This is a genomic window from Deinococcus humi, assembly GCF_014201875.1.
Classification (GTDB): Bacteria; Deinococcota; Deinococci; order Deinococcales; family Deinococcaceae; genus Deinococcus; species Deinococcus humi.
Genome location: NZ_JACHFL010000003.1, coordinates 339,900 through 394,527, shown reverse-complemented (window position 1 = coordinate 394,527; position 54,628 = coordinate 339,900). Strand labels below are relative to the sequence as shown.

The following is a 54,628-nucleotide window of genomic DNA, read 5'->3' as shown; positions in this document are numbered from 1 at the left end:
AGCGGCCTGGGTGTGCGTGACGCCAGCTTTACCGTCAGACAGGGGGAGTTCGTGGTTGTCACCGGGCGCATCGGCAGTGGCAAGAGCACGCTGCTGCGGGCGCTGCTGGGCCTGATTCCGGCGCAGAGCGGCACGGTGGCGTGGAACGGACAGACGATTGAGGATCCCGCTTCCTTCCTGGTTCCGCCCAGGAGTGCCTACACCGCGCAGATCCCCAGCCTGTTCAGCGACAGCCTGCGCGAGAACGTGCTGAGCGGCAGCGACGAAGCGAGGCTGGGCCGTGCGGTACGGTTGGCCGTACTGGAACCGGACCTGGCGCAGCTTCCACAGGGGCTGGACACCCCGGTGGGCGCACGCGGCGTCAAGCTCTCCGGCGGGCAGATGCAGCGCACGGCGGTGGCCCGCATGCTGGCCAGGGACGCGGATCTGCTGGTCTTCGACGATGTCTCGAGCGCCCTGGACGCCCGCACCGAGGCGCAACTGTGGGACGGTTTGTTCAGTGAAACGGACGCCACCTGTCTGGTGGTCAGCCACCGCCGCGCCGCTCTGAGCCGCGCCGACCGGATTCTGCTGATGCAGGATGGGCGAATCGTGGAAGAGGGGAGCCTCGAGGAGCTGCTGGACCGCAGTGCGGAGATGCGGGCGCTCTGGGCCGAGGTTCAGGGTTAGATGCCCAGTGCTGCGTAGCCAACATCAAGAGAGGCGCGCTCCCTGTTTGGGGAGCGCGCCTCTCTTCTCTACAGGACCTCTCTCTAGTCGCCGCTCAGAAGAAGTTGCCGATGCGGAAGTAGAACTTGCCGCCCGCATCTTGGGGGCTGTAGCCGTAATCGAAGCGCAGGCTGGGCAGCAGCGCACCCCCGATGCCCAGGTTGAGCTGTACGCCCGCTCCGACACCGTACTTCAGGTTGAAGTTGGGATTTTCCTTGGTGCCCCACGCACTGCCGGCGTCTGCGAAAGCCACGCCGTACAGACCCTGCGCGATGCCCGCCTTGAGCCCAAAGTCGAAGCGGTATTCGGCGCTGGTGGTGAAGTAGTTGATGCCGAACAGTGAGGCGTCGGACAGGCCGCGAATCTGCCGTGAGGCCTGGGGCGTGCTGCCCCCGCCGACAGCGAAACCAGTGCCGCCCGGCGCGCTGGCCTGGTTCAGGATGGCGCCCCCGTTGGCCCGCACGGCGAAGACCTGCTGCTTGGTCTGCAGCCCCAGGTCCTTCTCGATGGTGCGCCCGAAGCCGTAATAGGTGCTGGCGCCCGCTTCGACATCGCTCCAGCGCAGCGCCGTCTGGCCCTGTCGCCCGAAGTTGTACCCCGCGTCCAGATTGGCCCGGAAGCCGCTGTCGGGGAACTCGGGGTTGGTGGTGCTGTCGTAGTTCAGACTGCCGCTGATCCGGGTGGTCACGCCCGCCTCGGGCAGCAGGCTCTGGGCTTTCGTGGCGTCGAACGAGTAGGTCTTGCTGGGCTGACCGTTCGTGCCGGGGATCTCGGCGGTGGTCTTGTCCCCCTCTTTCAGGGCTTCCAGGTAATAGGTCTTGTAACTGACCCCCACCCCCACGTTGGCGTACAGATACTTGGTCAGGTTGCGCCCGGTGTTGACGCTGAAGCCAGTGCTGCGCACGGTGTAGTCGTAGCCGGTGTCGGTGTTGGGCGGAGAGCCGGTGGTCTCAGGCGTCTCGTTGGGACGGGTAAACACCGCGTTGTTGCCGCTCACGGTGCTGCCCACGCCGAAGGACACGCTGGTGCGGTTTTTCTGGAAGTCCAGGAAATTCAGGTCCAGCCAGGGGATGGTGTAGTTGACGTTGCCGCTGAAGTTCTGCCCGGCGTCGTTCTGCTGTGCCCCGATGCCCACCGTGAAAGCGTGGCCCAGACCGAAGGTGTTGGGGTTGGTATACGCCGCGTCTCCGCTGAAGCCGCCTGCAAAGCTGTCGTAGGTGAGGCCCAGGCTGACGGGAATGCCCTTGGACTTCTCGGTGATGCCCAGCACGTAGGTCACGTTCTCGGGGTTCTGTGGGTCGCTGCGGACCGATTCGGTGGTCACGCTCACAAAGCCCAGGCGGCTGATGCGGCCCAGCGCGGCGCTGAGGGTCTCGCGGTTAAAGGCGCTGCCGGGCTCGGGCAATTCGCGCAGAATGACGCGGTCCTTGGTGCGGTGCTCGCCCTGCCACGCCAGTTCGTAACCCACCAGTTTGACCTCGCGGATGTTGAAGGTCAGTGCGCCGTCGTTGAAGGTCACGGCGTCGCGGGTGCTGATCTCGTACCCTGCCTTGCGGTAGACGTCGCGCAGCGCCAGGAAGTCGTCCTGCGCCAGTTGCGGGCTGTAGATGTCGCCCGCCTTGGTCTTGATGGCGGCCTGGAGCGTGGCGGCGGGCACCAGGGTGTTGCCTGTGATGGCGATGGTCTTGACCGGGCCAGTGGCCACGTCCGACGCGCCGAACAGCACAGTGACCTCGGCGGGGTTCTCGGGGTTGGCCTGCAGCGCGAAGCCCACAGGTTTGCCGGTCTGGTTGGCCAGGGTCCGCACGTCGGCCTGCAGGCTGGACAGTGTCACGGGTTTCCCGACGGTGGTCTGCAACGTGGCCTGGGGGTTGTCCAGGTTGCTCAGGTCGACGTCGGCAACCTTGCCCTCGATCACGGCCACCTTCAGCACGCCGTCCACCAGGGTGCTGTTGCGCACGTCCACCCCAGCTTGCAGATATCCGGCGTCGTCAAAAGCCATCTGCAACTGCTGCACCGCGCCGTAGTACAGGTCCGGCGTGAACTTCTTGGCGTCGTACAGCGGCTTGAAGATGTTGGTGATGGTGGTGGCGGGCAGCAGGGTTACGCCGCTGACCTCCACGCGCTTGACCGGGGCCGTTTCATCCACAACGAAGGTCACGGTGACATTGCCGTCCGCGCCCGCTTTGGTCTGGGTGCTGATGCTGGGCGCGAAGGGATAGCCCTCGGCCTGGTAGTTCTGGGCCAGGGCTTCTTTGGCCTGATCGATGCGCTCGGTGTTCAGTGTGGCGCCGGGGGCGATGTTCAGCAGCTCGCTGATCGACTTCTTGAAGGCCTCGGGGTCGAGGAAGGTCAGGCCGCTGGCTTCCACCGCCGTGATGGTGGGGTTGGGAACCACGGTGACCTTCAGGGTGTCCTTGCCAGCCACGGTGCTCAGTTCGGCCACGGCGCTCTTGAAGTACCCGGTGGCCACCACTTCCTGCTCGATGGCGCGCAGATTGACACTGGACAGGGGCGCGCCCGGCTGGACGCTGAGGGTGGCCTTGAGGAAATTCGCCAGCAGATCGCTGGTTCCGGCCACGGTGATGTCTTGAACGGTGCCAGCGGTCTGGGCCTGGGCCACGGCGGGCACAGCCAGAACGACGGTCACGGCGAGCGTAAGGGGGTGTCGCATTCTTCTCCTAGTTTCGCACATCTCTGAACTCGCCCTGACCGCACAAAAGCCCGCAGCGGGGCGCGGGCAGGACAGGGCGGTGGGGGCCGGATGGGGCGATCACTGTGTCCACACTTGCCGCTAGCCCCCTGAGAAGGGTGAAGATCGGGTGCGTCACGGTGAAAATAGCCTGTGGCGCGTGGTACGCACGCCATGCTCTTGAGCCGCCTGCCGGAGTGGGGGAGAATGCCAGGATGTCTCCCACCCAACTGGCCCCTCCCGCACCGGTGTCTGGCGCTTCTCCGGGATTGGGACGGAAAATCTCTCCCAACGATGGGGAATTTGCGCCTGCGGCCACGCTCGCGGCTTCTGCCATTCCTTCCATCAAGGCGACGCAGGGAAAGCCACGAAACGCTCTGCTGTTCCTTCAGGAAGGGCAAATCGGAGTGAGGCATTCTGGGGAAGCTGGCCCGATGCTGCCTGAAGCCCTGGTCCATGTTCCCAGGCCTGAGCGATGAGCCTGCCCGAAGTCGTCGCCCACCTGCGGGCGCTGGAGCAGGAAGCCGGGCGTGAGGCAGGCAGCGCGAAACTGGTGGCCGTGACCAAGGGGCAGGATCTGGGAAGTATTGAGAAGCATGTGCTGGCCCACGGCACGTACCCGCTGGGTGAGGGCCGCGCCCAGGAACTGCGCGACAAGGCGGCCGACAGACCTGACTGGGAGTGGCACTACATCGGTGCGCTGCAGCGCAACAAGATCAAGTACCTGCGCCCGGTCACGCTGGTGCACGCCATTGAGGCCACCTGGCAGGCCGAGGCCATCGCTGAGGCCGCCCAGAAGTGGGGCCACGCGCCGGACCTGTTGCTGCAACTGCACAACGGCGAGGAGCAGAAGCACGGGATTCCGGCGGACGAACTTGCGGCGACGCTGGCAAGTGTGCGTGAGACCGGGCTGACCGTGCGCGGCCTGATGGTCATGGCCCCGGACTTCGGCGCGCCCGTGGAGCAGACCGAGGCCGAAAGCCGTATTCTGCGGCTCTTCACCGACACGGCGCGGCGGGCCCACGATCTGGGGCTGCCGGAACTGAGCATGGGCATGAGCAGCGACTACCCCCTGGCCGTGCGCGCAGGAGCCACCCTGGTGCGGGTGGGAAGGAGCCTCTTTACATGACTGACCTGACCCGATCTGACCTGACGCGAGACCTGACTTCTGAACTGACGCCCGGGACCACCGCCCGCCGGGATTCCAACAGGCTGACCCCGCTGGACATTCGCCACCAGGAATTTCCGGGTAGATTTGGTGGCTACCGGCGCGACAGCGTGCGCACCTTTCTGGCCCAGGTGTCCGACGAACTGGAGAACTTGCTGGGCGAGCAGTTGCGCGAACGCGAGACGCGTGCCCGGCTGGAGCGTGAACTGGAGGAGCTTAAAGCCTCCCAGGACCAGATTCGCCGCGCCGTGGTGGCCGCTGAGAAGATGGCCCATGACATGCGCGAGAACGCCACGAAGGAAAGCGAACTGATCGTGGCCCACGCCAACGCCCAGGGCGAGAGCCTGATGCGCGAGGCGCAGGCCCGCAACGTGGAATTCGAGGCCCAGCATGGAGCGCGTATGACCGCCCTGGAAGCCACCTTCCACGCCCGCTTCGCCGACCTGGAGCGCGATCACCATCAATTACTCCTGGAGCGCGAGCGCGTGCAGACCGAGCGCATCAACGCGCTGGAACGCGAGTTCAACGAGCGCCATACCGAGTACACCTCGCGTCTGGCCGGGGCGCGGCAGGAATACGTGCAATTCCTGAGCGGTTACCGCGCCCTGATGACCTCCTTTTCTGATCTGTCGGCCCGTCATGTGCTGCCCGAGGACATGCCCCTGCCGGTCTCCAGCCTGCCTGGTCAGCACCTCAAGGGCCAGGGCCGGGCGCCTCACAGGGAACTGGCCGATCCGACGGAAGCTCCCCCAGAACAGGAGGGCGAGAAGGACACGGCCCTGTTGGACGGCCACCAGTTCCTGTAATGTCACCCCAGAACCTGCCGCAGGTCCGTCTGCCGGTCACCGAGCCAGCTTTCGTGCAAAATCCCTATCCGCTGCTGGCTCAGCTTCGTGAGGAACAGCCCGTCTTCTTCGATCCGGAGATGAACCGGGTGGTACTGACCCGCCATGCGGACATTGGCGCGGTGCTGCGCGACAAACGCTTCGGGCGCAGCGCCCTGCACCGCTATTCGCGCGACGAGCTGGGCTGGCCGCCCCCCGATCCTGCGCAGCGCCATTTCGATGCCTTTAACGGCAACCACCTGCTGGACAGTGAACCGCCCAAGCACACCCGGCTGCGTTCGCTGGTGGGGCTGGCCTTCACGCCGCGCCGGGTGGAGGGCCTGGGGGTCCGTATCGAGGCGATTCTGGCCGAGCAGTTGCGTGGACTGGGACATCGGGGTGCCTTCGATCTGGTGGCCGACTACGCCGAGCCGCTGCCCGTCACCGTCATTGCCGAACTGCTGGGCGTGCCGCCGGAGGCCCGCGCCATGCTGCGTCCTTGGTCTGCCGCCATCGTCAGGCTGTACGAGCCCAGCGTGGGGCCGTCACAGCAGGCCGAGGCCGAGCGCGCTGTGCTGGACTTCAGCGCCCTGCTGCGAGACCTGAGCCAGCAGCGCCGCCTACGCCCTCAAGACGATCTGATCACCGCCCTGGTGCAGGCCGAGGAAGCCGGGGACCGCCTGAGCGAGCAGGAGCTGATCGATACCTGCATCCTGCTGCTGAATGCCGGGCACGAGGCCAGCGTCAATGGGCTGGCGGCGGGCGTGCTGGCGCTCTTGCGGGAACGGGAACACTGGGACCTGCTGGTGGCCGCGGCTCCGCGTGAGGACAGTCTCCCGCTCTTCCGCCGCGCCGCCGAGGAGTTGTTGCGTTTTGACACACCGCTCCCGATGTTCGAGCGCATCGTGCTGGAGCCGCTGGAGTTGTACGGCGCAACTCTCCAGCCGGGAGACCGCGTTTCACTGCTGTACGCGAGTGGCAACCGTGATCCTCGCAAATTCGATCAGCCCGATATCCTGAAGCTGGACCGCGATCCCAACCCGCACCTGACCTTCGGGCTGGGCATCCACTACTGCCTGGGTGCGCCGCTGGCCCGGTTGGAACTGGCGTTGAGTCTGCGGGCGCTATGCCGCGCGTTGCCCAGATTGCGCCTGGCTAACGCCGACGAGCCAGGTCAGTACACCGGTGGCTTTGTCATTCGCGGCTTGGCGCGGCTGGATGTGGTGGCCGATTGAGGACAGTCACTTCATGGAATGAGGTTGCCAGCCCGTTGGAGGTGGATGAGATTCATGCCACCACCCTAATGGACGGAAGCATCAATAGGATGCTCGAGGTGGAAGTTGGAAGCTTTTACCTCCGCTAGGCACAGGAGTTATGGCTGCCCTATCGATCAGTTCGCCTTGGCGGGGATGATCTCTCGATGCTGCTTCCGCATAGAGTTCTCCTGCACAGGCAACGACGCGGAATATGTGGAAGCAGCGTAATCTCTGGCGGAATTATGCGTTCGACTGCCCAGGTGGTGAAGTTCGAGGGGCCACATGTCGTCAGCCCAGGGAAGCGGTGCATTGAAACTGCTCACAGGCGTCTGACCTTACGTGCACTTGCACTATAGAAACCTCTACGTCTTCGGGAACAACCCTGCCCCGGGGACATTACTGGCCCGTCTCCCTGCCTGCCGATTGCTCGGGCATGGCGCGTGGTTCGCCTGAGCCGAACTCCCGCCACCACACCGTCGCCAACTCGCCGTCTGCGGCCTCTCTCATGGCCTCCGCTGTCCTCTCCAGCGCCAGCAGCGCCAACACGCGGGCCGGGCTACGCGGCGAGCTGTGGTCCAGGGCCTTCTCCGCCATTCGCAGGCCCTTGGCGCCGCCCAGCCTCAACTGCGCGTGGGCCAGGACGGCCAGCAGGTGGGCGTCGCTGGGCACCCCGGTGGCCTCGGTGACCTTGAGGCCCTCAGCCAGGGCGCGCAGGGCCGCGTGGGGCTGGGGCAAGAGCTGCTCGCCGCGCAGGGTGGCAGCGGCGATCACAGCTCCTACATCGCCCTCCTGACGGGCCAGGGTCAGGGCGTGTTGCGTTGTGGCCTCTGCCTGGGAGTCCGCAAGCTGCCAACGGGCGCGGGCGCGCAGGGCGGAGGGACGGGCTGTATCAGGAAGCGGCTGGAGCACAACGAGGGCCCGCTCTGGCTCACCAAGTCGCAACAGCGCCGCAGCCTGCGTCAGGGGCTCCGATTTGGCCCACAACACCGCGAGACGGGGGCGGCCCAGTCGCTGGGCCAGCCTCGCCGCCTCGGTGGAATCCTCCAGAGTCAGTTCGCCAAAAAAATGTGCAGGTTCGCCGCGCTCCAGGGCGGCCCTCAGGGCGGGAGACGCGTGATCCATCGCAGCCCCAGCATAGCTTGGGTCTGCCCGCCCGTTTGCTCAGGCGCTCAGGGCCATGTCCAGTCCCAGGAACCGCCACAGGGAGCGTCGCGGCACCCGTAAACCATTGGGATGTTCGACGGCGCCTAGACGGCCATCCCTGATCCAGCGGCGAACAGTGCGTTCGTGGGTGCCAGTGAAATCGGCCACCTGGCTGACCTTCAGGAGCATGGGCAGGCTTTGAAACTGGTCTGAAAGGGTCATCTTGGACCTCCCAAAAAGAGCGCGGGGCCGCCACACGGCAGCCCCAGACAGGATTTGATTTCAGTGTTCAGGCCATGAACAGCCCCAGGCCAGGCCAAAACAGCGCCGCCACCCGGCACGTCACCCAGTGGGGGCGCGGTGACGGAATGGGCCTCGGTGCGTTTCAACTTGCGCGGAGCGTACCACACCCCATGTCAACCCTGGGTCAGCCCCCATTGGGTGTAGAAAATGAGCAAAAAGATAAGAAAATATGCCAATCAGTGCGAAAACGTCGTTGGGCACATGGTGAACAGCGACAATCTGATCTGACGCCCTACACCGTAGCCCACAAGAGAAGTCTTTTACAGATTTCTCATTTCGCACGAAATACCTTGGGGACCGGCAACAACAGTACAGGTTCGACTTCAGCTTTCAGGCGTTTTCAGCGCGGAGGGTCAGTCCTCTATGTGACCGTTTGGCACTGATTCGCTTGCCCCGGAGGTACCACCATGGCTCAGCCTACGAAAGTTCTCGGTCTTGCCCTTGCCACCCTCTCGCTGAGCGCCGTCCTGGCCTCGTGCGGGCAACCCCAGAACGCGGCGGCACCCGCCCTGCAAAACGATACGGCGGCGCCGATGGCGGCTCAGGTCAATATCAGCGATCTGCCCATTGATCCTCAGCTCACGCGCAGTCCGCTGCAGGAGCAGGCCACCGAGCCCTACAACATCACGCTGAATTTTGCGGCGGGCAGCAGTTCAAGTGTGGTGAGCGCCATGCGTTCGGCCGCCGCCCGGTGGGAAGGCGTGATTACGCAGGGCCTGCCCAGTTACCGCGCCACCATTCGTGCCGGATCGTGCGGCAGCAACGCTGCCTACAGAGGCACCATCGACGACCTGCTGGTCTTCACGGGAAACACCGAGATCGACGGCCCAGGCGGCATCCTGGCCCAGAGTGGACCATGCAGCATCCGCAGCGCGAGCGGCCTGACCACCTACAGCACGCTGGTTTTCGACACCGCCGATCTGGACCAGTTCAGCAGCCAGCTCGCCGACATCGCCGTGCATGAGCTGGGACACTCGCTGGGCATCGGGACGCTGTGGCAGCGCTTCGGGCTGGTCAGCGGCATCGGCGGGACCAATCCCACCTATCAGGGGGGTAACGGACTGCGCGAGTACCGTGCTGCGGGGGGCACCCTGAGCAGCGTTCCCGTGGAAAATCAGGGTGGCTCCGGCACGGCGGGTGGCCACTGGCGCGAAAGCACCTTCAAGACCGAGCTGATGACCGGCTACCTGAACAGCGGCGTTTTCAACCCCCTGTCGCGCATGAGCGTGGGTAGCCTGCAGGACATGGGTTACAACGTCAATTACGGGGCGGCGGACGCTTACCGCATTCCCACCGTCAGCGGTCAGGGTGTGGGCGAACTGCTGGAGCTCGGCGGTCGCGAACAGCTGATCAAGCCTACCTACCGCAGCGAATAAGAGTTTAAGCCCTTTTGCCCCTCCTCGTGAGTTCGAGGCGGGGGCTTTGTTGTGTGGACGTGGCCTCGACTTCCGTGCCTATCGGCAATCCATGCCTCTCCTCCGCTGGGCCAGGCCCGCGCGCTACCCTGCGTCCCGATGAGCCTTCTCTCGCAACTGTCGGGCACCCTGGTCAATGTCGGCACCGTGCTGCTGGGGACGATCATCGGTCTGATGGTGGGGGGGCGGCTGCCCGCGCGCACGCAGCAGGCGCTGCTCCAGACCCTCAGTCTGGTCACGGTGTTTATCGGTCTGGACATGGCGGCGAACCTGAACCGGGTCTCGGCAGGCAGCATTCCAGGGGTGATTGTGGCGTTGATCAGCTTGGCAGCGGGAGTGGTGATCGGTGAGGCGCTGGGCATTGAGGAAGCGCTGAACCGTCTGGGCGAACGACTGCGGACGCGCTTCAAGGGCGAGGGCCGCTTTACCGAGGGCTTCGTGGCCGCCAGTCTGCTGTTCTGCGTGGGGCCACTGACCTTCGTGGGTGGATTGCAGAACGGCCTGACCGGAGACAGCAGCAGTTACATTCTGAAAAGCACGCTGGACGGCATCTCGGCATTGGCGCTGGCGGGCGCCTACGGCCTGGGTGTGGGCTTCAGCGCTGTGACCGTGCTGATCGTGCAGGGCGGAATCAGTCTGGCCGCGGGGGGTTTGGCCTCCACGCTGCTGGGCGGCGCGGATCCTGAGACCCTCAAGACCAATCCTTACATCCTGGTGTTGACTGGGGCGGGCGGTCTGAGCATCGTGGGGATCAGCTGGAACCTGATGCTGGCGGGCCTGGGCCTGGAGGACCGGCGCGTCAGGGTGGGTAGCATGCTGCCGGCGCTGCTGCTTGCGCCGCTACTGCTGTGGGTGGCCCTGCGGATCGCCGGGTAAGGGCACAGCGCGAGCGGATTCTTCACCGTCCGGATCGGCAGATCGACGGGCTGGAGCAGAGGGCGGTGGACAGCGGCCGCCTTCCTGCCCATTCCCCCTCCTGTTTTCTGACTGGAATTAATGCTTGCGGCCTATCAGTGCCTCGTCAGGTTCAGCCCGTACCTTGCGCGCATCCAAGCCGAGCAGCACTCTTCCACTCTAAATAACCAGGAGGCCCGACATGTCCAACCTCAAGCGTATCTCCAGCCTGACCGTCCTGCTGGGTCTGACCGTCCCTGCCCTGGCGGCCCCCAGGATCAGCGCCCAGAGCATCATCGTCAATCCGACGCAGCCGGAACTGAACGTGCAGGTCTGGACGAATCGTGATGCCAGCGGCACGGGCAACCCTGTTTACGGGATCGGTGAACGCATCAGCGTGGGGGTCAAGACCAGTGCGGACGCCTACCTATACCTGTTCAACGTCAACGCGGACGGCAACATCGACCTCTTCTTTCCAAACGCCTATGAGGACAGCAATTATGTTCCGGCAGGCACGCGGGTCTTTCCAGGCAACGGCGCGAAGTACAGCCTGAGTGTCGGCGGCCCCAACGGACAGGACAAGTTGCTGGCGGTGGTCAGCACCACCGAACTGAGCCTGAATGATATCGCCACCTTTGAGGGCCAGCAGCAGTTCGCCACCGTCAACGTGCAGGGCCAGGATGGGCTGGCCCAGGCGCTGAGCATCGTGGTCAATCCGCTGCCTGACAACGCTTGGGTGACCGACACGGCCTTCTTCCGGGTGGGCAGCGTGGCGCAGACCCCTCGGCAGCCCACGCCCGTGACGCAAATTCAACCGGGCGAGCGCCAGGACGGCTCTTTCGACGGCGCGATGGTGGACGCCTACGCCCGTTTGAAGGGGACTGAATCGTTGGGCCAAGCCACCACCTACGCCGTGCCGTGGGGCGACGGCTGGTGGCAGAAATTCAACGGCGTAGCAGCCTATGGCGACGCGGCGTTGTTGCACGCCAACGGCAGCAGCCGCTCGTACTCGGTGCATGGCCGTCTGCTGGACCGCTACTTGGCGCTGGCACAGGCCGAGAACGGCGCAACCCGGCCCCCCAGCCGTCTGGGCTGGGCGGCCGGAGATGAAAAGATCATTCCCCAGAACCGTTACGGCACCACTGGCCTGTACGGCTTCTTCCAGAACGGCGCGCTGTACGACTCGCAGAAATACGGCACCTTCTGGCTGACCGGCCCGGTGCTCAAGGCCTACCAGGGTCTGGGCGGCAGCGGCAGCTTTCTGGGCTTTCCCACCCGTGACCAGTACCTGCTGAACGGGGCCTGGGCCGCCGATTTCGAGGGTGGGAGCATTCGCACCGTGAACGGCGCCACCCGGATCTACCGCAAGTAAGTCATCCCTCCAGCTGACCTCACTGCGCCGGACATGACTGGACACCCAGTTTGTGACCCCATGGCTGGCACTTTTTTTCCCGCCTCACCGGAGGCAGGGTCTTAATCGGCGCGCTCCCGACGGGCAAATGATCTGCCCGAGGCGCAACTTCCCTTCCGACTCTTCCCCATAAATTCAACAATCAACAGGCCGAAGCCCCCAACTCCGTGGTGAGTGCGGGGGCTTCGGCTGTCTGGGATGTCGGCAGATTACTTTCCAGCCTGCCTGCGGACGTTTCGTTCGTGCAGTTCGCGGATGCGCCCGCTCAGGGACGGCTCGGGGCCCTCGACATTGGAGTCGCGCAGCACGTCGCCAATGGCGAGCGGCTTGACTGGCCCAGCAGGCATGCCCAGTTCATCCATCCACTGGGTCAGCTGTCTGGACGAACTTGCGTACACGATGCGTCCCAGTCCGACCCAGCCGTGGGCGGCGGAACACATCGCGCAGTGCTCGCCGGAAGTGTAGACCGTGGCCCGCACCCATTCCTGAGGCGAGAGATGGGCGGCAGCCCAGCGGGCAATGGCGAACTCCGGGTGCTGGGTGGCGTCACCGCCCGCTGTGCGGTTCTGGTCCTCGAACAGAACCTCGCCCGCCCCTGAGACGATCAGTGAGCCGAAGGGGTCGTTTCCACATTGAAGCGCGGTCTCGGCCAGCTCGACACAGCGCGTCAGATGCCTTCTATCTGTGTCATTCATGTTGGTCCTTCCAGGCCACTGCGGCGCCATGGGACGAAGTGGCGTGTCCCTCAGCTCAGCTTGGCCTTGAACTCCTCGTAGCCGAACGTCTTGACCCGCTCGTAGCTGCCGTCCATGTGCAGGATGCCGATATCAGGGTGCTTGACGCCGTTGAAGAAGGTAGTCTTGACCATCGTGTAGTGGATCATGTCGTCGAAAATCACCCGATCACCGATCTTGAGAGGGTGATCAAAGACGTACTCGCCCACCACGTCTCCGGCCAGGCAGGTCGTGCCGCCGATCAGGTAGGGGTAGCCGCCGCCGTAGTCGTTGGCCTCGCGGTGTTCGTGTTCAGGAGGATCGCCCGCGCCCAGGATACGGGGGCGGTACGGCATTTCCAGCACATCGGGCATGTGGGCACTGACCGACACGTCCAGCAGGGCGGCGTCCTTGACGTTGTGCACCACGTCCAGCACGCGGCTGACCAGCCAGCCGGTCTGCCAGCCGAAGGCGCTGCCCGGTTCCAGGATCACGTCCACGTCCCACCGCTCGCGGAAGGCACGCACCACCCGGATCAGGCGCAGGGTGTCGTAGCCCTCGCGGGTCATCAGGTGGCCGCCGCCAAAGTTGACCCACTTCATGTGGGGCAGGAATTCGCCGAAATTGCGCTCGACGACTTCCAATGTGCGCTCCAGCGTGTCGCTGTCCTTCTCGCACAGGGTATGAAAGTGCAGTCCGTCCACACCTTCAAGCAGGTCTTCCCGGAACTCGCGGCGGGTCACGCCCAGGCGCGAGAACGGCCCGGCGGGGTTGTACAGGTCAGTCTCGACCTCGGCGTACTCGGGGTTGATCCGAATGCCGACGTGAATCTCACGCCCCCCGGCGCGGGCGGCCTCCACCTGCGGTTTGAAGCGTTCCCACTGCGAGAACGAGTTGAAGACCAGATGATCTGCCAGCTCCAGAATCTGCCCGAATTCCTCGTCGCTGTAGGCCGGGGCATAGACGTGAACGTCGCCCCGCATCTCCTCGCGGGCGAGCCTCGCCTCGTTCAGGCTACTGGCGGTGGCCCCGGTAATGCCGTACTCGCGCAGCAATCCAAAAGTGCTCCACATCGAGAAGCCCTTGAAGGCCACGATGATTCGCGCCCCACTCGCCTGCTGGACGTGCGAGATGAGCGCCAGATTGCGCCTCAGCCGCGACTCGTCGAGCACGAAGGCCGGGCTGGGGATGGCGGCCCAGTCGATGCTGCCGGTTGGGGTAACGTCAGGAAGCTGGAAATCAGCACTGCGAGAGTCGGTCACGGTCATGGCCCGAGTCTACCGAACCGGGGTCCGGCAAACCGCCTTCCTCAACGCAAAATTTTGAAGCTTTTCACGAAGGCGGCGTTGACCGGGGTCAGCTGGGCCTGGTTGCCCTGGGTGGTGGCCGTCACCAGATAGGCTTTGCCGCCCGTGACGGCGTAGGTCGCGATGAAATACAGGGTGTACACGCCCTGCCGCCCGGTGTAGATGGTCTCATTGGCTTTCGCGCCGCCCAGTGTGGTGGCCCGCGTGCGGATGATCTTGCTGTCGGTGATCAATTTCTTGATCTGGTCCAGACTCAGCGCGTGATATTGCGCCAGGGTCATGCCTGGTGGCACCGGCTGCACAACCACATTCACGTTGGGTGCGAAGTTCCCCACCGGTTTGTCGGCGAAGACCACTGCCGCGCCCGGAAAACTCACCTGTTTCCAGCCGGACGGCGGCGTTACGGCAAAGCCGTTCTCGGCGTTCGTGTACGTGGCGGCCAGGGCGGAACCCAGCAGGGTCAGGCCCGCCAGGCTCAGGACGACTTTTTTGGTCATGGCGCAGAGTACATGGTGCCGAGGCGAGGATTGGCGAACATCCTAGCCTGCGACGAATTTAAGCGTTCCTTCAGGGATATCCTCTCCCCGTACCAGCGTGGGCACCACCGTGCTGGTGCTCAGGCCCGCCGCGAGGCCCACGTCCTCACCCAGCCCAAGACCGGTCAGATGCACGCCGTGATCGCTGCCCGCCAGGGCTTCAGCCGGATCGCCAGCCCCTCGCCTGACGGTCAGGGCAATCCGGGCACCGTCGTCCAGCACGAAATCCCCCATCGCCAGCAGATACTCGGCCAGCACGCCGGCGGTGTACACGTCTTCCAGCCCCACCCGCCCGTCGGTTCCGGCGCAGACGATCGCAATGCCCTCTGTGGCCAGGGCGCGGGCGCGGCGGGCGGCGGCGTGGGCATTGGTCAGGGCGGCCAGCAGCACATGCTTGCCGCTCTGGGCGGCGATATGGGCCGCCCCGGTGCCGTTGGTGGTGTTCATGACCACTGTCCTGCCCGCGAAGTTCTGCGTTCCAGCCTCTGCCGGGCTGTTGCCGAAGTCGAAACCGGGGAGGGGCAGGCCGCCCCGCTCCCCGGCCAGCACGAGGTCATTCTGGGTACCGCGCAGATCCAGGGCCACCTCCGGCGTGCGGGTCAGCAGCAGCGCCTGCGCGCCGCGTTCCAGATACGCCACCGCCGTGGTGGTGGCGCGCAGAGCATCAATGACCAGGACCACGTCCGGGTAATTCCCGTGCGGCAGCAGATCGACGCGCAATTTCATGCGCGCGCCCCCTTCACTTCAGCGCTTCCCGCAGGCGTTCCAGGCCCGCCCGCGCGCCATCCTTGCCGAACACGGCGCTGCCCGCCACCAGCACGCTGGCCCCGGCGCTGACCACCGCGCGGGCGTTGGTGCTGGACACCCCGCCGTCCACCTGCAACTCGGCGGCGCTGCCCAGCTCATCCAGCCAGCGGCGCAGCGTGCGGATCCGCTCCAGGCTGGCGGGAATGAATTTCTGACCGCCGAAACCGGGGTTGACGCTCATGACCAGCACCACATCCACGTCCGCCAGCAGGGGACGCACCGCCTCCAGGGGCGTGCCGGGGTTGAGGGTCACGCCCGCGCGTTTGCCCAGCTCCCTAATCTGCTGCACGGCGCGGTGGACATGTGGGGTGGACTCCACATGAACGGTCAGGCTGTCGGCCCCCGCGGCGACAAAGTCCTTCAGGTAGCGTTCGGGGCGCTCGATCATCAGGTGGACGTCCAGCAGCAGATTGCTGGCCCGCCGCGCCGCGGCCAGGATCGGCAGCCCAAAACTGATGTTGGGCACGAAGGCCCCGTCCATCACGTCCACGTGCGCCCAGTCGGCCCCGGCGATGGCCTGCAGTTCATCGGCCAGATGGGCGAAGTCGCAGGACAGGATGCTGGGTGCCAGCTTGACGGGGCGGGGGTTGTCGGCTTCGGCGCTCACGCCGGGCAGTTTACGACATGGCTTACAAATCCGCATGCCGCCGGCACCGTGGGCAGTGGGGCCGCGCGAATGGCCGAACTGCTACCTTTTGCCCATGCCTCCTGTGCCCTCCGTAACGCCCGACTGGGCCTATGAGCGTCAGCACTGGCGGCGCGGGTACTTCCGCGTGGCCGGGGTGGATGAGGCCGGGCGCGGCGCGTGGGCCGGGCCGGTCACGGTAGCGGCGGTGATCCTCCCTGGTCTGGCCACGGAGTATCCGTTCCGGGACAGCAAGCAGTTGACAGCGCCCCAGCGCGAGGAGTACGCCGCCGAGGTTCGCCGCGTGGCCCTGGCCTACGCGGTGGAGCACGCCTGGCCCGACGAGATCGACCGTTTGAACATTCTGGGCGCGACGCACGCGGCGGCCCTGCGGGCGCTGGAGCGACTGAGGCCGCCTCCGCAGGCACTGGTCACCGATTACCTGAAACTCCGCACGGCGCTGCCCATCAGCGCTCCACCGAAGGCCGACGCCCTGAGCTACAGCGTGGCCGCCGCCAGCCTACTCGCCAAAACGGAGCGGGACGCCGTGATGCGCGAAATGGATGTCCAGTATCCCGGCTACGGATTTGCCTCCCACAAGGGTTACGGCGCACCTGCTCACCGGGCGGCGCTGGAAGAACTGGGCGTCAGTCCAGCACACCGCCGGAGCTTTGCCCCCATTCGCCGGGTGCTGGAAGCGGGCGAGGGCGGCCTGTTTCCCGCCAACCCCTGACCCTGCCCGTTCCCCTTCCTAGCTTCCTCATGTGCGGCCCGTATTCTGCGCACATGCTTAAACGCGCTGTCCTGTCGCTGGCCCTGGGTCTGCCTCTGCTGCTGGGAGCCTGCGCTCCGGTCAACTCGCTGCTCGCCTCACGTGACGGCGGGGAAAAGGGACCACTGCAATTCGGGCCGCTGGCCGTCGGGCAGACCTGGACGGTCAGCGGCGTGGTGGATAGCCGCAATGTGGTCACCACCGTGACCATCCCCGATCTGGTTAACGTGCAGGGCAAATTCGCCTCGTACAGCGCACGCGACGAGTACACCGGCTTCAACGACAATCGCGCCGGGTTTGCCGTGGCGTCCTACGATCCGGACCGCCGCAGCGCCGAGTTCCGCTGGGTGGGGGACGCCGGGGCCGGCAGCTTCGACAAGGTGACCTACACCTGCAAGCTCGACAACCTGACGGGCACCCCACTGATTGGCGTCCTGACCTATGGGCGAAACGGCCAGACGGTGGCAAACGGTACCTGCGAGGCCAATCTCAACGGGCAGTCCTAATCGCTCCAGACGTAGCGGTCTGACCACGCCTCCCCGCGTCGGATGAACGGTATGGGGAGGTCCAGCACGCGTCCACCGCCCTTGACGGCGGCGCGCACCAGCAGACGTGGATCGAGCTGCGGATAGAGCCTCCGGGCAAAAGCCACGTCATCCCGCACGTCCAGGGTCTGGCCGCTCGCGATGGAGTCGGTGCCCAGCGCGATCTCCACTCCGGCAGCAGCAAACGCGGTCCAGGGGAAGGTGCCGCATTCCAGATGGATGTTGCTGCGCGGGCAACTGACCACCGCGCAGCCGGCCCGCGCCACCCGTGCGATGTCGTCCGCCGTGACATTGACCATGTGGATCAGCGTGGGCTTTGCGGCCAGCACGCCGAGTTCGTCTAGATAGCGGACTGGGGTCAACCCTGGCTCCGGCGTGCGCCCGATCACCTCAGCGAAGGTCTCGGGCCAGAAGGGTTGCAGACGGTTGGTCCACAACGGCCCGTCGCCCGTGGCGAACAGTTCGGGTTCGCTGGGATGCTCGGCCACATGGATCTGCATGGGCAGGCCCTCGCCCGCCGCGTAATCGGTCACCAGTTTCATCAGGCGGTGGCTGACCGTGTACGGCGTGTGTGGCGTCAGGCCGATGCGAGGGCCACCAGGTCTTTCCAGTTTGCGCCACGTCTCCACCCGCTCGCGCATCGTGGCGAAGACCGCATCGGCCTTCCCTGGAAAGGTGCCCAGAACCTCGAAGTACAGGACGCCGCGCAGGTCCTCGCGGGCGAGCAGGGCGTCCATCACTTCCGGCGACCAGACGATGTCGCCCACGCCGCCCACGGGGAGCCGCGAGAGTTGGTCGGCTCCGGCCAGCCCGCCCGCCACCCCACGCAGTTCGCGCTGGGCAATCACCACCTCTGGCAGCCAGCGAAAGTACGGCAGCGCCTGAAACGCGTAAGCGCTCATGTCCAGGTGGGTGTGCGCGTTGACAGGTGGGGGCGCGATGATTCCGCCCACTTGCTCCACGTGTGCCTGCGGGTAGCTGGCGCGCAGCTGCGCCGGATTACCCGTGGCCGCTACCGTATCCCCCACGATGACGACGCCACCCGGCGCGTGGCCGCTGCCCATGCCGGTGTACAACACATCGCAGATCAGCAGGCGGGGCGTGAAGGAGTCCGGCGCGGGAAGGGTCATGCGGGCATGTTAAAGGGGACGGAGGAAAAACGGGTGTTCCTTTTGCTGTCTCAACGAGCAGGAGCGGGCCAGCGCTGATGCTGTGTCGCCTGCCACCCAGCCCCGGACACCTCGCCCGGAGTCAGGAGGATGACCGACCAGTGCAGCGCTCTATTTCTACAAGGAACGCGTGATAAAGCCGTGGGCGCTTGCCTTGTCTCACTGGAGAGCGGCGCCCCTCTACCCCCCCTCCAGTCCCGCCTGATTTGCCTATTCGCCGCAGCGTTTCAGCGCATAGCATGGGCAGCAGATGACCGATCCCGCCGCGCCTCCGAACGACGTTCCCGTCTTTGGCCGACACGTCCAGTCTGTGCCGACCCAGGCCACCCAGCCCGGCCCCGTCGCGCCCACCACCGTCACCGAATATCCCGTTGGATTCACGGCTACGGCGGACGAGTATTTTCGGCTGTGGATCGTGAATGTCGCGTTGACCTTCGTCACGCTGGGGCTGTACCTGCCGTGGGCGCGTGTTCGCAATCGGCAGTATTTCCACGGCCACACCTGGGTGGACGGCCAGAATTTCGAGTACCGGGCCAACCCGGCGGCGCTGCTGCGCGGGTACCTGATCGTGGCCGCGCTGTTCGTGGCGTATGCCGTCTCCGGGCAGTTCGAGCGCACAAAGTGGGTGGCGGTGGTGCTTGTCCTGATTTACGCGGTGGCCTACCCGGTGCTGGTGCGTCAGTCCATGCGTTTTCAGGCGGTCAACACGGTTCACCGCGGGCTGCGCTTCCGCTTCCACGGCACCCCCGGCGAGGCGTACGTGGCCTACATGCTGGCGAACGTCGTGGCAAGCCTTTCCTTCGGGCTGGCGCTGCCCTGGGCGTGGTACATGCAGCGGCGTTATCAGGTGCAGGGCCTGGCCTACGGCTCAGCGCGCGCCACCTTCCGAGGTGACGTGGGCAAGTTCTACCTGATCGGCCTGACGGCGCTGGGGCTGACCATCGGGGGCGGCGTGGTGATCGGCGTGCCGCTGTTCATCCTGGGGGTCTGGCTGTTCGGAGGGGACAATCCAGGCATGTTCGACCCCGCAAATCTCGTGTCCTCCGCATCGTTCCTGGTGGCGGCGGCCGTTGGCTACCTGAGCGTGCTGGTCCTGTACGCGGTGGCGTGGCAGTACGTACGGGGCGCGACGATGGCATACGTCCTGAACAACATGGAACTGGGCGGCGTGGTCCGCACCCGGGCGACATTCAGCCCCTGGCGACTGGTGTGGATCAGCCTGACCAATGCCGCCGCGCGGGTGCTCACGCTGGGCCTGGCCTCGCCCTGGGCCGCCGTACGTCAGACGCGCTATGTGCTGGGCGGCCTGACCGTGCGCGCCATTGCCCCGCTGGATGACTTCGCGGCAGGTGTGGGCGGCGAAACGTCTGCCTTCGGCGAGGCGGCCACCGAGTTGCTGGACATCCAGGTGGGCTTCTGACATGTCGGACAACTGGCCGATCATCCTGGAGGGGGTGTACTTCGATGGCCGCAGCAGCCGCGATCAGCCCGCGACCCTGACCGTGGATGGGCAGACGGCGACGCTGACCGTGGCTGCGAGCGCGGGTCTGGGTGTTCCCGGTACGCTGCCCTTTGAGGAGAGATGGCCCTCCCGTGTACTCCGGGTGGAAACCCCGATTCCCGGCGTGCGCCGCGCCGTGACCCTGCCGGGCGGGGGCCGCTTCGAGACCCGTGACGATGCGGGCGTGAGCCGGTGGGAACGTGCCACCGGACGGAACCGCGCCCTGAGCGGCGTGCGTGCCCTGGAATCTCGCTGGTGGGCCGCGCTGGCCGCGCTCGGCATATCGCTGGTGGCCATGGCGGTGTTCGTTCTTTACGGGATCCCGGCGGTGGCCCGACAGGCGGCGTTCGCCACGCCCAGAAGCGTGCTGGCAACCTTTGACCGCGAGACCATCGACTTTCTTCAGAACGGCGACTATTTTGGCCCCTCCAGGCTCAGCGCAGCGCGGCAGGCCCAGCTCAAGGCCGAGTTCCGCAAAGTGGCAGCCTGGGCAGGCGGCGGCTACCCCTACCGGCTGTTGCTGCGTGACGGCGAGGCGGGCGGCGCGAACGAGATCGGTGCCAACGCATTCGCTCTGCCCGGCGGCACGGTGGTCATGACCGATCAACTGGTGGCGCTCGCCAGGAGTGACCGCGAACTGATGGGTGTTCTGGCCCACGAAACCGGGCACGTGACCGGGCGGCACGGGCTGGCCGGGGTATATCAGGCACTGGGGCTGACGCTGGTGACCACCGTGATCACGGGCGATCTGATCAGTGCGGGCACCTTCGCGGCGGCGGTTCCGGCGGCCCTGCTGAGCGGCGGCTACTCACGCGCGGCGGAAACCGAATCGGACGAGGTCTCAGGGCGCTACATGCTGAAAGCGTACGGCACCACCCGGCCCCTGCAGACCATCCTGGCCCGGCTGGAAAAGGAAGATGAGGGGGACTCAGAGGCACCCTCTGAGCCGTCCGGCCCTTCCATCTTTGACCTGCTCAGCACGCATCCGGGGACGCCTGCCCGCATCGAACACCTCAAGCGGCTGGAGGCGGAAGGCAAGGGCGCGCCGACACGCTAGGGTGCGAGGATGAAGTTTGCCGTCCTCTCAACCAGCCTCGATCCGGAAAGCCGCAGCGCGTGGCTGTGCACGTTGGCCGCGCAGGGGTTGCGCGACGGCGGGCATACGGTCATTCACTTGGACCTGCGCGAGACGCCGCTGCCGCCCTTCGACAATGCCCTGTGTTACGCCCATCCCAACGCGGAGCTGTACCACCGCACCATCCGCGAGGCCGACGGGGTCCTGCTGGGCGTTCCGGTGTACAACTGGGGCCTGGGGTCCGGGGCACGAACGCTGGTGGAATTGACCGGCAGCAGCGACACCGAGCGCAATCTGCACGGCGCATGGTTCGACAAGCCCGTCACCTTTCTGGTGTCCGGTGGTCTCGATCACGGCTACCTCAGTCACGGGGCCTTCGCCCTGGGGTTGATGTACGACTTTCGCTGCGTGATCAATCCGCATTTTGTCTACGCCACCTCCGCCCACTGGGACGCGCCGGGGGTGCCCGGTGAGTGGCTGGCCGGACGGATGTCCAGAACGGTGGAGCGCACCGCCGACCTCTCCGAGCGGCTGCGTGGGCGCGACTACCACAGCGTGTGGGAAATTTGACCCCTTCAACCGCTGAAAAACCGCGCGTCGTCACTGAACATCCCGACTTCTATATCGTCCACAAGCCCGCTTTGTGGCTGACGCACCGGGTGCACCGCGCGGGGCGGGAGGAGGTACCGGACGTGCTGGGCTGGATGCAACGGGAAACGGGAGAGCCGGATCTCTCGCCGCCGCACCGTCTGGACCGCGAGACGAGTGGGTTGATGGTGCTGTCGCGCGACACCGAGGCCGCCCGGCGCTTTTACACGCTGTTCAAGACGCGACTGGTGGGCAAGACCTACCACGCCATCGTACGTGGCAACCCGGACTGGCAGCGGCGCACGCTGGACGCCCCGCTGGGTGATCTGGGGCTGGGTGCGGCCAACCGGGTGCTGATGCGGCAGGCGGTGGTGCCGGACGGACGCCCCGCCGTGACCGATTTCCGGGTGCTGGAGCAGCGCGCCGGCTACGCGCTGATCGAGGCGCACCCGCGCTCGGGCCGTCTGCACCAGATCCGGGCGCACCTGTTTCACCTGGGTCTGCCGATGGTGGGCGACAAGATTTACGGCCCGGAGCGGGACGCTTTCGTGGAGTTCGTAGAGACCGGGCAGACCCCTGAGCTGACCGCCCGCCTGGGCCTGCCCCGTCAGGCCCTCCACGCCGCCCGCATCGCCTTCCCCTGGGCCGGGGCGCAGGTGATGGCCGAGGCGGGGCTGCCGGCAGACATGATGGAATTCTGGGCGGGTTTGAACGGCTGACCAAAAAGTGTCATTTTACCCGGGCGGCTGCGCACGCCCTCAGAACTGGCGCGCGATCTGGGCAGTTCGGAGGCCGCCCTGAGTGGAATGCTGCGAACCCTGCCGGCGGGTCCCTACCTGCAGGAGGCTAGGCCTGCCGCCGACTGTACATGCGGTCCTTGCACCCTGAAAAGCATGTGCCGCAACGCATGCGGCCCTGCTGAAACAGGAGAGACTGCGTTGCTGGGCCTGCTCAGGCTCACCCGGCGCGGAGAGGCGTACCTGGGGCAACTGGGGGTCTAGTGGATGGACTCTCCCGGCCAGACCAGTGCAGGATCGTCGGTCTGGGGCCAGATTGCGGGCAGGCTGAGGCGCAAGCCTCCCCCCACGATCTCGCGCACCGGGAGAACGCCCACGCCGCTCCCACAGACCCACGCACGGGTAACGGCGGAAAGCTCTGAGAGGGAAACTGGGCGCTCTGTCCAGTGCCGCCCTTCCAGAAACGCGGCCCGCGTGATTCCCGGCAAGCCGCCCGCCGGGACCACCAAATGTCCGTCAAGCTCCAGCAGCGGTGAGGTGCGCGAGCCGTCGGCCAGCGTGCCCTCCGGGCCGGTCAGCCAGCCTTCGAAGGCGTCCCCGGCCCTCTGCCGCGCGAGGCGATAGGGCAGGTAATTTCCTGTCTTGTGCGCGGCCAGCTGCGGGTGAACCTGCACATCGGTCAGGCGCACGCTGACACCGCCCTCGGGACGTGGCCCAGAGTGCAACGGGCGGTGGGTCCAGAAGGTCCCCGTATCTGTCGCTGTGATGCGCAACAGGCCCCAGGGCCACGGGTCCAGAATGGGCAGACCGGCCTCCGGAGGGGTCAGTCCCAGAAACGCGCAGGTCTGGCGCAACCGTTCCAGATGCGCGGGCCACCGCACCACTGTGCCCCGGTGCGTGCGGACGGTGGTAAACGCCGTCAGGCCATGCAGCCATGCGGGGCTGTCCAGTTCGCTGGGCAGAGGCTTCAAACCTCCTGCACCCGCCCCGCCGCGCGTTCATTCCATTCCCGGCTCAGCCGCAACCAGTTGCCCAGCAAAATCCGGCCCGCCGGGCTCAGGACGCTTTCGGGGTGAAACTGCACGCCCCAGGCCGGTTGAGCCGGAACAGCCAGGGCCATGATCTCGCCGCCCGCCCCTCTGGCCGTCACGTATTCAGGGGCCAGTCCGCGCACCACCAGCGAGTGGTAGCGCCCGAAGGAAGCGCCGGGCGGCAAGCCTTCAAACAGGCCCGTGCCGCTGTGCTGCACCGCTTCCGGGCGGCCGTGCACGGGTGCGGCGCGGTCCACCGTGCCCCCCAGCACCTGGCCCAGCGCCTGATGACCCAGACACACGCCCAGCAGCGGCAACCCGCGCCGCAGGCATTCGCGCGTCAGCGCCAGCGTGGGGCCGCTCGTATCCGGCGTTCCCGGCCCAGGGCCGATCAGCACGGCGTGGGGGTCAGCGCGCAGGACTTCCGAGACCTCCACATCCTGGGCATAGACCGTGACTGCCGCGCCCAGCGCCCGCAGATCATGGACCAGATTCCAGGTGAACGAGTCGCGGTTGTCCAGCAGATGCACCCGCACTCCTGCCCCTGCTGTCTGGGCAGGCGGCGGCGTCCACATGCCGCCCGGCGTGGGCGACGCGGGCGGCTGGGCGGGGCGTCCCGGCACACCGGCCAGCGCGCTCAGCAGAGCCTGGGCCTTATGCACGGTCTCCCTCGCCTCGTGGGCCGGGTTCGAGTCGATGACCGTGCCGCCGCCGGCGCGGACCTCCACCTCCCAGCTGTCCTCCAGCCGCGTGAAGGCCGCCGTGCGGATCAGGATGTTCAGATTCACCCGCGCGCCGCTGAGAATGCCCACGCCTCCGGTGTACCAGCCGCGCGGCCCCGGCTCGTGGTCCCGGATGGCGGTCATAACCCGCTCCTTGGGTGCGCCCGTGATGGTGCCGCCCGGAAAGGTGGCCGCCAGCACCTCGCGCAGCCTTGTGCCGCCCGCCGCCTCACCCCGCACCTCCGACACCAGATGCATTACGTGGCTGTAGCGCTCCACCAGCATCAGCTCGGGCACATGCACGCTGCCCGCCGCCGAGACGCGGCCCAGGTCATGGCGCACCAGATCCACGAGCATCAGGTGTTCGGCCACCTCCTTGGGACTGGCCCGCAGTTCAGCCTCCAGCGCCCGGTCCTCGGCCTCGGTCTGGCCGCGCCGCCGCGTTCCGGCAATCGGGCGGGCGGACACCGTCCCTCCGGCCCATTCCACCAGCCGCTCCGGGCTGCACGACACCACCACCTCCGCGCCCATGTCCAGGAAGGCCATGAAGGGGCTGGGATTCAGCTCACGCAGCCGCAGGTACGCGGCCAGCGGATCGCCCTCTGCGTGCGCCCGCACCCCCCGTGACAGGTTGACCTGATAGACCTCGCCCGCCCGGATCAGCTCCTGAATGGCCCGCACGCCCGCCGGGTAATTCACGTCGTCCGCGCCGAACGCGCCCACGTTCAGGGTCGGCGGGGGAGCCGGGTCCAGGGCCAGGACGTTCTTCCAGTTCACATGTGGCAACCCCACCACTTCCAGCGTTCCGGCCTGTCGGTCCCAGACCAACCCCGACGGGTAATGGCCCCACCACGCCGCCTCGCCGCGCGCCGCGTGCGTTACCAGTCCGAAGTCCCGCGCCGCCTCGTACTTCAGCCCGCCCAGCCACGCGGGAAAGTGGGTGCGGCCAGCAGGACGCTCGGGGAGGGCGTCCTGTACCACCGTCGGCCAGGCACTGAGAAACGAATAGCGGCCGTACGGCACGGCTGGCCCCAGCGACTCCAGCAGCACCACCCCCGGCGCGTGCGCCGCCCGAAGGCGCAGCAGCACGTCGGCAGGAGAGAGGGTGGGGGACAGGGTCATGCCAGAATTGTACGGAGACAGCCCGGGGACCTCCAGCCGGGCCTTAAACCCTTACAGTCCACCCGGAATTAGGTGGTAGACTGCCCCCATGTGGGTGTCTACCAAAGCTCAGTACGGTCTGCGCGCCCTGATCGAGATCGGGCGCCAGGGTGGCGAGGCCGTGCCCCTCAAGGACGTGTCCGGGCGCCAGGGTCTCAGCCAGCATTATCTGGAGCAGATTGCCAGCAACCTGCGCCGTGCCGGGTTCATTCGCAGTATTCGTGGCGCACATGGCGGCTACCGGCTGGCCCGTCCCGCCGATCAGATCAACGCCTACGATGTGGTGACGGCGCTGGAGGGCAGCATCGCTCCGGTGCAGTGTGTGGAGGACGATCACACCTGCGAAAGCCAGAACGTCTGCGGCACGCAGGACCTGTGGTTCCGGGTAGACGCGGCGCTGCGGGACGTGCTGGGCGGGACCACCCTGGCTGATCTGATCGAGCAGAGCGAGCGTCAGCAACACTCGCGTCTCGTGCAGATCGAGGGCCACTACAGCGGCCTGGTGGGCGCCAAGGGCCACAGCGTCTGAAGGGCAGCCCGGACAGGCTGCAAAGAGGCGCGCCGCTTGAAGTGGGCGCGCCTTCCGCTTTGTGTCTCGCCCTTCCCCTTTGCGTATCCTGTCCCGGATGTATCGCCGCCTTGCCCGCCCACTGCTGTTCCGCCTGGACGCTGAAGACGCCCACCACCTGACCCTGGGAGGGCTGGAGGCCGCCTCGAAGTTGCCGGGCTGGCCTGCGCTGGCCCGCGCCGTCAGTTCGCTGGCCCCGGCGCTGGGTCAGACCGTGTTCGGGCAACCCTTCGCCTCGCCGGTTGGGCTGGCGGCAGGGCTGGACAAGAATGCGGTGGCGGTTCCGGCGTTCGCTGCGCTGGGCTTCGGTTTCCTGGAAGTCGGCACGGTCACGCCCCTGGCCCAGCCGGGCAACGAGCGTCCGCGCCTGTTTCGGCTGACCGAGGACGAGGCGCTGATCAACCGCATGGGGTTCAACAATGCTGGGGCAGAGGCGTTACACACCCGTCTGGCTGCCCTGTCCCGCCAGCCCACGCCAGTGTGGGTCAATATCGGCAAGAACAAGGACACCCCCAACGAGGAAGCGGCTGGGGATTACCTGAAATGCGTGCACGCTTTGCAGGATGTGGCCGACGCCTTCGTGATCAACGTCAGCAGTCCCAACACGCCTGGGCTGCGCGCCCTGCAGGCCGCAGACGGCCTGAGCGAACTAGTGCGACAGGTGCTGGACGGCGTGGAAGCCAGCCGGGTCCGCAGCCTGCGCCGTCCCCCGGTGCTGGTCAAGCTGGCCCCGGACCTGCACCCCGCCGACTTCGAGGCGAGCGTGGGGGCTGTGCTGGACGCGGGGGCACACGGCCTGATCGTCAGCAACACCACACTGGGCCGCGACGGCCTGTTCAGCGAGCGAGCAGGTGAGACGGGAGGCCTGAGCGGACGCCCGCTGACGCAGAAATCGACCGCGTTAATCCGCGAGGCTTACCGCCTGACCGGGGGAAGGTTGCCCATCGTGGGCGTCGGTGGAATTTTCAGCCCCGCCGACGCCTACGCCAAGCTGCGTGCCGGGGCCAGCCTGCTGGAGCTCTACAGCGCCCTGATCTACGAGGGGCCGGGGCTGGTGGGGCGGCTGAACCGGGGGCTGGCCGATCTGCTGGCCCGCGACGGCGTGAAGAACGTGGCCGGAATTGTCGGCGTGGACGCCCGCTAGGCATGCGGGTCGCCGTCATCAGCGACGTCCACGGCAACGCTTACGCGCTTGAAGCTGTACTGGAAGACCTGCGGGCCGCCTCTCCAGACCTGATCGTCAACCTCGGAGACCAGATCGAGGGCAGTGCCGATCCGGCCCGCGCCGCCGCCCTGCAGACCGGGCTGGGGGCGCTGGAAGTGCGCGGCAACAACGAGGAAAAGCTGTGGCCGGGAGGACGGCGCGCCAGGGTCTCGCTGGAGGTCGGTGCGTGGCTGGCAACGCAGGTGGACGCGGCCACCGTTGCCCGTCTCGCCGCCCTGCCCCTGACGGCCCACGCGCTGGACGGGTGCGTGCTGGCCTGTCACGGCACCCCGCAGAGCGCCTGGCACATGCTGCTGTGGGAGTGGCAGTTCAGCCCCGAGGGCAGCGCGCCGGACGCAGGCTTCTACCGCGCCCGTGACCCACGCGAACTGCGCGCCATCGTCGAACCGCTGAACGCAGAAGTCGTGCTGTGCGGCCACACCCATCGTCCTGGCGCGACCCGCGTGGGCGACACGCTGGTGGTCAACGCCGGCTCGGTCAGCGATCAGGTGGACGGTGATCCCCGCGCCCGCTGGACCCTGCTGGAACGCCGGGGCGGCGGGTGGACTGTGAATTTCCGCGCGGTGCCGTATGACATCGAGGCCGCCGTGCGCTGGTCCCAGCAGCACTCCCCCTTCGGCGAGTTCGAGGCCGCGCTGCTGCGGAGCGGCGAGATGGTGGGGCGCGGCGGCTAGGGGGCTTCCGCAGGCCCGCCACCGCCCCCGAGGTTACTGACCCACCCCGCCAGCGCCTCTACACTGGCCGCATGACGGACGCTCCAGCGCCCCGCAGCCAGCACCAGCAGGACACACCGCCCGCTCTCCCGCCGCGTATGCCGCTGTCTGACCGGGTACGACTGGTTCGCAACCTGCTGCCCCCGCTGATCGTCCTGGTGGTGGGCGCCGTGGAGTTGATGGTCTCCCTGCTGGGCGACACGCGGCGCGAGTTGTGGGCGCACCTGCTGTTTTACGGCCTGGTGGGCCCGGCGGCCACCTTCTTCAGCGTGGAGTGGATCGCGGAGGGCACCCGCGCCCGCGAACGGGCCGAGCGCGAGCTGCGTGATCTGTACGGGCAGCTCAGCGCCTCGCACGGGCGCCTGCAGGGTGTGCAGGAGCTGATGCGTGACCTGGGCGGCGCACCGGACCTGGGCGCGGTGCTGGAAGTGGCGGCACGCGGGGCCGTGCGGGTCACCGGGGCCACCCACGCCACCCTGACTGTTCCTGGCGGCCTGAGTGGCAGTTCGCGCGGCGAGACCCTGCTGAGTGCCCCCAGCGCCGCCCTCTATCCCCTCAAGGTCTCCATTCCCGGCGGCGGCGCATTGCTCCTCCACTTCGAGACCCCGCCCGGGGCGGACACGGCGGAACTGACACAGGCCCTGGCTGCGGAGGTGGCCACGGGCGTGGAGGCCGCGCGCCAGCGCACCCTGGACCTGATGACGCTGTACAGCGTCGACCAGAGCATCCGCGCCGAGCGCAACATGCGGAGATTGTTGTCGCGCGTGACGGGCACGATGGCCGGACGGGTGGGCGCGCAGGCCCGCGCGGCGTTTCTCAGCGACGAGGACGGCGTGCTGCGTCTGGAATACGCGCAGGACAGGCGCGGCGAGGTCAGTGGAGAGGGGGCGCGTGGCGGCGTGACCCCGTCCTTCGCGGCGCGCGTGGCCCAGGCCAGCGGGCCGTTGATCGTGACCGGGGACGAGGCGTGCCAGGTGTTCCCCGACTCCCGCAGCGTGCTGGGCCTGCCCATGCGCGATGAGGACGGGCTGGTGGGCGTGCTGATGCTAGGCGATCCGCGCGAGGGCGCGTTCGAGGCTGCTCGCGTCTCCCTGCTGGCGCTGATGGCCGGGCAGGCCACCCTGGCGGTCCGCAACGCCCGCGCCTACCTGTACTCCGAGGAACTGGCGATCAGCGACGAGCGCGCCCGCATTGCCCGCGAGATTCACGACGGTGTGGCGCAGTCGCTGGCCTTCGCCGCCCTGAAGCTGGACGTGGTGGCCCGCCAGATGCACAGCGATCCTGCCCGGGCCGAGGCCGAGGTGCGCTCCGCCACGACGCTGCTGCGCGAGCAGATCCGGGAGGTCCGGCGCAGCATCTTCGCGCTGCGTCCCATCGACCTGGAGCGCTACGGCCTGCTGGAAACCGTACGCCGCTACGTGCAGGACTTCGGCGAGCAGAACAACATCAGGAGCAGTCTGGAGGTGACCGGCGAGGTGCATCTGTCCCCCGGCGACGAGGCAGTGGTGTTCCGCATTCTGCAAGAAAGCCTGAACAATGTCGCCAAACATGCCCGTGCGGGCGAGGTCCGCGTGACCCTGGACGGCGGGGATCAACAGGTCCTGCTGAGGGTAAAGGACGACGGCGCGGGCTTCGATCTGGACTCCGTCACCGGGCGCGTCAGCAGCGCGGGCGGCCTGGGCCTGACCCAGATGCGCGAACGCCTGCAGGCGCGGGGCGGCCAGTACCGCATTCTGAGCGCGCCCGGCCACGGCACCACCATCGAGGCGCAGATGCCACAGGCGTAGGGCGTCGCGCGGGGTGCACTCCACTTTTTGCCCCGCCCACTGCTCTTTTGTCTCTGCCTGCGGGCGCTATGGTGTGGGCATGATCGCAACGTCTGACCATCACCTACTCCCGCCCCGTGCCAGAGGCCGCCTGTGAGCTGGCTCGAACGCCTGCGGAGCGGCCTGAGCAAGACCCGCGCGCAGATCAACGACACTGCCGGCTTTCTGGGCAACGAGGTCAAGGACGTCTTTTCCAACCGCCTGGAAACGGTGGAGGACCTGGAATACGCCCTGATCGCCGCCGACGTGGGGCGCGCCGCCACCGAGGAAATCCTGGAGGACGTGCGCCGCAGCGAGGGCAAGAATCTGCAGCAGGCGCTGATGGACGCCCTGACCCTGCAACTGGAGCCCAACGCCCGCCGGGCCGAATTCCGCAAGCTGGGCTTCGCGCCGCAGGCCAGCCGCGTGTCCGTCGAACCCAACGGGCATGTGGTCATGGTCATCGGCGTCAACGGGGTGGGCAAGACCACCACCATCGCCAAGCTGGGCCAGTACTACATGGGCCGCGGCAAGAGCGTGATGTTCGCCGCCGGGGATACCTTCCGCGCCGCCGCTGGGGCACAATTGGGCGAATGGGGCGACCGGCTGGGCGTACCCGTGGTGCAGGGCAGCGATGGAGGAGACCCAGCTGCCGTCGCCTACGACGCCGCCACCGCCCGTGCCGCGCGGAATACGGACCTGCTGTTCGTAGACACCGCTGGACGGCTGCACAACAAGCACAATCTGATGGAAGAGCTGAAAAAGGTGCGCCGCGTGATCGAGAAGGCCGATCCCGGTGAACCCGCCGAGGTCTGGCTGGTGCTGGACGCCGTGACCGGGCAGAACGGCCTGCAGCAGGCCAAGAAGTTCCATGAGTCCACCCCGCTGACCGGCGTGATCGTCACCAAGCTGGACGGCACCGCCAAGGGTGGCATCCTCATTCCCATCGTGCGCGAGCTGGGCGTGCCGATCAAGTTCATCGGCGTGGGCGAGAGCGCCGGCGATCTGCAGCCCTTCGACAGCCAGGAATTCGTGCGGGCGCTGTTCGACGTGGACGTCCCGAGGGGGTAAGTAGATCTTTGAGTGCTATCGCATCCCCTCTCCATCACAGGAGGGGGTTTTTATCTTTCCCTTAGGAGGCGCTGGCGGGCTTCCCTTACGGAATCTCGATCTCGCCCCGCCAGCCAGGGTCCAGCGCCAGCAACAGTTCCAGCGGCTTCTCGCCGTGCTTGAGCAGATACGTCAGGAAGTTCATCTCGCGTTCCTGTGGGGTGCCGTTCGGGAGCAGGTGGGCCTTGAGGCGCGACAGTTGCCCTGTCCGGTCATTCTCCGCCCGTGCCAGGGCGCGCAGCGCCTGGGTCTGGAGCCGGGCCACCCTCGCCGTCACGCGGTCACGGGTCCGCGCCGCCGCGCCGACCAGCGTGGGATCGAGGGCGGCAATGTCATCTGTGACCGCTCGAAGCTGGGCGTCGATGTGTGCCAGCTTCTCAGAAGTCACGGCTTCGGCGCCGCGTTCACGGCCCAGGGCGCGGCCCAGCACGTCCTCGGGAGCGGCCTGGACCTCGGCGGCCGTCGCGCCCAATCGGCGCAGCAGGCGGGCCACGTTCGGTTCCAGCCAGGTCACGCTCAGGCGCGGCCACAGCAACGGCTGCTGCAGACCGTGCAAATCGTAGACTTCCCGGAGTTGCGCGCCGTACGCGATTTCCCCCGGACCCACCACAAAGGCCAGCGTGGGCAGCAGCGCGTCCTGTACCACCGGACGGAGTCCCGCCGCCGGGGTCAGGCGGCTGGGGTCCGCTTCCAGCACGGCCAGCAGCTCTGTCCGGGTGTACTCGCGGGTGTCGGTGCTGAAGGTCTGCCCGTCCAGCCGCAGCAACCGCCGTTGCCCATCGTTCTCCTCGACAAAGAGGTTGGTGGCCCCTGCCGAGCGTCGCAGTTGCGGCGTGAAACCCTGCGCCGAGAGGCGCGCCGCCGCGTCCTCAATGCGGGCGGAGGAGGCCAGCGGGTCTTGCAGCTCACGCGCAAGGATGGGAGCCATCAGGCGGGCCAGCGCGGGGTGCAGGGGGTCCAGCACCACCAGCCCGGCAGGGGAGAGCAGGCCGTGAATCAGGCGGGCAAACACATCGGCGTAACTGCCGCCCGCCTCCACGGCCCTCCTGACTCTGTTCCGCACGGCGGCGATGTGTTCGGCTGGGGCGTCGAAGGCATCTAGCAATGCCAGTGCCTGCTCGGTCCACTCCTGCCGCCACGGTACGCGGCCCACCGGGACGCCTTCGGGCACGTCCAGAGTCAGCCGGTGGAGCTGCTCGGAGAGGTCGAGCAGACTGGTGCCCGCGACCTCCGCCGCATCGTGGTCCTGGCTGGCCACCCAGTACACCGCCACGACCGGGGCGTCCTCGGTGTTCAGGCTGCGCGCCAGCAGTGCGGCGTCCGCGCCCTTGTGGACACTGTAGGCCGGGCCGGTCAGCGCTCCGGCCTGCTGCCCGGTCACGATCACCCTGGAAGCCGGGTGGGCCAGCCGGGTCAGGGCGTCTTCCACGTTGCCGTCCAGCGTGCTCAGGTCGCGGTGATACGCCCTGAGTGCCTCGGCCAGTCCCGTCCGGTCAAGGTCCTGCCGAAGTTCCTCCCGCGCCTGCTCCATGCCGAACACCGGAAGTCGAAAAAAGTCCTCGAGCGTTCCGGCCCTGTATTCCGCCGCTATATTCCGCGCCATACTGCCCATTCCTTCCCGCCCCGGCGTGAACCGGGGATCAGTGGTCGATTCATCGGAGTGCGGCCCGCCCGCTCCGTGCCCAGGCGTCCCGCTCTCAGCGCAAGGACTCCCGTGTGGCGCGTTGCAGGCCGCCCCTGTCGGTCAGGATAATACGGCGGTAGCCCAGATCCAGCAGGCCGCGCGACCGGAAGTCGCCCAGCAGCTTGGTGATGGTCTCGCGGGTGCTGCCCACCACATACGCCAAGTCCTGATGCGACACCCGATCCCTCAGGGCGATGGGACCATCCTCGGGCCAGCCCCCCTCGCGCTCAGCCAGGTTCAGCAGTGCCAGGGCCAGCCGCTGCGAGACTTCCAGAAAGACCAGCCCCGACAGGCGCTCTTGCACGCCGCGGGTCTGACGGGTGATCTGCTCGGTCAGGGCCACACCCACCGCCGGTTGTGCGCTGCTCAGTCGGTGCAGGGCATCCTGACCCAGCATCAGCGCTTCCACGTCGTCCATGGCTTCGCCGTAGACGTTGTAGCTCTCACCGGGGGTCAGGGCTGAGACCCCCAGCAGCGCGCCTGGGCCGTGTACGTCCAGCGTAACCTCGCGCGCGCCCGAGCCCAGACGGTACAGCCGCACCGCGCCGCGAAGGATCAAAAATAGCGTCTCGGCGGCGTCTTCCGGGTGAAACAGCAGCCCGGCCCGCGCCCAGCGCCCCACCCGCCCCGCCGCCATGACCTGCGCCTGCGCTTCCTCAGGCAGGGTTCCAAATGCTCCGGGCAACATATGTGGGTCAGTATGCCCCAACTGACGCCGGAGAGCACAGGCGGGGGCGTCCGGTGGGGGTGTAGACCCGCGCCACCGGACGGGGGTGCCGTTCTCCCCGGCAGCCAAAGCGTTTAGAATTCCCTCTGAATGTCCTCTCCTGCTTCCCATCCGCGCCTGCGGCTCTTTGACCTGCCGCTGGACGTGATCGACCTGAGCGACACGCTGACGCTGCTGGGCGCCTGGCTGGCAGACCCGGCCCGTACGCCGCACACCGTCGTGACCCTGAACCCGGAAATCATTGTGCAGTCGCGTGGTCACCCAGAATTCGCGCAGGCTGTACAGGACGCTGATCTGATCACCGCAGACGGCGTGGGCATCGTGTACGCGGCGAAGCAACTGCGCCAACAGGACGTGCCGCGCGCCCCTGGCTTCGACATCGTCAAGGGACTGATGGAACGTCACGGCGCCGGGTTGCGGGTGTTCTTTCTGGGCGCCAAACCCGGTGTGGCCGAGGCGGCGGCCCAGCACGCGGCGCGAGATTACGGCGTAGGGGTGGCCGGTATCCATCATGGCTATTTCGGCCCGGAGGAGGACGAGCGGGTGGCCCAGCTGGTGGCGGCGAGCGGCGCGAACCTGCTGCTGACCGCGATGGGCGCGGGGCGGCAGGAGGTCTTCAACCAGCAGTGGCGCGGTGTGCTGGGCGTGCCCGTCATGATCGGCTGCGGGGGCGTGGTTGACGTGCTGGCGGGCACGGCGGAACTGGCCCCGGCCTGGACCCGCAAACTGGGCGTGGAGTGGGTCTGGCGTGTCGCTGGGGACCGCAAACGCTGGAACCGCGCGCCCCGCCTGCTGCACTTCGTGCAAATGGTGGGGGCGGAGAAGCGGCGGAAAGGTTAGCCGCTCCGTCCTCTCATGGTCAGCTCTGCGTCTCCGCCAGAGCCCCGTCCAGCCCCGCAAGCAATTCCTCACATTCCGCTGCCGTGATGCTCAGCGGTGGGCCCAGCAGCAGGTGATCGCCGCGAACCCCGTCCACCGCGCCGGAACCGGGGTAGGTGATCAGACCGCGTGCGCGCGCCGCCGCCGCCACACGGTCCGCCAGTCCGGGCGTCTCGAAGGCTTGGCCGGTGGCCGGGTCTCCCAGCACCAGTCCCAGCAGCAGGCCGTGCCCGCGCGCTTCCAGCACCTGTGGATATTTTTCCTTCAGGGCTTGCAGGCCCACCAGAAGCTGAGCGCCTCGCTCGTTGGCCGCCTCCACCAGTTTCTCGTCCTCCACGATCTTCAGCACGCTCAGACCCGCCGCGACGCTGACCGGGTGGCCCGCGTAGGTGAAGCCGTGCTTGAAGGCCCCCGAACCGTTCATCACCGTGTCGTGGACGGCGGGGCTTGCCATCAGGCCCGCCAGGGGCGCGTAGCCCGCCGCCAGTCCCTTGCCCAGGACCACGATGTCGGGCGTCACGTCGTCGCGCAACCGCACGGCCAGGGGGGTGCCGCAGCGGCCCATGCCACACATCACCTCGTCGGCGATGAACAGCACGCCGAATTCGCGGCAGATCTCGGCGATGCGGGCGTGGTAGCCGGGATTGGGGGCCAGCGCCGCGTCCGAGGCCCCCACCACCGGTTCACACATGAAGGCGGCCACCGTGTCGGGCCCCAGCTCTTCCAGCAGGGCGCGCAGGCGTTCGGCATCTACCTCACCCGACAGTTCGGGATCCGGTTTGGCCAGCTTGGGCCAGGCCGCCTCGTTCATCAGCGGGGTGTAGAGTTCGCGCCGCGCGCCCATGCCGGAAGCCGCCAGCGCCCCCAGCGACGCGCCGTGATAACTGGGCCGGCGGGTGATCACGCGGTAGCGGCCCGTCTCGCCCCGCTCGGCGTGGTACTGCCGAGCCAGCTTAATGGCACTCTCGGTGGCCTCCGAACCTCCGGAAACCGCCCAGAAGCGGAACGGCGCCAGCCCCAGAAAGGCGGCCAGCCGGGCAGCGTATTCCTCCAGGATGTCGCTGGAAAACTGCGAACCGTGAACGAAGGCCAGGTGGCGCGCCTGCGCCGCCATCGCGTCGGCCACCGCGGCCCTGCCCTGCCCGATGTTGGCGACGAGTGCGCCGGAACTGCCGTCGAGGTAGCGTTTGCCGGTGTCATCGAACAGGTAGACGCCCTCGGCGCGGGTGGCGACTGGATAGGTCTTGCGGGAGCGGTAAAAAACATTGGACATTTCGGGTTCCTGGGGGTGTCTGGGTGCGGGCGGTGGCTCAGCGTCCGGTATGGCCGGAGCCGCCCTGACGTTCTGGGCCAGCCGTGAAGTTGTCGCCGTCGGCCAGCAGGTATTTCGTGAAGATGGCCTGCGCGATCCGGTCACCGGCCCGCACAGTGAAACTCTCGGGGCCGATGTTGTGAAGCGAGAGGCGGATATTGCCGTCGTTGTCTGAATTGGAGTGGTAGTCGGCGTCCACGACACCCACCGTGTTGGTGAGCATGACACCGCGTAGCCCCACCGACGAGCGCGGGTAGACCGACAGCACCTCGTCCGGGAGCATGTAGGCCTTGAGATCGGTCACGACGACTGTTCGGGTGGCGGGGGCCAGGGTGAAGCCAACCGGGGTGTGCAGATCGTACCCGGCAGACCGCCGTGAACCCCGCCGGGGAAGCTGGATCTCGGTCTTCGGATGCTCGCGGTGCTGATCGGCCACCACCTCGAAGCCGCGCTTCCTCTCCATGGGCTCGCGCTCTACCACGTATCCCCGCCGCTCGGCGGCGGCCACAGCCCCAGCGCCTGCCGGATGGTCACGACCTGTCCCAGGTGGTAAACGTTGTGCCCGGCGTAGTTGGTCAGCATGGCCGCGAAGGGAACGCCCTGGCTGTCGGGCGCGGCGCACTGTTCGGGGTCACGGGCCAGGGCACGCAGTCGGGCAGCGTCCCGCAAAAAGGTGTCGCGCAGCCCGCCCCACTCTCCTGGTGGGGGCCAGCCGCCAGCAGCGTGCTCGGGCGGGGCCGGACGTTTGCCGTCCAGAATGGCCAGCAGGTGTGCCTGCCAGAACTGAACGTGCGCCACGACCTGCGCGACGCTGTGGGACAGGTGATTCGGCGTGCGTTCGGCCTCCCCGGCTTCCAGTCCCTCCAGCGCCCGCTCCCACGACACGTTGGCGGGGCCGCCCAGAAACAGGTTGCCCACCGCCTGCCCGAACACCTCATGGACAGAGATCTCGCTGCTCTGCTGTTCGCTCACCAGGTATCGCCTCCTGCGGGGGGGGGCCACGCGCCCAGCGCCTGACGCACCGTCACGATCTGTCCGAAATGATGGGCAGTGTGCAGCGCAAAATCGGCCAGCAACTCGCCAATCGTCTCCTCATGGTTGACCGGGTTGGCCAGATCGGGGCGTGCGGCGTGGGCGTCGATGCGCGCCAGCAACTCGTAGAACTCGTTTTTCACCCGTCCCCAGTCGCCCTCACCTACCTCCGGCCAGGTGTCGGCGGCGTGGGCGGGGTACGGTTGGGCCTGGCCCATCTCGATGGTTTCAAGCATCCAGCGGTTCCACCAGTTGATGTGCGCCAGCAGGTTCAGGACGCTGTGCGGCAGGGCGTCCGGCACACGCGCTGCCGTCACGGCGTCCAGGCCGCTCAGGCTGGCCTCCACGCCCACGAAGGCCTGTCCACCCCGGAAGAGTTTGGGCAGCAGTCGGGCCAGGGCCAGCTGGGCGCGCTGGCTGCGGTCATCGGATGGACGGTCACCGGGGAGGGTCATGCGGGCATTTTGGCAGAAAGTGGGCATTTGCTACGCTGCACCCAGCATGACGGCAGACGACGCGCCCGTGATCCGCAGCGCCCACGAACTGGGGCTTTCCATCCACACGCCTGATGACCTCAACGCAGTGATCGGCGCAGCCTACGGTCTGGACGGCCTGATCCTGACCCAGGCCGATCTAGCCCCAGAGTTCTTTCAGTTGCGCAGTGGCCTGGCAGGCGAGGCGTTCCAGAAGTTCAGCAACTACCGGCTGCGCGTGGCGCTGGTGCTGCCGGATTTCACGGCCCACGGCGAACGGTTCGCGGAACTGGCCCACGAGCACGCCCGCCACCCCCTGATCCGTTTCGTCCACAGCGAGGAGGAGGCGCGGGCGTGGCTGGACGCACCGTAGCACTTACGGACGCCCAGTTAGGGCCTCACTTGGGCAGGGTTCCGGCGTCCTCATCCTCGGCGGCAGGCGGGAGGAACGCGGCCAGTTCCGGCGGCACGTCGTCGAATAGATCGCGCCACTGCTGACCGTCGAAGGTGACCTCCGACTCCATGAAGGTCTGCGACAACGGATCGGGGTCCTGCAAGGCGTCCTCGGGAAGATCCAGGCGCACGGCAACCGGCACCGGCAGGGTTTTGCCTTCTATGACCGTCAGCTCGTCGCCGTAGGTTTCCCGGAGCATCTGGGTGGTCCACTCGGCCCACTCGGCAGCGTTCCCCGCCCCGGTGGCCTCGCGCAGCTCGGCCTCGATGCGCTCACGGTGTTCCTCGGGGACGTCCTCGGCAAACTCTACTTGCCCGTCGGCGTGGACGGTCACGCCCACCGTTTCCATGTCGAAGATGCTGGCAAGTTCGGGGGGCAGGTGCGTGGGGTCCACCTCGGCGTCGGGGTCCGCGTAGCTGGCCCACGTTTCACCGTCCAGGCTGTAGGTGTCGGCCTCCATGACCGGAACGAACTCCACGCCCGCGCGGATGGCGAACACGCTGCCCAGCGGATTTTGCAGCGGGGCGGGGCGGCGCAGCTCGAAGGTGCTGCGGCGAACCAGTGGAACGGGGGCGTCGCGGTCCTCCATGCGGTCGCGGTGAAGCTCGGCCCACTGCGCCTCAGTCTCGCCGTCCCACTCGCGCACGACGTCCTCCAGCACCTCCAGCAGGTCCTCGGGCGGATCGGGTTCGATGTCGATCCGCCCGGCCTGCCAGTGTTCGGCCTCGAAGCGCCCGATCAGTTCACCCTGCAGGTTGAAGGCCGCATTGTTCTGCAGCGCGGACATGACCTGCTGCGGACTGCGCGGGGCCCCCAGCGTCTCCCAGCGCTCGCCGCCAAAGGAGTGCCGCTGTTCGCGCAGCCGGATCGCGCCGCCCTCCACTGGGATGGACACCTGTTCGCTGCTGCTTCCCTGCGGCCCCAGCGCCAGCTCGCCCGTGACGCGGCGCAGGTCGGGCACGGGGATGGCCTCCACATCCTGGGCTGTGCTCAGCATTCCGGCGTGGGCCCCGGAGAGCACCAGCGCCGTGCGGTACTCGCTGGCCCAGGCCGCGCCACTCGACTGGGTGGTCTGAAGCGCGTCCACGATGGTCTGCGCCAGCCCGGCATCGTCTGGCCCCCGCACCAGCGTGACCTCGCCGGACGCGCCAAGTTGCGCCTCGAAAGGATGGACGGTGGGCATCAGGCCCAGTGCTTTGCGTCGTTTGGCTTCACCCATAAGGGCTGTAGTCAAGCACGGATCGAACGGCGAGGGATGCAAGACCGTTAAAGGGCGGGAAGGTGGCTGTCAATCACGCCACCTTCCCGCCCCCCTTGTCCGTTTCAGTCCGCCGCTTCGATGCTGCCGTTGTACTCGCGCGGATCGCTAATGAAACCGCTGACCGCGCTGGCCGCCACCGTCGCGGGTGAGGCCAGGTAGATCGCCGCTGTGGGATCGCCCATACGCCCCACGAAATTGCGGTTGGTGCTTGAAATACACACGTCGTCCGGCCCCAGCACGCCGCTGTGCATGCCCAGGCATGCGCCGCAGCTGGGATAGCTGACGCTGGCGCCGGCGTCGACGAAGATTTCCAGCAGGCCCTCGCTGGCGGCCTGTTTCCAGATCAACTGGGTGGCGGGCACCACGATCATCTGCACGCCCTCGGCCACCTTGCGCCCCTTGAGGATGCGGGCCACGTCGCGCAGATCGCCGATACGGCCATTGGTGCAGCTGCCCACGTAGGCGTGGGTCACGGCAATCCGGTCGCTGCCCGCCACGCGCCCGTTGCTGGGAATGTGCGGGTAGGCCACGGTGGGCTCCACGGCGGAGGCGTCCAGATCAATGATGACGCGGTACCTGGCGTCCGCATCCGAGGTGTATTCGGTGTAGTCGCCGGGATTCACGCCGCGCTCGGCCAGGTAGGCGCGGGTGGTGTCGTCCACGGCCACGATCCCGGTCTTGCCGCCTGCCTCGATGGCCATATTGGTCAGGGTGTAACGCCCCTCCATGTCCAGGTTGTCGATGGTGTCGCCCACCCACTCCATGACCTGATAATTCGCGCCGTCCGCCCCGATGCGTTTGATGACCTCCAGCACGAGGTCCTTGGGGGTCACGCCCGGCTGCATCTTTCCGGTCACGCGGATCAGCATGGTCTCGGGCACCTTGAACCAGACGCGGCCGGCGTAGATCGCCCCGGCCAGATCGGTGCTGCCCACGCCGGTGGCGAAGCAGCCCAGTGCGCCGGCATTGCAGGTGTGAGAGTCGCCGGACACTAGCGTCTGCCCCGGCTTGATCAGGCCTGTGTTCTCCAGCACCACATGGGCGATCCCGCCCCTGCCGACGTCATAGAAGTGCTTGATGCCCTTTTCCTTGACCCAGGATTTGAGTTTCTGGTACATCTGCGCGGCCTTGATGTTCATGGCAGGGACCGAGTGATCGGGCACAGCCACGATCTGATCCGGGTTGAAGACCCGGTCCATCCCGCGCTCTTCGAGCATCCGCAGGGCGGCGGGGGTGGTGATTTCGTGGCACAGCACCCAGTCGGTCTTGCACTCGATCAGCTGGCCCGGCACCACCTGGGCGTGGCCGCTGTGGGCCGCCAGAATCTTTTCCGCAATCGTCATTCCCATAATTCTTGACCTCCTCAGCCTGAAGCCCCCGGACACGCAACTGTTGTCCGGGGGCGAACTGAACGCTAGATTCCTGCGCTCAACGCCCCGGACGTAGAAGCGGGGCCGCGAGTGCGCCGCGCTCCAGACTGTGCCGGGTGCCGAACATGCCGCCGAGTCTAGCGCCTGCGGGCAGGCCAGCAGACCGGGGTGGGATAGATGGGCAGATGCGCAAAAGCGCCCGCCCGTGCCGGATCGCCTCCCGGCCTCTGCCGCAGAAGGTGCGCGACGACTCTAGCGGTGGCCCATGCCGGACCGCTAGACTGGGGGCTGTGCTGAACTTGCTGCGGAAGCCCGCTGTGCAAAGTGCCGAACTCGACGAGGGTCTGGCCGCGCTGGGGCTGGACGGTACTCAGCATCTGATCGTCCACGCCAGCCTGAAGTCTTTCGGCACGCTGGACGGTGGGGCCAGAACACTGGTGGACACGCTGTGGCGGCGCACGGCCACGCTGGTCGCCCCGGCTTTCAGCTACAACACCTTGCTCAACCGGCCTAGCAGCGTCGTTCACGCCAAATTTCACCGGGATACGCGGGTCAGCCGTGACATCGGACGGGTTTCGCAGGAACTCGTTGAGCGGCGCGACGCCATGCGCTCGTTTCACCCCACCCTCAGCTTCGTGGCGCTGGGAGACGAGGCCGCGCGGATCACAGCGGCCCAGACGTTGTCCAGCCCGTACCAGCCCATCGGGGCGCTGTATGACCTGAACGGCTACGCGCTCCTGATTGGCGTGGATTTCGGCAGCAACACCAGCGTCCATTACGGCGAATACCTGGCCGGAATGCCGATGCTGACCCGCTACGTGCCGCTGGACGGCCAGGTGCTGCCCACCGCCTTTCCCAACTGCTCGGCGGACTTCGACAACCTGTTGCCCGAGATGGAGTTCAAGTTCCGCTCGGCGTGTGTCGGCCCATCCACCCTGAGGCTGTACCGGGTGCGTGATCTGGTGGACAGCACGGTTCGGCTGATCCAGCGAGACCCCGAGGCCTTGCTTTGCCAGTACAGGGGGTGCCGCTGTCAGGAAGTTCGCCAGACGGTCCGGCACGATGGCCTGCAACCCCGATTGCATGTAGGGCTGTAAGGCCGGAAGCGTCATTTTGCTTCCAGTTTATCAGGGTCTGGCCGACCAATCCTCCTGAACGCGACATCGGCTCTGGTGCTCCCAGTCGGTTGGATACAAGACATATCGGCCTGGTCTGGGCCTTTCCTTCGCGTGGAGGCCCGGAAGATGCAGAGCGAACTCTATGCTGACGGGCAACAGAGTTGCGCCCACATGGTGATCTGCATGGGTTCGGATGCCTGAGCAGTGTCGGCTCGTTTGCGGCAGGCTGGAGGGCGAGCGCTGCTCCTGTAAGGGAATGCCGGAGGTGATGTCCGTGTTTCTGCGCGGAAATACTAATATTCCCACCAACCTGATCGCGGAGAAGATGGCCGAACTGATTCTGGGCCGGGAGCCGCCGCTTGCGCGAGCGGTAGCGGTGTCGGTTTTCTCCAGCAGAGATAGTGGGAGGTTAAAGTGGAGGCTTCAAGTCAGTGGCACTCATGTCCATCATGGCTTCCCGCAAGAGCTGCGAACGCAGCAGCTTCCCCGTCGGGCTGCGTGGCAGAGTCTCCAGCAGCGTGATTCTCTGCGGGCGGAATGTCCGGGGCAACAGCGGAGACAACTCAGTCTGAAGCTGTTCGGGCGTCCGTTGGTGACCGTGCCGCAGCACGACAAAGGCGTGAAGGCCAGTGCCAAATTCGGCGCATGGGACACCCACCACAGCGCATTCCGCGACGGCCTCATGCGCGGCAATCCTCCCTTCCAGACTGGACGGGAGGACATTCTCGCCCCCGCAGATCAGCAACTCGTCGGCTCGGCCATGCAGCGTCAGGCGGCCATCCGGATCAAGCGAGGCCAGATCGCCCGTGTCGTGCCCGCCGACGATCACCCGGCCCTCTCCTCCTTGCAGTTCAAATTCCACGCCCGGCAGCACCCGGCCCACGCTTCCCGGCGCGGCCCGTAGATCGGCGGGAGTTGCCAGCGAGATCAATCCCGTCTCGGTGGAGCCGTACACGTTGAACAGCACCTCCCCAAAACGCTCCAGCGTTGCCGTCGCCAGCCCTGCGCTCAACGGGGCCGAGCCGCAGATAACGGCGTGCAGTGCAGGAGCAGCTCGCCTTCCTGGAGCTGCCAGCAGGCGATGCAGCAGTGTGGGAACCACCACCAGAACCTTAATCCCTTCGGTCTGCAAGGTGCGCCACAACGCTTCAGTGGTGGGGCGGCACAGATGCAGCGGTGCGCCCAGGGCCAGCCCCATGCCCAGCGCCGCCAGCCCGTGTCCGTGGAACAGAGGCAGGGGCAGCAGCGTGGGCGCCCCCGCCCGTAATGGCAGGATCTCAAGCAAAGCGCCCGCCACCCGCCACCCGGCCCGCAGCCCCACGCGTGAGCGAATTGCTCTGGGCATGCCCGTGCTGCCGGAGGTCAGCAGGACCAGTTGACCGACTCGTGGCAGGCGCGGAGCCAGAGCCATGCGTTGCGCAGTGCAGACCTGAGTGACATGAATGAGGACGGTCTCGCTCCCCAGATGTCCGCGCAATCGCTGCGGCCAGTCTCCATCGCAGACCAGCAGACCCAGTCGTTGTTGCTGGCCTATCCGCCCGATTTCTGCGACAGAAAGGGAGGTGTTCAACAGCACGGTTCTCGCCCCGATCTGGAGGCTGGCCAGGAGAGCTGCGACAAAATCTGCGCTGTTCCCGCACAGGAGTCCGACCGCCTCTCCTGGCTTGATGTGGCGTGAGAGGCCAGCGGCCTTCCCGTCTGCCCGCCGCAACAGCGCTCTGTAGGTCAACGGGCCGTTCTCGTCCACCAGGGCCACCGCATCAGGCGTCCGGTGTGCGTTCCAGGCTGCCAGGGCATACAGCGTCGGCCCATGCCTGAGAACGGTCCAGGCCAGTCCCAGCGCCCCCTGGATGGGCTGGTGACCGAGGATGCCCGAGTGCCACACCGCCGCGAGGAAACTCACCGTTTGCGCCTCGTCAGCCGCCGCACCAGTTCCTCCGCGCCGCCCATCAGGCGATCCAGCGCGTCCGGGAACAGCAGCGTCGCCACCTGCTGGCCCTTCAACCACCACGGTGCCACCCGCCGCATGGGTTGGACAAGCGGATAGACCACCGATTGCGCGGCCTCCAGCGGTGTCAGAGCTGGGGCAAAGCGGTACGCGCGGGTGGGTGCGATCATGCGCGTGCGAACCAGCGGGAGATACACGCTGGACACCCGTACGCCGCGCCCGTGCAATTCGTTGGCCACGCTGCCCAGCCACAGGTCAAAACCCACCTTGCTGCCCTGATACGCGGCCCAGCGTGGAATGCCGGGAGGCATGGCCGACGCGCTGGAGACGTTGACGATCATCCCGCCGCCCTGCGCCACCATGCGTGGCAACAGCGCCAGCAGCAGCGCGGCAGGACCGCTGAAATTGACGGCGAGGAGGCGGCCCAGATCATCCCTTTCGGTGCTGTCCAACACTGGGCGACGAATCGAGTGCCCCGCATTGCTGATGATGGCGTCGATGCGCGGATGATTCGCCGCGATCTGGGAGGCCACCGCCCGTACCGCCTCCAGATCGGTCAGGTTCAACGGGTAGACGCTGGTCTGCCCGCCCGCCCCCCGAATCTCAGCGGCCACGACTTCCAGCCGCTCTCCACTTCTCGCCAGAAGAATCACCTCCGCGCCACACGACGCCAGCAGCCGCGCCGTCGCTTCACCGATGCCGTAGGAAGCGCCAGTGATGAGCACCGCCTTGCCGCGCACAGCCGCCACCAACGGCCGTAGGTCGCGGCAGGCAGGCGGCGAGAGCAGCACACGGCGCAGCATCAACCTCTAACCTCTGCCCCAGCCTGTCCCGTCCACCTAGCCCACCGTTTCCAGTGCCCTGGGATACGAGCCGATGATCTTGGCATAGCTGGCTTTTCTCAGCACGCCTGCCAGGGCCTGAGCCACCTGCGGATCACGCGAATCGCCCTCGATGTCCACGTACATCAGGTAGCTCCACGCGCGGTCACGGCGCGGGCGGCTCTCGATGCGGCTCAGGTTTAGCCCGCTGAGTTCGTTCAGGGTCTCCACCAGAAAGCCGGGCGTGTGGCGAACGGCAAATACCAGACTGGTCTTGTGGGGTACGTCGCTGGGTGCGGGTTCGTGGCGTGACAGGACCATGAACCGGGTGTAGTTGAACGGCTCGTCCTCAATCTCATGGGCCAGCACGTTCAGGCCGTACAGCTCTGCGGCGCGGCGGCTGGCGATGGCGGCCTCGTCCCGTCCGCCGCCGGCAGCGCCGCGCTCGGCCAGCTCACGCGCGCTGCCGGCGGTGTCGTGGGCCGCGACCGGTTGCAGGCCGTACTTACGGATCAGTCCGGTGCACTGGTCCAGCGCAGGCTGCTGGCTGGCCACGGTCTTCAGATCCGCCAGTTCCACCCCCGGCAGTGCCATCAGGCAGTGGCTGACGCGGACCACCACCTCGCCGATCACGTGCAGCTCCGTTTCGCTCAGCAGGTCAATCGCCTGGTGAATCGCGCCCATCAGGCTGTTTTCCACCGGCAGCACGCCGTACTGTGCCTCGCCGCTTTCCACCGCCTGCGCCACACCGTGAAAAGTGGCGTAGCCGCGCGTCTGGCGGTGGGGACCAGCTTCCGCAACAGCGTTCAGGGCGGCGATCTCGCCGTATGCTCCGGGGTTGCCCTGAAAGGCGACGGTGATGGACTCGGACACAGGCTCACTCATGGCCGTGAGGCTAGCGCACGGTGTCCGGCCTCCTTTGGGGTCAGGCCAGTCATGCCTACCCAGCACGTGCGGAGGGTGGAACGTCAGCGTGCGTTCGCGAGTCGCCCGTCCCTATTGACAACACATTCACATCCAGCGTCATTCCTGAAGCGTGCCGCTACAGTGTTCCGCATGACTCTCCCCCTGCCCGACCCCATCCTCGATCTGGACGCCACCGATCTGGCCGAGGCCACCCGCCGCGGCGATCTGACCTGCGGCGAGGTGACGCGCACCTATCTGGACCGTTTGGAGGCCCTGAACCCTCGGCTGCGCGCCGTGATCACCGTCCACCCCTACGCGCGTGCGGTGGCCGACGCGCTGGACGCCCTGGAGCCGGAAGAGCGTGGCCCCCTGCACGGCTGCCCGCTGTTGATCAAGGACAACATTGATGTGGCAGGACTGCCCACGACAGCGGGCAGTGCCCTGATGGCCGCGCATGTGCCCACGGTCGATGCCCCGCTGGTGGCCCGGCTGCGTGCGGCGGGTGCCGTGATCCTGGGCAAGGCCAACATGACCGAGTGGGCCAATTTTATGACGCTGGGCATGGTGAACGGCTATTCCTCGTTGGGGGGGCAGACGGTCAATCCTTGGGGTCCGGAGCACGATACGGGGGGCAGTTCCTCGGGCAGCGGCGTCGCGGTGGCCGCAAGGCTGTGCGTGGCGGCGGTGGGGACCGAGACCAGTGGCAGCGTTGTCAGCCCGGCACACGAAAGCGGCGTGGTAGGTCTCAAGCCCACCCTGGGACTGATTCCGCGCACGGGGATCGTGCCGATCAGCCACAGCCAGGACACGGCGGGGCCGATCACCCGCAGCGCCCGCGACGCCCTGCTGCTGCTGGGCATCATGGCCGGCCCGGACACGCAGGACGAGGCCAGCCGCCGTGTGCCGGTTCCCGAGCTGACCCTGGGCCACGGCACCCTGAAAGGCGCGACGATTGGCATCGTGACCGATAAAACCGGCGTGGCCGAGACGGACGCCGCCAGTCTGGATCTGGCCCGCGCCGCCCTGAAGCGGGCGGGGGCCACCGTGCGCGACGTGACCTTTCCCAGCCGTGAAGAGCTGAACAGCAACGGCGTGATGCTGGAGGTGCTGGAGTACGAGTTCAAGGGGGACCTGAACGCCTACCTGTCCGGCGTCACGAACGGGCCACAGACCCTGACCGACGTGATCGCGGGCAATCAGGCCCAGCCGGAGCGCTGCCTGAAGTACGGGCAGACCTTTCTGCACGCTGCCCAGGGCACACGTGGCGACGCCAGCGAGCCGGGCTACCACCTAGCCCGCGCACGCGACCTGCGCCTGACCCGCGAGCAGGGCTTCGATCTGCTGTTCGCGGCTGGCCTGGACGCCGTGGTCTTTCCCGGCATTCACGGCTGCGCGCTGGCGGCCAAGGCCGGGTATCCCAGTCTGGCCATGCCCGTTCATGCACCAGATGCTCCAGCCAGCACCCGCCCTGGCGGTGTGCTGCTGGTGGCCCCGGCAGGCGCGGATGCATCGCTGCTGTCGCTGGCTGTCCCTCTGGAAACAGAGATGGGCGGCGTCCGCTTCCCCGCGCTGGACTAGGGTTCCAGAGAAATTCAGATGGGCAGCAGTCCGGCGGGTAAGCGGATGGCTCCCTCCCGGTGTAGGGAACCTTTGGGCAGGCACTTGAAGAGACGATCTTGCAGCGATGGTAGCTAAGGTTGATGGTCAGCTTGTACCTTGAGCCTTCCAGCGAGGACGGGCAGGGGTCCGGGTTGAGAGGTTGGATCTTCAACCTGGACAGATCTGCCAGGATTCCCAGCCGCTGTTCTCATTCACCAGACGGGTCAGAGATGCAGGAAATGGATGAAGGCTTAAGCCTGCTCCGCTGCGCAGAGCAGGTATGCTGTGCGATGTGAGTCCCACCGAACCGCAGGCCGGAGGCCGCGCCGCTATCCGTCTGCTGCAAGGCTACATCTGGCACGCCCAGGACGCCGATATTGACCTGGAGCATTTCCTGCCCCGAGAACTGGACCTGCCCACGCCTCCTGGTCTGGGCGAGCAGGAAAGTGCCCACGTCCTGTGGGACACGGTCAGCCCTCCCTTCGCTTTTTTTGAGAACGGCGACCCCACCGCCTCTCAGGTCTTCTACCAGTTCACGGTGCTGCGCGTGTACGACGAGCGCCCCGACAACGCCGAACTGCATGAGGACGCCAGCGCTGCCTCTCAGGCTCTGGGACCGCTGCTGGACGGCACGCCCGAGGGTGTCGGCTGGCAACTGTGGGAGGATCTGCGGGAGCTGTGATCCGCTGGCTCGATCTTCTCACCGAGGGGGATTCCCACCCGCGGCGTTTTGACGGTGCGCAGAGCCTGCGTGCCTACCTGCTGCGAATCGAACGCCTGTCCGAGGAAGCTGCCGACACGCTGATCGAAAATGGTCACGTCGCCCCACCGTTGGCCCGCCGCGAGTACCGGCTGCGCCCTGTGTCGCCGTCCACGTTTCAATGACCACGTCCGGGCAGGACGCCACACCGACCCAGGAGGCTGGCGGTCCCCTCGTCGCCGTGCCCGTCTACGCGGGGGTCAGCGAGCTGGAACTGGGCATCATGGTCACGGTCTGCCGCCTGTGCGGCGGCGACGGCGCAGCCATTACGGTCAACCGCTCACGCGCCAGCATCGTGACTGCCGGAGGGCTGGTCAGTACGCCGCACGTGCTGTACGCCGCCCTGCCCGAACCTGCCGCGCTGCTGCTGCCCGGTGGCCCCGGAGCCCTGAAAGCGGCCCGCGATCCGCTGCTCAAAGCGTTTCTTACGTCCCACGCCGCCCTGCCCATTGGGGCCAGCGGCAGCGGCGTGCTCCTGCTGGGCGAGGCTGGCGTGCTGACCGGGCGTGAGGTGGGCGGCCCGGCGGATCTGGCCGATACTTTGTGGGGCCACGGCGTGGCCGAGGTGCATCCTGGCGCGGTCTGGACCGACGCGCAGCTCTGCACCACGGCGGGTGGTTTCCCCGCGCTGCATGCTGCCCTGCACGTTGCCGCCGCCCTCTGGGGTGTGGAGGCGGCGGCGGACGCTGCGCGGCGTTTGGGAACCTTGTAAGTCGACTTCAGCTGCGTCATGCGTGGAGGGAGCAGCCCCCCTAAGCTGCTTTCAGTCCAGGCCTTCTCCTCCAACAACTCCGTCGAACAGCCCCTTCAGCGGCCAGTTCTGGATCGGCGTGCGCGTGCCTCCGATACTGAAGTTCTCAAAGCCCAGCATGCGAGTTTCCATCTCGTCGCGTTCTTCCTGTGACATCTGGCCAAGGCGGCTGTCCGGCCCCATCTGGGTCCCGTGGGCGGCCAGCGCCGCCTTCTTGTTCTCGCGGTAGGGGCTGACATCCATGCGAACCGCGATGGTGTTCTCGGCGACGCCGTAGATTTCCGGGTCCAGGTCCTGGCCCATGCGCGCGAGTCCCCTGGCGGCCTCCACGTTCAGTGCCGTGAAGTACAGCCGCTGCGGCCCGCCGTAGGGCAACACGCCTGTGCTGAAAAAAGCGGCGGTGGCCGCCCGGTTGATCTGGAGATGATCGATGTGACCGTAGCCGCCGTGCGGATCAAAGGTCACCAGCACTTGAGGCTGATACTCGGCGATCACGGCGCGGAGCTTGACCTCGATGTCCAGCGGGGTGACGTTCATCATCGCCAGCGGATCGTCGTAGCGGGTGCGCTCGAATCGCCCCGAGTCGTGGAAATCCAGAAAGACGGGCGCAGGGATGTCCAGCGCCTTGCACGCCTCGCGCAACTCGTGCTCGCGTTGCTGGCCCAAATCGTCCACGGTCATGCCCGGCACGGTGATCTTGCCCGCCTCGCCCCGGTTGGCGCAGACCAGCTGCACGCGCACGCCCTTGCGCGCGTAATGCGTCAAGGTTCCGCCCACCGAGAACGCCTCGTCGTCAGGGTGGGCGAATACCGCCATCAGCGTGGGTTTGGGGGCTGGCTCGTGTGATTCGGTCATGGTCCCGAGTGTAGTGCGGCAACCGCGCCTGACCCCCTAACGCACGCTGATGGCCCAGGCGAAAAGCCCTCAGCTCGATGAATTCCATGCTCCGCGCCCTGCTTCTGATTCCTGATTGGTCAGCCCCAGGACGGCGAGGCCTCCCCGGCCTCCAGGCGCAAGCCGCGCAGGTAGAAGTCCCACACGGCATCCGGCCACGTCTGGTAGATCCGGCGGCGGTTGGGCACGTCGGCCGCCTCCAGCGCCTCCCCGATGGCGCGGTAGAAGCGGCTGCCCTGCTGTTTCATCGCCAGCGCCGTCCAGTACACCTCGGCGGCCATGAGCGTTTCCAGGCGGTCGGCGTCCATATTCATGCCCCCATGATGCCTGACGTAATCCGCCGTCTCGTCTGCTACGCTCCGCCCATGCCCCGAGTCCTCGCCGTCACATCTGAAAAGGGAGGGGTGGGCAAGAGCACGCTGGCGGTCCATCTGGCTGGAGCGTTCGCGGAGCGTGGCCTGTCCACCGTGCTGATCGACGAGGACGGCCGTGTCGGCAGCAGCCTGCGCTGGGCGGCGCGCTCGGGCGAGACCGGTCTGGTTCAACCCGGGTTGGGCTTTCCGGTACTCGCCCCGGACGAGGTCAAACCCAAGAAGCTGGCGGCTGCCGATGCCATCTTGATCGACACCGAGGGCCGTCCGAAGCGCAAGGAACTGCGCCGTCTCTCCGAACGGGCGGACCTGATCCTGCTCCCCAGCGGAATTAGTGCGCTGGAACTGGAGGCCACCCGCGAGCTGCTGGATTTCCTGCTGGACTCTGGGGATATGGGCCGCAAGACCCGCGTCGTCCTGACCCGCGTGCCTCCCGTGGGCCACGCCGCAGAGGACGCCCGCGAGAATCTGCGCGACGAGGGCTTGACCGTGTGCAACACGCTGGTGCGCCAGTACGCCGCCTACCAGAAGGCCGCCGAACTGGGCACGCTGGCCCGCGACGTGCGTGATGCCCGCGCCGCAGTGGCCTGGGCGGACATTCTGGCCCTCTCGCGGGAACTGCTGTGAGGATGGATTGATGGGCCGCTTCGATTATCTGGATGGCAAGCCGAAAAAGGGCAAGAGGGCCGGCAGCCGGGGCAACCACCCGGCGCCCGATGACCGCCGCAAGGGCGAGTCCGGCGAACGCGTGGAAGTCGTCTACATCCGCAAGGAGACGTTGCGGGCGGTCTGGCGCGAGGTCCGCAACGATGGTGACCCCGCCGAGAGCGTCAGTGAACTCGTAGAGGATCTGTTGCTGGCCTGGCTGCGCGAACGGGCCTAGCTCCGTGACGCCGCTTCAGCGCAGGGCGGCGCGTCTTGCGGGGCTGATCCTGGCGCTGGTGTTGATCGTCCCGGGCGTCCTGCGTCCGCTACAGAACTATCCGCTCCATCTGGTGAACCTGATCTTCCACGAGGTGGGTCACGTTCTGCTGAGGTGGGCGGGCGAAACCGTCACGTTGCTGGGCGGCAGCCTGTTTCAACTGCTCGTTCCTGCAGCCTGCGTCGCTACCTTTCTGCGGCGTGGGGACCGCTACGCGGCGGGCATCGTCGCCCTGTGGCTGGGGCAATCCTTCGCGGGCGTCGCCGCCTACATCCGCGACGCCCCCGCCCGCACCCTGGAGCTGATCACGGGAGCCCCGGACACCCACGATTGGTGGCAGCTCCTAGTGGGGTGGGACGCGCTGAATCTGGCCGAGCCGCTGGCGCGAGCGGTTTTCTTCCTGGCCTTGCCCCCGGTGATCGTGGGCGCGGCGCTGGCCTTGTGGGACGACATGCGCTGAGCTGTCTCGGCACAAAAATGCCCCCTCCACTTGGAAGGGGGTGGATTCGGCAATGGACAGCTGCTTACGACGGGTTCAGGATCTCCTCGATCTTCTGTTGCACATCGTCGCTCAGGCGCACGCCGCCTGCTTTCACGGTGTCCTCAATCTGCGAGACCTTGGTGGCCCCCGTGATCACGCTGCTGACCCCTGGTTGACGCAGCAGCCATGCCAGGGCCAGTTGCGCCCGTGTGATGCCCAGATCGTCAGCAATCGGTTTCAGGTCACGCACCTTCTGGATGTTCTCTTCCGTCAGGAAGTTCTTGCCCCAGTTTTCCTTCTCCGTCAGGCGCGCACCCTCAGGTTTGCCGTCGTCGTACTTGCCGGTCAGCAGGCCCATCGCCAGCGGACTCCAGACCACCAGGCCGATCCCCGCGCCCGCCGTATACGGGAGGATTTCCTTCTCCACACGCTCGCGGCGCATCATGGAGTACTCGGGCTGTTCGGTCACAGGGCCATGCAGGCCGTTGGCACGGGCGAACTCCACGGCTTGCGCAATCCGTGCCGCAGGCCACATGGAGGTGCCCCAGTACAGCGCCTTGCCGTCGCGGATGACCTGATCGAAGGCCATCACGATCTCTTCCATCGGCACGCTCTCGTCGTAGCGGTGCGAGAAATAGATGTCCAGATAGTCGGTTTCCAGACGCTTCAGGGTCTTGTCGATGCTTTCGAGCACATGTTTGCGGCTCAGGCCCCGGTCATTCACGTCGTCGCTCATGGGCCAGAACACTTTGCTGGACATCACCAGCGTGTGGCGAGGCAGTTCCTTCAGCACGGCGCCCATCAGTTGCTCGCTGCGGCCCTTGGCGTAAATATCGGCCTGATCGAAGAAGTTCACGCCACCCTCGTAGGCCGCCGTCACGATGTCGCGGACCATCTTCTGATCGTCGACGCCCATCCCGTAGGTCTCCCAGCCACCCAGCGCCACTTCACTGACTTTCAGACCACTCCTGCCCAGATTGCGATATTCCATAGGGAGCCACTTTAACTCTTAAAGCACGATGGGCGGTCAAGTTCAAAGTTCGGTAAAGGGTCTGGGGCTGGGTGTGAACTGGGACGCCTGGGCTCAGTTCCCAGCCTCTCCCAGCAACTCGATCAGGGTGGCCGTGTCCAGATTGCCGCCGCTGACCACCGCCACCACCGGGCCGGGGCCGAAAGCGTGATCGCCGTACAGCGCCGCCGCCACCGTCACCGCGCCGCTGGGTTCGGCCACCAGCCTGGCCCTCGTCACCGTGTCGCGCACGGCCCGCCGCATCTCCGCCTCGCTGACGGTCACGATGTCGTCCAGGTGGGCCTGGATGTGCTCCCAGGTCAGTTCGCCCAGTTGGGTCACACGCAGGCCGTCTGCCAGCGTGCTCGCCACCTGCGCCGCGTCCCAGCTCACGCGCTGCCCGGCCCGCAGGCTGGCGTGGGCGTCTGCCGCAAGTTCTGGCTCTACCCCGATCACGCGCACGTCCGGACGCTGACCCTTGATGGCGACCGCCACCCCCGAGATCAGCCCGCCGCCGCTGACTGGCACCAGGACCGTGCCCACTTCCGGCAGATCCTCCAGAATCTCCAGCCCTACCGTCCCGGCCCCGGCAATGATGTGCGCGTCGTCGTAGGGCGGCACTGGGGTCAGGCCGCGCTCATGGGCCAGCTCCGCCGCTTTCGCGGCGCGCTCCTCGCTGGCGTTGCCCACTAGCACCACTTCTGCGCCGCACGAGCGGGTGGCCGCCAGTTTGGTCTGTGGCGCACCCGCCGGCATGACCACCACTGCCGGGATGTCCAGCGCCCGCGCAGCGTACGCCACTGCCCCGGCGTGGTTGCCGCTGGAATGGGCGACAACGCCCCTGGACCGCTGTTCCGGCGTCAGCGACAGCAGTTTGTTGAAGGCCCCGCGCAGCTTGAAAGCGCCGGTGGGGTGCAGGTTCTCGGCTTTGAGCCACAGGTTCTCGCCGGATAGGGGAACCAGCGGTGTGCGGCCCACCCAGTCTTTCAGGCGGGTCCGGGCGTCCTGAATTTCAGCCAACGTCACGAGTTGTCGGGTTGTGGTGGTCATGCGTGCGCCTCCTGGCCCCACGCTACCCTGTTCTTCATGTCCCTGATTGCCCTGGCCCCCGGCGTCCTCTATTTTCCTGGCGCGGTCAACAGCTTCGTAGTGGTGGGCCGGGTCATGGACGCGCTGCTGGTGGATACAGGCCTTGACGACTCGCATGCGCGCAAGCTGTTGCGGGCAGTGGCAGAGGCAGGCTTGACCCCCAGCGGCATCCTCAACACCCACAGCCACGCGGACCACCACGGCGGCAATGCCTTCATTCTCAAGCGCTTCCCGGAACTGAAAGTCTTCGCGCCGCCGCTGGAAAACGCCGTCATCACCCACCCCATCCTGGAACCACTGACCCTGTTCGGCGCTCGCCCGCCGCGCGAGTTGCAGAGCAAGTTCCTGCTCGCCCCGCCCAGCCCGGCTCGCCTGGCCCCCGAGCCGGGGTTGTGCCGCATCGGTGGGGCCGATATCGAGCTGATCGAGGTGGCCGGGCACGCCTCGCTGATGTACGCCGTGCGCGTCGGCGAGGTCCTGTACGCCGCCGACGCGCTGTTTGGCCCCGATGCCCTGGGGAAGCACCCGCTGACCTTCTGCGCCGACAGTCGCTTGCAAAAGCAGAGCGCGGCTAGGCTGGAGCAACTGCCAGGCGTCCGCACCGTCCTGCCGGGCCACGGCGATCCCACGGATGATCTCAGCGGGCTGGTGGCGGTCAATCTCGCTGCCTACGAGCGAACGACTGAGGCGGTCATGGACGCGGTAGACGGCGGAGAGGCCAGCGTCGACGAATTGCTGGCCCGGGTCTGCGACGCCCTGGATGTGACGATGACCAACGCTGGGGCCGTGGTTCTCAACCGCGCGGTGGTCAGTGCCCACCTGACGGAACTCCTCGAAGCGGGCCGGGTGGGGATGAAGGTAACGGGCAACAAACTCATCTTCAGCGCGCAAGCGTAAAGAAATCCGCATGGCCGGCACACGCGGGCCGGGGGTAGCGTGGGGCCATGACCAAAAAGAGCAAGGCCGATCCCTCCACGCCCAGCAAGGCCAGCAGCAAGGCCGCCAAGCAGGCCAGCGACGCGCAGGCCGCCAAGCCTGGCGCGACGCCCGGCGGTGAGGCCAAGGCCGATGCGGCCCATCTGGAAACACCGTTCAATGCTCTGGTGGACCACAATTACCTCTCGGAGAGCGAGTTCAATACTGTGGCCGAGACATTGCAGCGCAACCTTGCCACCAGCATCTCCCTCTACCTGAAGTTCAAGAAGTACCACTGGGACATCCGGGGTCGCTTCTTCCGCGACCTGCACCTGGCCTACGACGAGTTCATCGAGAAGATCTTTCCCAGCATCGACGAGCAGGCCGAGCGTCTGGTGGCCCTTGGCGGAAGCCCCATTGCCGCGCCCAGCGATCTGGAACGTTTCAGCGTGGTCAAGGTGCCCACCGAGACCGTTCGTGACGCCCGCTCCCAGGTGGCCGATCTGGTGAGTGACCTGACCCGCGTGTCCAGGGGCTACCGTGACGATAGCCAGACGGTGGACGACGCCAACGATCCTGCGACTGCCGACCTGTACAACGGCTACGCCGCGACGATCGATATGATCCGCTGGATGCTGCAGGCCATCATGGATGACGACCGCCTGAACTGAAGCTTGGACCCAACGTTGCGACGGGCTGCCGGTTGGTTCCAGCAGCCCGTCATTTTGCTGTGCTGGAGGCCGGCGAATGCCCAGATTCGACTATGACCTGAATTACGCCGAACTCGACCTGCGTGCCCACCCCGAGCTGTACCGCGTCGGGCGGGGAGAGCAGGGCGTGTTGCTGGTGCAACCGTACAAGGGAGAGATCCTGCCGCACTGGCGTTTTGCCACCCCCGAGGCGGCCCGCGAGAGCAGCGAGGCCATCTACGCCATGTTCGAGCAGTACCTTGAAGACGGCGATTTCGTCGGCGCGGACATGGCCCGCAAGTTTTTGCAGATGGGCTTCACCCGTGCCCGCCGTTACGCGAATCACAAGGGGGGCAAGAAGTACGCTGGCCCCGTCCCGGACGACAAGAAGGGTCAGAGTGGCGCCCATGGCCGCGCGGAATTGCCCCGGCAGCCGGAAGACCCTGTGAAAGCGGAAGCCGCCCGCATCTTCAAAGCCAGATGGGACGAGGCAGAGGTGAACGAGACCTACGCGCGCCTTAAGAAGGAGCACCGCGCGAAGTACGGCTGAGCGAATCGACTACTTGCCTACACAGAAATTGCGGAACACAGCGTCCACCACATCCTCCTGCACGTCCTGCCCGGTGATCTCGGCCAGGG

58 protein-coding genes (2 of these 58 only partly in view) are annotated in these 54,628 nt (G+C 66.8%); 31 read left to right on the top strand and 27 right to left on the bottom strand.

Annotated features, from left to right (window positions below; all coding sequences use genetic code 11):
- Positions 1-669: the 3' end of an ABC transporter ATP-binding protein gene (locus tag HNQ08_RS08700; RefSeq protein ID WP_184130009.1), read on the top strand. The gene continues 1,143 nt to the left of window position 1, outside the view; the window shows 669 of its 1,812 coding nt (coding positions 1,144-1,812); its start codon lies beyond the left edge, outside the window; the stop codon is at positions 667-669.
- Between the two features lie 94 nt (positions 670-763).
- Here the strand turns inward: HNQ08_RS08700 and HNQ08_RS08695 are convergent, their stop codons facing one another.
- On the bottom strand, positions 764-3,382 hold the full coding sequence (locus tag HNQ08_RS08695) for a BamA/OMP85 family outer membrane protein (RefSeq protein WP_184130005.1): 2,619 nt from the start codon (positions 3,380-3,382) through the stop codon (positions 764-766).
- Positions 3,383-3,875: 493 nt separating this feature from the next.
- Between HNQ08_RS08695 and HNQ08_RS08690 the strand changes: the two genes are divergently transcribed.
- From HNQ08_RS08690 to HNQ08_RS08680, 3 genes are read left to right on the top strand one after another with little or no spacing between them, the layout of a single operon-like run.
- Positions 3,876-4,529 carry a YggS family pyridoxal phosphate-dependent enzyme gene (locus HNQ08_RS08690; RefSeq protein ID WP_184130002.1) on the top strand — a complete coding sequence of 218 codons (654 nt, stop codon included), beginning with the start codon at positions 3,876-3,878 and terminating at the stop codon, positions 4,527-4,529.
- Positions 4,526-5,374, top strand: a complete 849-nt coding sequence (locus HNQ08_RS08685; RefSeq protein ID WP_184129999.1) for a DivIVA domain-containing protein — start codon at positions 4,526-4,528, stop codon at positions 5,372-5,374. Before HNQ08_RS08690 ends, HNQ08_RS08685 begins: the two co-directional genes overlap by 4 nt.
- Positions 5,374-6,627 carry a cytochrome P450 gene (locus HNQ08_RS08680; protein ID WP_184129997.1) on the top strand — a complete coding sequence of 418 codons (1,254 nt, stop codon included), beginning with the start codon at positions 5,374-5,376 and terminating at the stop codon, positions 6,625-6,627. The genes HNQ08_RS08685 and HNQ08_RS08680 overlap by 1 nt, the downstream gene beginning before the upstream one ends.
- A 417-nt stretch (positions 6,628-7,044) precedes the next feature.
- Here the strand turns inward: HNQ08_RS08680 and HNQ08_RS08675 are convergent, their stop codons facing one another.
- On the bottom strand, positions 7,045-7,770 hold the full coding sequence (locus tag HNQ08_RS08675) for a hypothetical protein (RefSeq protein ID WP_184129995.1): 726 nt from the start codon (positions 7,768-7,770) through the stop codon (positions 7,045-7,047).
- A gap of 39 nt (positions 7,771-7,809) precedes the next feature.
- Positions 7,810-8,013 (bottom strand): helix-turn-helix domain-containing protein, encoded by a 204-nt coding sequence (locus HNQ08_RS08670; RefSeq protein ID WP_184129993.1) that lies wholly within the window; start codon positions 8,011-8,013, stop codon positions 7,810-7,812.
- Positions 8,014-8,501: 488 nt separating this feature from the next.
- On the opposite strand from HNQ08_RS08670, the gene HNQ08_RS08665 reads away from it, so the two are divergent.
- The 3 genes from HNQ08_RS08665 to HNQ08_RS08655 all read left to right on the top strand — a co-directional run bounded on the left by HNQ08_RS08665 (position 8,502) and on the right by HNQ08_RS08655 (position 11,775).
- Positions 8,502-9,470: a leishmanolysin-related zinc metalloendopeptidase gene (locus HNQ08_RS08665; protein WP_184129991.1), complete on the top strand. Its 969-nt coding sequence runs from the start codon at positions 8,502-8,504 to the stop codon at positions 9,468-9,470.
- A 138-nt stretch (positions 9,471-9,608) separates the two neighbouring features.
- Positions 9,609-10,385, top strand: coding sequence for a DUF554 domain-containing protein (locus HNQ08_RS08660; RefSeq protein WP_184129989.1), 777 nt, complete (start codon positions 9,609-9,611; stop codon positions 10,383-10,385).
- A 220-nt stretch (positions 10,386-10,605) separates the two neighbouring features.
- Positions 10,606-11,775, top strand: coding sequence for a DUF4384 domain-containing protein (locus HNQ08_RS08655; RefSeq protein ID WP_184129987.1), 1,170 nt, complete (start codon positions 10,606-10,608; stop codon positions 11,773-11,775).
- Positions 11,776-12,023: 248 nt separating this feature from the next.
- Here the strand turns inward: HNQ08_RS08655 and HNQ08_RS08650 are convergent, their stop codons facing one another.
- The 5 genes from HNQ08_RS08650 to rpe are packed head-to-tail and all read right to left on the bottom strand — an operon-like array spanning position 12,024 to position 15,784.
- Positions 12,024-12,509, bottom strand: coding sequence for a nucleoside deaminase (locus tag HNQ08_RS08650; protein WP_184129985.1), 486 nt, complete (start codon positions 12,507-12,509; stop codon positions 12,024-12,026).
- A gap of 50 nt (positions 12,510-12,559) precedes the next feature.
- A complete protein-coding gene (nspC, locus tag HNQ08_RS08645; RefSeq protein ID WP_184129982.1) occupies positions 12,560-13,795 on the bottom strand; it encodes a carboxynorspermidine decarboxylase in 1,236 nt (411 codons plus the stop codon).
- Positions 13,796-13,836: 41 nt separating this feature from the next.
- Positions 13,837-14,331 carry a PsbP-related protein gene (locus HNQ08_RS08640; protein ID WP_184129979.1) on the bottom strand — a complete coding sequence of 165 codons (495 nt, stop codon included), beginning with the start codon at positions 14,329-14,331 and terminating at the stop codon, positions 13,837-13,839.
- A 42-nt stretch (positions 14,332-14,373) separates the two neighbouring features.
- Positions 14,374-15,096: a 2-phosphosulfolactate phosphatase gene (locus HNQ08_RS08635; protein ID WP_184129976.1), complete on the bottom strand. Its 723-nt coding sequence runs from the start codon at positions 15,094-15,096 to the stop codon at positions 14,374-14,376.
- Between the two features lie 13 nt (positions 15,097-15,109).
- Positions 15,110-15,784, bottom strand: coding sequence for a ribulose-phosphate 3-epimerase (gene rpe / locus HNQ08_RS08630; protein ID WP_229790043.1), 675 nt, complete (start codon positions 15,782-15,784; stop codon positions 15,110-15,112).
- 94 nt (positions 15,785-15,878) lie between these two features.
- On the opposite strand from rpe, the gene HNQ08_RS08625 reads away from it, so the two are divergent.
- Together HNQ08_RS08625 and HNQ08_RS08620 are read left to right on the top strand one after the other, a co-directional pair.
- A complete protein-coding gene (locus HNQ08_RS08625; protein WP_184129969.1) occupies positions 15,879-16,535 on the top strand; it encodes a ribonuclease HII in 657 nt (218 codons plus the stop codon).
- A 53-nt stretch (positions 16,536-16,588) separates the two neighbouring features.
- Complete coding sequence (locus HNQ08_RS08620) at positions 16,589-17,080, top strand: hypothetical protein (RefSeq protein ID WP_184129965.1); 492 nt, start codon at positions 16,589-16,591, stop codon at positions 17,078-17,080.
- Here the strand turns inward: HNQ08_RS08620 and HNQ08_RS08615 are convergent.
- Positions 17,077-18,249 carry an amidohydrolase family protein gene (locus tag HNQ08_RS08615; RefSeq protein ID WP_184129963.1) on the bottom strand — a complete coding sequence of 391 codons (1,173 nt, stop codon included), beginning with the start codon at positions 18,247-18,249 and terminating at the stop codon, positions 17,077-17,079. The two genes, HNQ08_RS08620 and HNQ08_RS08615, sit on opposite strands and share 4 nt — an antisense overlap.
- A 289-nt stretch (positions 18,250-18,538) precedes the next feature.
- Here HNQ08_RS08615 and HNQ08_RS08610 point away from each other — a divergent pair, with 289 nt between their 5' ends.
- The 4 genes from HNQ08_RS08610 to HNQ08_RS08595 are packed head-to-tail and all read left to right on the top strand — an operon-like array spanning position 18,539 to position 22,171.
- Entirely contained in the window at positions 18,539-19,708 is a 1,170-nt protein-coding gene (locus HNQ08_RS08610; protein WP_184129949.1) for a YjgN family protein, read from the top strand.
- 1 nt (position 19,709) lies between these two features.
- Positions 19,710-20,846 (top strand): M48 family metallopeptidase, encoded by a 1,137-nt coding sequence (locus tag HNQ08_RS08605; RefSeq protein WP_184129946.1) that lies wholly within the window; start codon positions 19,710-19,712, stop codon positions 20,844-20,846.
- A gap of 9 nt (positions 20,847-20,855) precedes the next feature.
- Positions 20,856-21,434, top strand: a complete 579-nt coding sequence (locus HNQ08_RS08600; protein WP_184129943.1) for an NADPH-dependent FMN reductase — start codon at positions 20,856-20,858, stop codon at positions 21,432-21,434.
- Positions 21,431-22,171: an RluA family pseudouridine synthase gene (locus tag HNQ08_RS08595; protein ID WP_221284069.1), complete on the top strand. Its 741-nt coding sequence runs from the start codon at positions 21,431-21,433 to the stop codon at positions 22,169-22,171. The genes HNQ08_RS08600 and HNQ08_RS08595 overlap by 4 nt, the downstream gene beginning before the upstream one ends.
- A 278-nt stretch (positions 22,172-22,449) precedes the next feature.
- Here HNQ08_RS08595 and HNQ08_RS08585 read toward each other — a convergent pair whose 3' ends face one another.
- Positions 22,450-23,160, bottom strand: a complete 711-nt coding sequence (locus HNQ08_RS08585; protein ID WP_184129938.1) for an aminotransferase class IV — start codon at positions 23,158-23,160, stop codon at positions 22,450-22,452.
- Positions 23,157-25,064 (bottom strand): chorismate-binding protein, encoded by a 1,908-nt coding sequence (locus tag HNQ08_RS08580; protein WP_184129935.1) that lies wholly within the window; start codon positions 25,062-25,064, stop codon positions 23,157-23,159. The genes HNQ08_RS08585 and HNQ08_RS08580 overlap by 4 nt, the downstream gene beginning before the upstream one ends.
- An 88-nt stretch (positions 25,065-25,152) precedes the next feature.
- Here HNQ08_RS08580 and HNQ08_RS08575 point away from each other — a divergent pair, with 88 nt between their 5' ends.
- The 5 genes from HNQ08_RS08575 to ftsY all read left to right on the top strand — a co-directional run bounded on the left by HNQ08_RS08575 (position 25,153) and on the right by ftsY (position 30,485).
- Entirely contained in the window at positions 25,153-25,632 is a 480-nt protein-coding gene (locus HNQ08_RS08575) for an Rrf2 family transcriptional regulator (RefSeq protein WP_184129932.1), read from the top strand.
- A 97-nt stretch (positions 25,633-25,729) separates the two neighbouring features.
- Positions 25,730-26,815 carry a quinone-dependent dihydroorotate dehydrogenase gene (locus HNQ08_RS08570; protein WP_184129929.1) on the top strand — a complete coding sequence of 362 codons (1,086 nt, stop codon included), beginning with the start codon at positions 25,730-25,732 and terminating at the stop codon, positions 26,813-26,815.
- Between the two features lie 2 nt (positions 26,816-26,817).
- Positions 26,818-27,570 (top strand): metallophosphoesterase family protein, encoded by a 753-nt coding sequence (locus HNQ08_RS08565; protein WP_184129926.1) that lies wholly within the window; start codon positions 26,818-26,820, stop codon positions 27,568-27,570.
- A gap of 71 nt (positions 27,571-27,641) precedes the next feature.
- A complete protein-coding gene (locus HNQ08_RS08560) occupies positions 27,642-29,396 on the top strand; it encodes a sensor histidine kinase (protein ID WP_425321341.1) in 1,755 nt (584 codons plus the stop codon).
- Between the two features lie 132 nt (positions 29,397-29,528).
- On the top strand, positions 29,529-30,485 hold the full coding sequence (gene ftsY, locus HNQ08_RS08555) for a signal recognition particle-docking protein FtsY (RefSeq protein WP_184129923.1): 957 nt from the start codon (positions 29,529-29,531) through the stop codon (positions 30,483-30,485).
- An 85-nt stretch (positions 30,486-30,570) separates the two neighbouring features.
- Here the strand turns inward: ftsY and bshC are convergent, their stop codons facing one another.
- Positions 30,571-32,127 (bottom strand): bacillithiol biosynthesis cysteine-adding enzyme BshC, encoded by a 1,557-nt coding sequence (gene bshC / locus HNQ08_RS08550; RefSeq protein WP_184129920.1) that lies wholly within the window; start codon positions 32,125-32,127, stop codon positions 30,571-30,573.
- A 94-nt stretch (positions 32,128-32,221) separates the two neighbouring features.
- Complete coding sequence (locus HNQ08_RS08545) at positions 32,222-32,896, bottom strand: Crp/Fnr family transcriptional regulator (protein WP_184129916.1); 675 nt, start codon at positions 32,894-32,896, stop codon at positions 32,222-32,224.
- 129 nt (positions 32,897-33,025) lie between these two features.
- Between HNQ08_RS08545 and HNQ08_RS08540 the strand changes: the two genes are divergently transcribed.
- Entirely contained in the window at positions 33,026-33,775 is a 750-nt protein-coding gene (locus HNQ08_RS08540; protein ID WP_184129913.1) for a WecB/TagA/CpsF family glycosyltransferase, read from the top strand.
- 19 nt (positions 33,776-33,794) lie between these two features.
- Here the strand turns inward: HNQ08_RS08540 and HNQ08_RS08535 are convergent, their stop codons facing one another.
- The 4 genes from HNQ08_RS08535 to HNQ08_RS08520 are packed head-to-tail and all read right to left on the bottom strand — an operon-like array spanning position 33,795 to position 36,613.
- Complete coding sequence (locus HNQ08_RS08535; protein ID WP_184129909.1) at positions 33,795-35,087, bottom strand: aminotransferase family protein; 1,293 nt, start codon at positions 35,085-35,087, stop codon at positions 33,795-33,797.
- A 37-nt stretch (positions 35,088-35,124) separates the two neighbouring features.
- The gene (locus tag HNQ08_RS08530; RefSeq protein WP_184130411.1) at positions 35,125-35,589 is read right to left on the bottom strand and encodes a dCTP deaminase domain-containing protein; all 465 of its coding nucleotides are present in this window, start codon (positions 35,587-35,589) and stop codon (positions 35,125-35,127) included.
- An 11-nt stretch (positions 35,590-35,600) separates the two neighbouring features.
- Positions 35,601-36,098 carry a DinB family protein gene (locus HNQ08_RS08525; RefSeq protein WP_229790045.1) on the bottom strand — a complete coding sequence of 166 codons (498 nt, stop codon included), beginning with the start codon at positions 36,096-36,098 and terminating at the stop codon, positions 35,601-35,603.
- Positions 36,095-36,613: a DinB family protein gene (locus HNQ08_RS08520; RefSeq protein ID WP_184129906.1), complete on the bottom strand. Its 519-nt coding sequence runs from the start codon at positions 36,611-36,613 to the stop codon at positions 36,095-36,097. Before HNQ08_RS08520 ends, HNQ08_RS08525 begins: the two co-directional genes overlap by 4 nt.
- A 46-nt stretch (positions 36,614-36,659) precedes the next feature.
- Between HNQ08_RS08520 and HNQ08_RS08515 the strand changes: the two genes are divergently transcribed.
- A complete protein-coding gene (locus HNQ08_RS08515; protein ID WP_184129903.1) occupies positions 36,660-37,004 on the top strand; it encodes a DUF4180 domain-containing protein in 345 nt (114 codons plus the stop codon).
- 25 nt (positions 37,005-37,029) lie between these two features.
- Here HNQ08_RS08515 and HNQ08_RS08510 read toward each other — a convergent pair whose 3' ends face one another.
- Positions 37,030-38,319, bottom strand: a complete 1,290-nt coding sequence (locus HNQ08_RS08510) for a hypothetical protein (RefSeq protein WP_342355684.1) — start codon at positions 38,317-38,319, stop codon at positions 37,030-37,032.
- Between the two features lie 89 nt (positions 38,320-38,408).
- Complete coding sequence (locus tag HNQ08_RS08505) at positions 38,409-39,695, bottom strand: 3-isopropylmalate dehydratase large subunit (protein ID WP_184129900.1); 1,287 nt, start codon at positions 39,693-39,695, stop codon at positions 38,409-38,411.
- Between the two features lie 311 nt (positions 39,696-40,006).
- Here HNQ08_RS08505 and HNQ08_RS08500 point away from each other — a divergent pair, with 311 nt between their 5' ends.
- Positions 40,007-40,813: an AAC(3) family N-acetyltransferase gene (locus HNQ08_RS08500; RefSeq protein WP_184129897.1), complete on the top strand. Its 807-nt coding sequence runs from the start codon at positions 40,007-40,009 to the stop codon at positions 40,811-40,813.
- A 430-nt stretch (positions 40,814-41,243) separates the two neighbouring features.
- Here HNQ08_RS08500 and HNQ08_RS08495 read toward each other — a convergent pair whose 3' ends face one another.
- From HNQ08_RS08495 to HNQ08_RS08485, 3 genes are read right to left on the bottom strand one after another with little or no spacing between them, the layout of a single operon-like run.
- Positions 41,244-42,737 (bottom strand): AMP-binding protein, encoded by a 1,494-nt coding sequence (locus HNQ08_RS08495; protein ID WP_184129894.1) that lies wholly within the window; start codon positions 42,735-42,737, stop codon positions 41,244-41,246.
- A complete protein-coding gene (locus HNQ08_RS08490; RefSeq protein WP_184129891.1) occupies positions 42,734-43,585 on the bottom strand; it encodes an SDR family NAD(P)-dependent oxidoreductase in 852 nt (283 codons plus the stop codon). Before HNQ08_RS08490 ends, HNQ08_RS08495 begins: the two co-directional genes overlap by 4 nt.
- 36 nt (positions 43,586-43,621) lie before the next feature.
- Positions 43,622-44,488, bottom strand: a complete 867-nt coding sequence (locus HNQ08_RS08485; protein WP_184129888.1) for a prephenate dehydratase — start codon at positions 44,486-44,488, stop codon at positions 43,622-43,624.
- 171 nt (positions 44,489-44,659) lie between these two features.
- Between HNQ08_RS08485 and HNQ08_RS08480 the strand changes: the two genes are divergently transcribed.
- The 4 genes from HNQ08_RS08480 (at position 44,660) to HNQ08_RS08465 (ending at position 47,580) form a co-directional block, all read left to right on the top strand.
- Complete coding sequence (locus tag HNQ08_RS08480; RefSeq protein WP_184129885.1) at positions 44,660-46,087, top strand: amidase family protein; 1,428 nt, start codon at positions 44,660-44,662, stop codon at positions 46,085-46,087.
- A gap of 313 nt (positions 46,088-46,400) precedes the next feature.
- A complete protein-coding gene (locus HNQ08_RS08475; protein ID WP_425321340.1) occupies positions 46,401-46,790 on the top strand; it encodes a DUF3208 domain-containing protein in 390 nt (129 codons plus the stop codon).
- Positions 46,787-46,993, top strand: coding sequence for a hypothetical protein (locus HNQ08_RS08470; protein ID WP_184129879.1), 207 nt, complete (start codon positions 46,787-46,789; stop codon positions 46,991-46,993). Before HNQ08_RS08475 ends, HNQ08_RS08470 begins: the two co-directional genes overlap by 4 nt.
- On the top strand, positions 46,990-47,580 hold the full coding sequence (locus tag HNQ08_RS08465) for a DJ-1/PfpI family protein (protein ID WP_184129876.1): 591 nt from the start codon (positions 46,990-46,992) through the stop codon (positions 47,578-47,580). Before HNQ08_RS08470 ends, HNQ08_RS08465 begins: the two co-directional genes overlap by 4 nt.
- 51 nt (positions 47,581-47,631) lie before the next feature.
- On the opposite strand, the gene HNQ08_RS08460 is transcribed toward HNQ08_RS08465, so the two are convergent.
- Both HNQ08_RS08460 and HNQ08_RS08455 read right to left on the bottom strand, forming a co-directional pair.
- The gene (locus tag HNQ08_RS08460) at positions 47,632-48,474 is read right to left on the bottom strand and encodes a PIG-L deacetylase family protein (RefSeq protein WP_184129872.1); all 843 of its coding nucleotides are present in this window, start codon (positions 48,472-48,474) and stop codon (positions 47,632-47,634) included.
- 119 nt (positions 48,475-48,593) lie between these two features.
- Entirely contained in the window at positions 48,594-48,827 is a 234-nt protein-coding gene (locus tag HNQ08_RS08455; RefSeq protein ID WP_425321339.1) for a hypothetical protein, read from the bottom strand.
- A 51-nt stretch (positions 48,828-48,878) separates the two neighbouring features.
- Between HNQ08_RS08455 and HNQ08_RS08450 the strand changes: the two genes are divergently transcribed.
- Genes HNQ08_RS08450 through HNQ08_RS08440 form a run of 3 tightly spaced genes read left to right on the top strand, consistent with a single transcriptional unit; the run spans position 48,879 to position 50,266 of the window.
- Complete coding sequence (locus tag HNQ08_RS08450) at positions 48,879-49,511, top strand: ParA family protein (protein ID WP_184129869.1); 633 nt, start codon at positions 48,879-48,881, stop codon at positions 49,509-49,511.
- Positions 49,512-49,521: 10 nt separating this feature from the next.
- Entirely contained in the window at positions 49,522-49,767 is a 246-nt protein-coding gene (locus HNQ08_RS08445) for a hypothetical protein (protein WP_184129866.1), read from the top strand.
- Between the two features lie 4 nt (positions 49,768-49,771).
- Complete coding sequence (locus HNQ08_RS08440; protein ID WP_184129863.1) at positions 49,772-50,266, top strand: hypothetical protein; 495 nt, start codon at positions 49,772-49,774, stop codon at positions 50,264-50,266.
- Between the two features lie 64 nt (positions 50,267-50,330).
- On the opposite strand, the gene HNQ08_RS08435 is transcribed toward HNQ08_RS08440, so the two are convergent.
- Entirely contained in the window at positions 50,331-51,278 is a 948-nt protein-coding gene (locus HNQ08_RS08435) for an aldo/keto reductase family protein (RefSeq protein WP_184129860.1), read from the bottom strand.
- A 93-nt stretch (positions 51,279-51,371) separates the two neighbouring features.
- Positions 51,372-52,346 (bottom strand): threonine ammonia-lyase, encoded by a 975-nt coding sequence (locus HNQ08_RS08430; protein ID WP_184129857.1) that lies wholly within the window; start codon positions 52,344-52,346, stop codon positions 51,372-51,374.
- A gap of 36 nt (positions 52,347-52,382) precedes the next feature.
- Between HNQ08_RS08430 and HNQ08_RS08425 the strand changes: the two genes are divergently transcribed.
- From HNQ08_RS08425 to HNQ08_RS08415, 3 genes are all read left to right on the top strand, one after another.
- A complete protein-coding gene (locus HNQ08_RS08425; protein WP_184129854.1) occupies positions 52,383-53,282 on the top strand; it encodes an MBL fold metallo-hydrolase in 900 nt (299 codons plus the stop codon).
- Positions 53,283-53,329: 47 nt separating this feature from the next.
- On the top strand, positions 53,330-53,971 hold the full coding sequence (locus HNQ08_RS08420) for a Dps family protein (protein ID WP_184129851.1): 642 nt from the start codon (positions 53,330-53,332) through the stop codon (positions 53,969-53,971).
- A gap of 76 nt (positions 53,972-54,047) precedes the next feature.
- On the top strand, positions 54,048-54,539 hold the full coding sequence (locus tag HNQ08_RS08415; RefSeq protein WP_184129848.1) for a DUF4385 domain-containing protein: 492 nt from the start codon (positions 54,048-54,050) through the stop codon (positions 54,537-54,539).
- Positions 54,540-54,548: 9 nt separating this feature from the next.
- On the opposite strand, the gene mnmE is transcribed toward HNQ08_RS08415, so the two are convergent.
- Positions 54,549-54,628, bottom strand: the 3' portion of a protein-coding gene (gene mnmE / locus HNQ08_RS08410) for a tRNA uridine-5-carboxymethylaminomethyl(34) synthesis GTPase MnmE (RefSeq protein WP_229790046.1). 1,243 nt of this gene lie beyond the right edge of the window; 80 of the gene's 1,323 nt are visible here — the last part of the coding sequence; the start codon falls outside the window, past its right edge; it ends in the stop codon at positions 54,549-54,551.

Coding starts and splice junctions, on each gene's coding strand:
- HNQ08_RS08695 (WP_184130005.1), bottom strand. CDS start 3,382: ATGCGACACCCCCTTACGCTCGCCGTGACCGTCGTTCTGGCTGTGCCC.
- HNQ08_RS08690 (WP_184130002.1), top strand. CDS start 3,876: ATGAGCCTGCCCGAAGTCGTCGCCCACCTGCGGGCGCTGGAGCAGGAA.
- HNQ08_RS08685 (WP_184129999.1), top strand. CDS start 4,526: ATGACTGACCTGACCCGATCTGACCTGACGCGAGACCTGACTTCTGAA.
- HNQ08_RS08680 (WP_184129997.1), top strand. CDS start 5,374: ATGTCACCCCAGAACCTGCCGCAGGTCCGTCTGCCGGTCACCGAGCCA.
- HNQ08_RS08675 (WP_184129995.1), bottom strand. CDS start 7,770: ATGGATCACGCGTCTCCCGCCCTGAGGGCCGCCCTGGAGCGCGGCGAA.
- HNQ08_RS08670 (WP_184129993.1), bottom strand. CDS start 8,013: ATGACCCTTTCAGACCAGTTTCAAAGCCTGCCCATGCTCCTGAAGGTC.
- HNQ08_RS08665 (WP_184129991.1), top strand. CDS start 8,502: ATGGCTCAGCCTACGAAAGTTCTCGGTCTTGCCCTTGCCACCCTCTCG.
- HNQ08_RS08660 (WP_184129989.1), top strand. CDS start 9,609: ATGAGCCTTCTCTCGCAACTGTCGGGCACCCTGGTCAATGTCGGCACC.
- HNQ08_RS08655 (WP_184129987.1), top strand. CDS start 10,606: ATGTCCAACCTCAAGCGTATCTCCAGCCTGACCGTCCTGCTGGGTCTG.
- HNQ08_RS08650 (WP_184129985.1), bottom strand. CDS start 12,509: ATGAATGACACAGATAGAAGGCATCTGACGCGCTGTGTCGAGCTGGCC.
- nspC (WP_184129982.1), bottom strand. CDS start 13,795: ATGACCGTGACCGACTCTCGCAGTGCTGATTTCCAGCTTCCTGACGTT.
- HNQ08_RS08640 (WP_184129979.1), bottom strand. CDS start 14,331: ATGACCAAAAAAGTCGTCCTGAGCCTGGCGGGCCTGACCCTGCTGGGT.
- HNQ08_RS08635 (WP_184129976.1), bottom strand. CDS start 15,096: ATGAAATTGCGCGTCGATCTGCTGCCGCACGGGAATTACCCGGACGTG.
- HNQ08_RS08625 (WP_184129969.1), top strand. CDS start 15,879: ATGCCTCCTGTGCCCTCCGTAACGCCCGACTGGGCCTATGAGCGTCAG.
- HNQ08_RS08620 (WP_184129965.1), top strand. CDS start 16,589: ATGCTTAAACGCGCTGTCCTGTCGCTGGCCCTGGGTCTGCCTCTGCTG.
- HNQ08_RS08615 (WP_184129963.1), bottom strand. CDS start 18,249: ATGACCCTTCCCGCGCCGGACTCCTTCACGCCCCGCCTGCTGATCTGC.
- HNQ08_RS08610 (WP_184129949.1), top strand. CDS start 18,539: ATGACCGATCCCGCCGCGCCTCCGAACGACGTTCCCGTCTTTGGCCGA.
- HNQ08_RS08605 (WP_184129946.1), top strand. CDS start 19,710: ATGTCGGACAACTGGCCGATCATCCTGGAGGGGGTGTACTTCGATGGC.
- HNQ08_RS08600 (WP_184129943.1), top strand. CDS start 20,856: ATGAAGTTTGCCGTCCTCTCAACCAGCCTCGATCCGGAAAGCCGCAGC.
- HNQ08_RS08580 (WP_184129935.1), bottom strand. CDS start 25,064: ATGACCCTGTCCCCCACCCTCTCTCCTGCCGACGTGCTGCTGCGCCTT.
- HNQ08_RS08575 (WP_184129932.1), top strand. CDS start 25,153: ATGTGGGTGTCTACCAAAGCTCAGTACGGTCTGCGCGCCCTGATCGAG.
- HNQ08_RS08570 (WP_184129929.1), top strand. CDS start 25,730: ATGTATCGCCGCCTTGCCCGCCCACTGCTGTTCCGCCTGGACGCTGAA.
- HNQ08_RS08565 (WP_184129926.1), top strand. CDS start 26,818: ATGCGGGTCGCCGTCATCAGCGACGTCCACGGCAACGCTTACGCGCTT.
- HNQ08_RS08560 (WP_425321341.1), top strand. CDS start 27,642: ATGACGGACGCTCCAGCGCCCCGCAGCCAGCACCAGCAGGACACACCG.
- bshC (WP_184129920.1), bottom strand. CDS start 32,127: ATGGCGCGGAATATAGCGGCGGAATACAGGGCCGGAACGCTCGAGGAC.
- HNQ08_RS08545 (WP_184129916.1), bottom strand. CDS start 32,896: ATGTTGCCCGGAGCATTTGGAACCCTGCCTGAGGAAGCGCAGGCGCAG.
- HNQ08_RS08540 (WP_184129913.1), top strand. CDS start 33,026: ATGTCCTCTCCTGCTTCCCATCCGCGCCTGCGGCTCTTTGACCTGCCG.
- HNQ08_RS08535 (WP_184129909.1), bottom strand. CDS start 35,087: ATGTCCAATGTTTTTTACCGCTCCCGCAAGACCTATCCAGTCGCCACC.
- HNQ08_RS08530 (WP_184130411.1), bottom strand. CDS start 35,589: ATGGAGAGGAAGCGCGGCTTCGAGGTGGTGGCCGATCAGCACCGCGAG.
- HNQ08_RS08520 (WP_184129906.1), bottom strand. CDS start 36,613: ATGACCCTCCCCGGTGACCGTCCATCCGATGACCGCAGCCAGCGCGCC.
- HNQ08_RS08515 (WP_184129903.1), top strand. CDS start 36,660: ATGACGGCAGACGACGCGCCCGTGATCCGCAGCGCCCACGAACTGGGG.
- HNQ08_RS08505 (WP_184129900.1), bottom strand. CDS start 39,695: ATGGGAATGACGATTGCGGAAAAGATTCTGGCGGCCCACAGCGGCCAC.
- HNQ08_RS08490 (WP_184129891.1), bottom strand. CDS start 43,585: ATGCTGCGCCGTGTGCTGCTCTCGCCGCCTGCCTGCCGCGACCTACGG.
- HNQ08_RS08485 (WP_184129888.1), bottom strand. CDS start 44,488: ATGAGTGAGCCTGTGTCCGAGTCCATCACCGTCGCCTTTCAGGGCAAC.
- HNQ08_RS08480 (WP_184129885.1), top strand. CDS start 44,660: ATGACTCTCCCCCTGCCCGACCCCATCCTCGATCTGGACGCCACCGAT.
- HNQ08_RS08465 (WP_184129876.1), top strand. CDS start 46,990: ATGACCACGTCCGGGCAGGACGCCACACCGACCCAGGAGGCTGGCGGT.
- HNQ08_RS08460 (WP_184129872.1), bottom strand. CDS start 48,474: ATGACCGAATCACACGAGCCAGCCCCCAAACCCACGCTGATGGCGGTA.
- HNQ08_RS08455 (WP_425321339.1), bottom strand. CDS start 48,827: ATGAATATGGACGCCGACCGCCTGGAAACGCTCATGGCCGCCGAGGTG.
- HNQ08_RS08450 (WP_184129869.1), top strand. CDS start 48,879: ATGCCCCGAGTCCTCGCCGTCACATCTGAAAAGGGAGGGGTGGGCAAG.
- HNQ08_RS08445 (WP_184129866.1), top strand. CDS start 49,522: ATGGGCCGCTTCGATTATCTGGATGGCAAGCCGAAAAAGGGCAAGAGG.
- HNQ08_RS08435 (WP_184129860.1), bottom strand. CDS start 51,278: ATGGAATATCGCAATCTGGGCAGGAGTGGTCTGAAAGTCAGTGAAGTG.
- HNQ08_RS08430 (WP_184129857.1), bottom strand. CDS start 52,346: ATGACCACCACAACCCGACAACTCGTGACGTTGGCTGAAATTCAGGAC.
- HNQ08_RS08425 (WP_184129854.1), top strand. CDS start 52,383: ATGTCCCTGATTGCCCTGGCCCCCGGCGTCCTCTATTTTCCTGGCGCG.
- HNQ08_RS08420 (WP_184129851.1), top strand. CDS start 53,330: ATGACCAAAAAGAGCAAGGCCGATCCCTCCACGCCCAGCAAGGCCAGC.
- HNQ08_RS08415 (WP_184129848.1), top strand. CDS start 54,048: ATGCCCAGATTCGACTATGACCTGAATTACGCCGAACTCGACCTGCGT.